This window comes from Synechococcus sp. ROS8604 (assembly GCF_014279655.1).
Lineage (GTDB): Bacteria > Cyanobacteriota > Cyanobacteriia > PCC-6307 > Cyanobiaceae > Synechococcus_C.
In genome coordinates, this window is sequence record NZ_CP047946.1 from 112,746 (window position 1) to 168,860 (window position 56,115).

Sequence of the window (56,115 nt, forward strand, 5' to 3'; positions counted from 1 at the left end):
GAGATGACTTGAAATAAGCCATAGCCTTGCTCGGTAGCTGTGTCCAGCATTGCTCTTAATGGCTTGGGTACAAGGCCATCTAAACATTCAAAAATGATGCCAAAAGTCTCGTTGTCATTCGCCATAAAGGTTATCGTTTGCTTCATCCCTTCAAGGACCTGGCCTTCATGATGTTCAACATCAATCTTCGCGAAGGATGGTTTATTAATCTTTTTTTGTTGTAGGAATGAGTCAACCGTTGTGGAATTCACCTGTACTTCCTTTCTTGTCTGGAGCTCGCTTCCTTGTTGCTCGCTTTGGCTGGACTGAGGCGTGACGCTGGCGCCTCCGGTGTGGTGAGGGTTCACCCAAAGACTTAAAGGGGAGGATGTATTTGATGCGGCGCTTTGAATCGCTTGGCAATGGCTTAAGCCGTTGTTGAAAAAATTCGTAGCACAGAGTTCATGCATTTCAGGGTTGGGCTCAAAAGCGAAGATCTGGGTGGGGATCCTCCGTGTGAGATGACCAAGTCGTGCCGCAAAAATTCCGCAATTGGCACCAATATCTAGAAATGTTCGTTCCCAATCCCATAGATATTGGGTGATTTGATAATTCTCTTCTTCGTAGGCTGAATCTCTAATCAGGTTGGCGGGAAAGCCGCAATCAGGAACATTGACGATGAAGAATAGGTTGTCAAGATTCCAGCTCGCGGTGCGATTAGCACCGAAATAAGAGGCCTGTCGATGGTTATTGCGTATGGCAAGGGTCTCGAGGTGTTGAAGACGGTTTTGGAAGCATTTCAGTTGATCGTCTGCTTCACGCAGTAGATGCGTTGTGTGGTCTAATTTTCGCTCTAAAGATTTCCCTTGACGGGTTGCTGATTCGAGTTGGTTTTCGATGGTCTTGAGCTGAGCCCCCACTGCTTCAATGTCTTTGGCGCTGGCAGGGAGTAATGCTTTGATCAGTCTTTTAATTCTATGCTTCCAGTATTGATGCATAATTCAAAAATGTACAATAGTCTTGGTTGGAACAATAATGGTAATCTTAAAAACAATTGTGTTTAATCCCCTAAAAACTCAAGGATTTCTCGATCCTTGAGGTTTTGGGATTGGCCTGCACTCCCTTCACGAATTGGACTCCCTGCTGATACGGCGTTAAGGCAGCTCTGCAATTCGCCAACCTGATTTTCCAGCTGATCAATTCGCTCCATCAGGTTGCGGATCACATTCGCTTCTGCATCCGGTAAGGCTGAGTGAGCGAGAGGGTTAATGCGGACACCGCTCTGGTGAATCACTCGTCCAGGGATGCCCACCACGGTGCAGTTCTGTTCCACACTGCGCACCACCACTGAGCCTGCTCCGATTCTTGTGTTAGCGCCCACCTCAATGGCCCCCAGCACCTTGGCGCCGGCTCCCACCACAACGTTGTTGGCGAGTGTGGGGTGACGCTTGCCGCTGTCTTTGCCCGTACCGCCGAGGGTTACACCTTGATAGAGCAGGCAGCGATCGCCAATTTCGCTGGTTTCACCGATTACCACTCCCATGCCGTGATCGATGAAGACGCTGCGGCCGATCGTGGCGCCCGGGTGGATCTCGATTCCGGTGATTCCTCGCCCCAGCTGGCTGAGAAGGCGTGCCGGCAATTTCAGCGGTAGGCGGGAGTGCCAGAGCCGATGGCTCAATCTGTGCAGGCTGATCGCTTGAAAGCCTGGATAGCAGAGCAGGATCTCGAGAGGTCCGCGCGCTGCTGGATCTCGTTCGCGGATGATCGCAAAGTCGGCCCGAATTTGATCAAGCATGGCCTTGCTGCTTTGAGCCTGTGGCTAGTGCGCTCATCATCTCGTGCGGGCATCCCTCATCGCGTCGGATCAGGGCCTGATCAGTGGCTGACCAGACCGATTTCCTTGCGGAGGAGCTCGATCGTGTCACCACTGAGGTAGCTCTCGGCGCAGTGCACTTGGGGCATGCGCATCAGTTGGGAGCGGTTTTGACGCAGGCTTTGCTCCACCAGCGGCATGCTGGGTCGATCACACAGCACGTGGCTGGAGGCGCGCAGAAGGGCCAGTAGCCTGCTGCCGATGTCTGGAGTGGCGGTCATCAGCAGCAGGTCGTTGCCGCGCATGCTGTGCAGGATCACCTCAGCGGCTCGCAGGATGCCGGGGCTAATGCTTACCAGGCCGACGCAGCTGCCTTGGCGGAGCTCTTTGAGCATCCCCAATTCCGCTTTGAAGTCGTTGAGATCCACGGCCACAGCGCGCACGCCGTGCTTCTTGGCGAGCTCTTCCACGGGCTGAAGGAAGTACCTGCTGGTCACCACCGTTCCATTGCTGGCGTTCTCAAGCACGCTCTCCAGCTCTTCCATCGGCACCACTTCCACGGGCACGTTGATGTTGGGTTCGAGTTCTTCTGCGATCAGCATCGAAGCGCCAATGTCTTCTCGTGGGGTGCTCACGAGCACCCGGGCGCCGCAGCGCAGGCGCCAATCGATTTCCCGCGTGAGCAGTTCTCGGGTTTGCTGCAGGGTGCAACCCGCGTTGAGCAGGCCATCCACGCACTTGCGCACCTCTCGATCGAGATCGGTGACGCCACGGTTGCGGATATGGGGCGGGGTTCGGATCTCCCTTGGCTTCTGTTGATCGCGGACGTAGATCCCAGAACCTGCCATCGCTTCCACCACCCCATCGGTTTCGAGCTGGCGGTATACCTTGCTGATCGTGTTGCGATGCAGGCCGGTCTGCATCGCTAGTTGTCTTGTACTCGGAAGACGATGCCCAGGAGGGTAGTGCCGGGCGGCGATGGCGAAACAGATCTGGTTGTAGAGCTGGGTCGATGCCGGTATGTCGCTTTCCTGTTGGATGTGGAATCGCACGCCGGTGGACCGGATTGATGTGGCCACCTTAAGGACTGGGCGGCTTGGTGACAATTGTTGAGCTGCCCCATGACCCGATCTAGCGGCTTATCTTCACGCGCTGATGCCCAATCCTTCCATTCTTCCTCCTGTGCTTCCCGAGCCATCGCCAGGGTCTTGGTTGATGGTGAACACCGGTCCGGTGCCCTTGCGCTGCTGGTGGGCGCCCACCAACAGCGCGAAGCCAGCCACCCATGCCGTCATCGTGCTTCCCGAGATCTTTGGCTTGAACCCCTGGGTGCGGGGTGTGGCCGACCGCTTGTCGGCAGCGGGTGTTCCGGCCCTGGCGATGCCGCTGTTTGCGCGCACGGCCCCAGAGCTGGAGCTGGGGTATGACCCCGAGTCCACCCGTGAAGGGCGGCGCCATAAGGAGGCCACGAGCACCGAGGGTATCCTCGTCGATGTTCAAGCCTCGATCGCTTGGTTACGGCAGGAGCTAGCCCCCAGTGATTCATCTCTGCGGATCACCGTGGTGGGCTTTTGCTTCGGGGGGCATGCCGCATTGCTGGCCGCCACCCTGGCGGAGGTGCAAGTGAGCTTTGATTTTTATGGGGCTGGGGTGAGCCGTGGGCGGCCCGGTGGAGGCCCCCCCAGCTTGGAGCTGCTGACCTCGGTGCAGGGAGAGCTGCATTGTTTGTGCGGCAGCATCGATCCCCTGATCCCATGCTCAGATCAGCGGGCGATACAAGCTGCCTTACAAGCGGAGGATCCCAGCGGGCTTCGTTTGCGCTACAGCGTTTTTGAAGGGGCTGATCACGGCTTCATGTGTGAAGCCCGTGATCAATATGACCAGGCCTCAGCGAGGGAGGGCTGGAGGCTGCTTCTGGAAGCGGTTCAGTCTTGAGAGCTGATCCGACGCGCCGGTGAAGGAATGGTGCGCACCGCGTTATTACCAGCGCCTTCTTCCTTGTCTTTCTTCAAGAGCGGCGCTTTGCGGGGTGTGAGGAACATGATCATGTTGCGGCCCTCGCGCTTCGGGGGCTGTTGCACTTCTGCAGGCTCTTCAAGGTCTTTGGCCATGCGGCGCAGCAAGACCTCGGCCAAGGCGGTGTGCTGAATCTCCCGTCCTCGGAAAATGACCGTGCACTTCACTTTGTCGCCCGCTTTGAGGAAGCGCTGCGCTTGGCCGATGCGAACGTCGTAATCGTGAGAATCAATTTTGTAACGCATTTTGACCTCTTTAACTTCGGTCTGGTGCGATTTTTTTTTCGCTTCTTTGGCCTTCTTTTCTTGCTCGAATTTGAATTTGCCGTAGTCCATGATCCGGCATACCGGCGGATCGGCTTTCTCGCTCACTAAAACGAGATCAAGCTCGCGCTCACGCGCAACTTCTAATGCTTTTTCCCGGTCGATCACCCCAAGCTGCTCGCCGTCTGCGTCAACAACCCTTAACTGGGGGTAATTGATGCGGTCATTGATGTTGGGGAGCTCCCGGACGGGGGCGCGACGGTCAAAGCGAGGACGTGGAGGCATTCAGTGTTGTGAAGGACTGCTGATGAAAAGCGGTGCTCAGCAGATATTGCTCTTCAGCCTAGACCTGCTTCGATCAGGCTCATCGCTTCGCTGAGCGCATCCTGACCTGTGAGCCAGTGGGGATTGTGTTGGCGGCGGAACCAGGTGCGCTGCCGCTTGGCAAATTGCTGCGTGCGCTGGGTGGTGGTGGCGATGGCCTGCGCTTCGCTCAGGCCTCCTTGCAGCACTTCGAGTGCTTCGCCATAGCCGATCGTTTTCAGCATGGGAAGGTCAGGCCCATAGCGCTGGCTCAGTCGCTGCGTTTCTTCAATCAAGCCCTCCTGATAGATCTGTTGAGTTCGTTGGGCGATGCGCGATCGCAGCTCCACGGGGTCGAGTCCGAGCTCCAGCACGCGCCAGGGCGGCGGATTGCTCGACTGTTGCTCACTCATCGGTTTGCCGCTGGCGTACAGCACCTCCAGAGCGCGTTGGGTGCGAACCGCATCTGCTGGAGCGATCTTTGCGGCCGCTGGGGGATCGGCCTGTTGGAGGAGTTGATGGCAGTTCTCTTGACCCAGTGAGCTGAGTTGGCGGCGCAGCTCGGCTTGAGGGGGCACGGCCGGAGGCTGCAAACCCTGAGTGAGGGCCTTCAGATACAGGCCGCTGCCTCCGGCTAGAAAGGCCACGCCTCGATCCTTGAGCACCTGGCTCACGGCTGCAGCGGCTTCCTGCTGAAACTCCTGAAGAGTGATCGGTTGATCAGGGGAGCGCAGGTCGAGGAGGTGATGGGTCACGCGCCGTTGTTGCTCGGCCGTGGGTTTGGCCGTGCCGATATCCATCTCTCGGTAAAGCTGGCGAGAATCGATGTTGAGGATCTCCAGCTGGAAGTGCTCAGCAAGCTCAAGCGCGAGCGCGGTTTTGCCGCTCGCCGTCGGCCCCACCAGCGCCACCACCAGGGGAGCCTCTGCATTGATGTTTGCGTTGTCTTTTGCGTTGACTGTTGCCTCGGCTGTGGTTCCGAATTCAGAGCTGCTCTGTTTCATCGAAGAAACGACGGGTGCATCCCCTTTAAAAATGACGCGTCAGAGGCTTCTACGAGCGCCTCTGGGATACCGGTGGTAAGTTGAAGATGAAAAGGTGGCTGGGCCTACGACGAGCGCATGAGCGAAGCCGCAAAAGTTCAAGCTGCCTACGGCGCTGAACAAATTCAGGTTCTTGAAGGCCTGGAGCCGGTGCGTAAGCGCCCGGGAATGTACATCGGTACCACCGGTCCGCGAGGGCTGCATCACCTGGTGTACGAGGTGGTGGACAACGCCGTGGATGAAGCCCTGGCTGGGCATTGCAACGAGATCACGGTTGTTCTCGGAGAAGACGGCTCAGCGTTTGTGAGTGATAACGGCCGTGGAATCCCCACGGATGTTCATCCCCGCACCGGGAAAAGCGCCCTGGAAACCGTGCTCACGGTGTTGCACGCCGGCGGCAAGTTTGGAGCTGGTGGTTACAAGGTTTCGGGTGGTTTGCATGGTGTTGGTGTTTCAGTCGTTAATGCCCTGAGCGAGTGGGTTGAAGTCACCGTGCGCCGCCAAGGCCAGGTGCATCGCCAGCGCTTTGAGCGCGGTGCCGCCATCGGCAGCCTTGTTTCAGAGCCGCAGCCCGCGGAGGAGAATGGGCTTACTGGCACCAGCGTTTGCTTTAAGCCGGATGATCAGATCTTCACGGTTGGCATTGAGTTTGATTACTCCACGCTCTCGGCGCGATTGCGTGAGCTGGCTTATTTGAATGGTGGTGTGCGCATCGTGTTTCGCGATGAGCGACCGGCTGCCCGGGATTCAGAGGGCCAGCCCCGTGAGGAGCTGTATTTCTACGAAGGTGGAATTAAGGAATACGTTGCCTATATGAATGCGGAGAAAGATCCTCTGCATCCAGAAATTATTTATGTGAATTCAGAAAAAGATGGTGTATCCGTGGAGGCAGCACTGCAGTGGTGCGTTGATGCTTATTCCGACAGCATTCTGGGTTTCGCGAACAACATCCGTACGGTGGATGGCGGTACGCACATCGAAGGTTTAAAAACCGTTCTCACACGCACCCTGAATACGTTTGCGAAGAAACGGGGCAAACGCAAAGACTCCGATTCAAATTTGGCTGGCGAAAACATTCGCGAAGGCCTCACCGCTGTCCTTTCGGTGAAGGTTCCCGAGCCTGAGTTTGAAGGTCAAACAAAAACGAAGCTGGGGAATACCGAAGTTCGCGGCATCGTTGACAGCTTGGTTGGAGAGTCGTTGAGCCAGTACCTGGAATTCAATCCAGGCGTGATCGACATGATCCTGGAGAAAGCGATCCAGGCCTTTAATGCGGCGGAAGCAGCTCGCCGGGCCCGTGAGCTGGTTCGCCGCAAAAGCGTGCTGGAGAGTTCAACGCTGCCTGGCAAGTTGGCCGATTGCAGCACGCGAGACCCTTCTGAATCTGAGATCTACATCGTGGAGGGAGATTCCGCTGGTGGCTCTGCCAAGCAAGGCCGCGACCGCCGTTTTCAGGCGATTCTTCCCTTGCGGGGAAAAATTCTCAATATTGAGAAAACTGACGACGCCAAGATCTACAAAAATACTGAGATTCAAGCTCTGATTACAGCCCTTGGCTTGGGGATTAAGGGTGAAGGCTTTGATGTTAAAAATCTTCGCTATCACCGGGTTGTGATCATGACAGATGCAGACGTGGATGGGGCGCACATTCGGACGCTGATCCTTACCTTCTTCTATCGCTATCAAAAGGAATTGGTGGAAGGTGGATATATCTACATCGCTTGTCCGCCGCTTTACAAGGTTGAGCGCGGAAAAAATCACACCTATTGCTACAACGAGCAGCAATTGCAAACAACTTTGGCTGGATTTGGTGAGAAAGCCAACTACAACATTCAGCGGTTTAAGGGCCTTGGTGAAATGATGCCGAAGCAATTGTGGGAAACCACGATGGATCCCTCCACGCGCATGATGAAGAGGGTGGAAGTGCAAGACGCGCTGGAGGCGGATCGCATCTTCACGATCCTGATGGGCGACAAAGTGGCGCCTCGTCGTGAATTCATCGAAACTCATAGCGCCGATTTGGACATGGCCTCACTCGACATCTAATGCGCATGTCGACAGGGGTTGTGTTGCGTTGGGGTTGGCTGCTTGGCGTGGCCTTGATGGCACCTGCGGCCTTGCCCGCTGGAGGTGCTCAGCGGCGGCTTCCCCCTTTGCGCCGGCAGGAGGGCAAAGGCCCCCTCCTCAGCGGTGAGTGCTGTGTGTTGCGCTCCAGCCCTTTGGTGGCAGCTCCTGCTCTGCGCCGTCTGGAGTTAGGCACTCCTCTCCAGATGTTGCGCCACTGGCGGGGAGACGACGGCCGCGATTGGATTCAAGTTCAGGTGTCTTCAAGCCAGGGTTTGCCAGCTGGTTTTCAGTCAATTCGGGGATGGGTGCATGGCTGAAGCATTCACCGCAGGTCAGGTGGTGCTGGTGGGGATTGGCGCCATTCCTGGTGCGTGGCTTCGTCTGCGAATTGTCAATCACTTCGAGCCGATGGTTCCCCGCAAGCATTGGGGAACCTTTGCTGTCAATCTCGTTGCCGCCTTTGCCCTCGGTCTGGTGCTTGGCCTGCAAGTGAATGATCCCTGCGCAACCTCTAAAGGACTTGCCGGGCTCACCTTATTGATTGGAGTGGGCTTTTTTGGCAGCCTCAGCACGTTTTCCACCTTTGCCGTTGAGTTGCTCAACACCCTGAAGCAGAGGAATTGGCTGGAAGCGCTGTTCCTAGGTGTGGGTTCGATTGTGGGTGGCTTGGTGGCGGCTGGCTTTGGCTACGGGCTTGGCTTGGCGGAAGGAGGTCTCTGATGCCGCAGTCTTCATCCACCACCAACAACATCGATGCCACCACGAATCGGCTCAGCTTGAGGAAAGACCTGAGCGAACTGTTGCTCGTTGCTCTGGGTGCCGTTCCTGGCGCTGTGATGCGTTGGCAGGTCGGAAGTCATCTGCAAGACAACAACGTGATTGTGAACGTGCTAGGTACACTCGTTCTAGGTTGGCTGGTAGGGCTTCCGCTTCGTCCGAAACGTCAACTGTTGATCGGTATCGGTTTCTGCGGTTCCGTTACCACCTTCAGTAGTTGGATGGTGGACTGCGTGGTCTTCATCGCGCAAGGCGACTGGTTGGCTGCTCTTGGGCTCATTGGACTCACCCTGGGGCTGGGGCTTGGTGCCGCAGCCCTGGGTGTCGTCTCTGGCCGGAGCTTGGTTAGGCCTTAAGGGCGGCTTCGATAGCAGTTTTCAGTTCATCGGAATCGGGCTCAATGCCGCTCTTGAAACGCGCGATCACCGTGCCGTCTTTGCCCACGAGGAACTTTTCAAAGTTCCAAGCCACATCGCCGCTTGGCTCTGTTTTGTTGAGGGTGGTGTAGGGCTCCGTGGTGCTACCGGTGGCATGCACTTTGTCGAACAGCTCAAAGCTGGCGTTGTAAGTGGTGGAGCAAAAGCTTTTGATCTCCTCTAAAGACCCGGGCTCTTGTGCGCCAAAATCGTTGCAGGGGAAACCCAATACCTGCAGTCCTTGAGCGCCGTAGCTGTCTTGCAGCGCTTGAAGGCCGCTGTACTGGCGAGTGAAGCCGCAACGGCTCGCCACGTTCACAATTAACAGCACTTTGCCGGAATAGGAGCCGAGTGATTTGTTGGCGCCGTCAGGGGTGTTGACGGACACGTTGCTGATGTTGGGAGCCATAACGATGGAGGGTGCAATCGGCGCCGACGATAACCGGCTGCAGACCCACTTAGGATTAGAAGGGCTGGGCGGAAAGCATGGAGGAAGCCCACGGCCTCAGTGGTGTGAGCGTCACAAATGATTTGGTGGCTGAGGTTGTCGCTCAGCAACTGGAGTCGATGTTGTCCGTTGGCAATTACGACGGCGTCAAGTTGCTGTTGGCACCGGTTCAGCCTGTCGATGTGGCAGAAGCCGTTGGCTGCCTTCCAAGAACGCTTCAGGCACTGGCCTTTCGACTGCTCGGCAAGGACGAAGCGATTGAGGTGTACGAATACCTTGAGCCAGCCATTCAGCAGAGCTTGTTGGAGCGGCTGCGTTCCAACGAAGTGCTGGAGCTCGTGGAGGAGATGTCACCCGATGATCGGGTGCGCCTGCTTGATGAGCTCCCGGCCAAGGTGGTCCGCCGTCTTTTGGTGGAGCTCAGTCCCGCCGAGCGGCGTGTGACCGCCCAGTTGCTTGGTTATGCCCCTGAAACGGCTGGCCGTTTGATGACAACGGAATACATCGATCTCAAGGAATTTCAGACGGCTTCGCAGGCTCTCAGCATCGTTCGCCGCCGTGCACGAGAAACCGAAACGATTTACAGCCTCTATGTCACGGATGGGCAGCGACACCTCACCGGAATTTTGTCGTTGCGAGATTTGGTCACGGCCGATCCCAGCGATTGCATTGGTGATGTGATGACGCGGGAAGTGGTGAGCGTTGGCACCGACACCGATCAAGAGGAGGTGGCCAGAGCGATTCAGCGTTACGACTTCCTGGCCGTGCCTGTTGTGGACCGGGAACGTCGTCTTGTGGGGATCGTTACGGTGGATGACGTCATCGACGTGATCGAGCAGGAAGCCACCCGTGACCTCTACGCCGCTGGTGCGGTGGAGGCCGGGGATGAGGATGATTATTTTCAGAGCAATTTGTTCACCGTGGCGCGTCGTCGCGTGGTGTGGCTTGCGGTGCTGGTGATTGCGAACGGCTTCACAACCCAGGTGATCGCGATGAACGATGCCGTGTTGCGTGAGGTGGTGATGCTTGCGGCCTTTATTCCTTTGTTGATTGGGACCGGTGGAAACGTGGGTGCCCAGAGTTCCACGGTGGTGATTCGTGGACTGAGCACCCAACGGATTCAACCCTTGGGCCCCTGGCGTGCGGTTGTGAGGGAGGCGCTCGCCGGTGCCTTGCTGGGCCTGTTGATGCTTTTGGTGGTGGTGCCATTCGCTTGGTGGCGTGGCGACGGTCCGCTTGTGGGGATGGCGGTTGGCATCAGTTTGTTGGCAATTACCACCTTGGCCGCCACGGCTGGTGCTGCCTTGCCGTTGCTGTTTAACCGCATGGGCCTCGATCCCGCCCTGATGTCAGCCCCCTTCATCACCACAGCCACAGACGTAGCGGGCGTATTTATTTATCTGAAAACAGCGGAGTGGTTGCTGCTTCATGCGCCCCAGTTGCTCGAGAGCACGAGTATTTCTACTCATTTACTCGCTTCGCTCGCTTTCTGAGAGTTCGTTTACGTTTCTTAGGGTTAGTCTTTACAGAACTAAATGAAGCGTCATGGCTCCTGCTGCTGCTGTTGCTTCCCGCCCCGCATCTGCCTCCACCGGTCGCGCCTCTGGCGCTGAAGTCGACTTAGTCCGTTCGTATTTGCGAGACATCGGCAGAGTGCCGTTGTTGAGTCACCAGCAGGAGATCACGCTGGGCCGTCAGGTGCAGGAGCTGATGGATCTCGAGGCGTTGGAAGCGGAATTAAAAGATCAGCGCGGCGAAGACCAGGTGGCCCGAGAAGAAGTGGCCAAAGCCGCTGGTGTGAGTGCAGCGCAACTCAAGCGCAAGCTGCAGGCGGGCCGGCGAGCCAAAGAGCGGATGGTGGCTGCCAATTTGCGCTTGGTGGTGAGCGTCGCCAAGAAATACACCAAGCGGAATATGGAACTGCTGGATTTAATCCAGGAGGGAACGATTGGTTTGGTGCGTGGTGTGGAGAAATTTGATCCCACCCGGGGCTACAAATTCAGCACCTATGCGTATTGGTGGATCCGTCAGGGCATCACCCGTGCGATTGCGGAGAAGAGCCGAACGATTCGCTTGCCGATTCACATCACCGAGATGTTGAACAAGCTGAAAAAAGGCCAGAGAGAATTAAGTCAAGAGCTGGGCCGCACCCCCTCGGTAACGGAATTGGCCTCGTTTGTGGAACTTCCTGAAGAGGAAGTGAAGGATTTGATGTGCCGTGCCCGTCAGCCTGTGAGCTTGGAGATGAAGGTGGGAGATGGGGATGACACCGAATTGCTGGAGCTGCTGGCCGGTGATGCTGAGCTGCCGTCTGAACAGGTGGAAGGCGAATGCTTGAAGGGAGACCTGCGTGATCTATTGAGTCAGCTGCCTGAATTGCAGGGAAAGGTGTTGCGTATGCGCTACGGGATGGACGGGGAAGAGCCGATGAGCCTCACGGGCATTGGCCGCATCATTGGCATCAGTCGTGACCGCGTGCGCAACTTGGAGCGCGATGGCCTAGCTGGATTGCGTCGTCTAAGCGATCAAGTTGAAGCTTATGTTGCATGTTAAAAGATAACAGCTCAGTTAGTTGACTTTTCTGAAAAATTTTACTAGCTGCTCAAAGTTAAGATAGCCAGCTTGGATCGAATCTTGTTTTTTAATAATTAATTTGGTTTAATTCAAAATTATATCATTTTCTATAGTTTATTTTTAAATTTTGAATTTATTGTTATGAGTTTATTGCGGCATTTGCTATTAAATGCCTTTAGGATGTATATCTTTGCTGTCTTTGATCGGTGCATAAAGCATGAATAACACGTGCTTGCCAGTTTTTTTACATGTTGGTTGCGGTCCTCAAGGCCAATCTGAAACTCCCTTTGCGGATAAGGTATGGAAGGAGATCCGACTGGATATTGATTCGTCTGTACAGCCAGATGTAGTGGGCACTATGACTGACATGGCTGCAGTTGGAGATTGCACAGTTGATGCGGTTTATTCTTCTCACAACATTGAGCATCTTTACCCTCATGAAGTCCCTACTGCCTTGGATGAGTTCCGTAGGGTCTTAAAGCCTGAAGGTTTCGTCTTGATTACCTGCCCAGATTTGCAGTCAGTCTGTCGTCTGATCGCTGAAGATAAGCTTTGTGATCCTGCTTATGAAAGTGGGATGGGACCTATTGCGCCACTTGATATTCTTTATGGCCACAGGGCTTCGTTGCAAAAGGGTAATTTATATATGGCCCATCGATGTGGGTTTACGGCCAAAGTGTTGGGGGGAACTTTGCGCCAGGCGGGATTTTTGTCTGCTGTGAAGTCGCGTTCCAGGGCTTTCGACCTTTGGGCAATTGGTGCTGTTAATCAATCGGAAGAATGGCTACTTGAGCACGCTAATCATTTCTTTCCTGCTTAGCGAAAAAGTAGAAGCCTATGTTGCTTGCTGATTGAGAATCAGCAGTAAACGTTCATTTACTTCGCTTGGAGATTCGTCATGGGGGCAATGTCCTGCATGGGGAATCACCAATAGAGATTGAATGCAATCAAATTGTTGTTCCCAGTTTTTGGCCTCTTTGACCGGTTCCCAGGGATCAGCTTCCCCCCAAATCATGTGAACGGGAAGGGATAGGGATTCCAGTAAAGACGGCGCCAAATGATCATTAAAGAGGTTGATAAATCCGCGAAACGCTTCAGGGGCTCCTGGTCTTTGGCTTGGTTTGAATAAAAGCGAGACCAAGTCATCATCCACATTGCTCCCACTGGGATAGGCCTGATGGAGCACGCTACGGATCAGCGCTGGGCGGGCCGCATTGCGGAAAAGGGCTGTGCTCAGCCAGCGCTGACTTACCAGGGTTTTAAGGAGGGGGCGGATCCAAGCCATCCAGGCAGGTTGCGTTGCCAATTGCTTGTCATCCATGAGCCGCTGCGCGCAGTCGATCAGTACCACACCCTCGCAGGACACACTTTGGCTCTGCTCTTGCAAAAGTTGTGCGGCTCTGAGGGCAACGACGCCTCCAATGGAATTTCCCACCAACACCACAGGTTGTTGCACGACCTGTTGGCAGAAAGCCACCACCTGTGCCGCCCAGAGATCAAAGCTGTAGCAAAGGTTGTCACCTTCAACGGCATCGTTGTCGCTGAAGTCGTCGCCGAGAAGTGCTCGCGGTTGACTGCTCGTGCCAAAGCCGATCAGGTCGATGGCATACGTGTTAGCAGCGTTGGCCAGCACCGGCATGTTGTATCTCCAGTGCTCTTTGCAAGCTCCGAAACCGTGAATTAGCACAACGGCTAAGGCATGCTCTGGATCAGGTTTGTTTGGCTTTTGGCAGCTCCACCCCACTTGCAATGGCTGACCACAAGGACTGGTCCAGGTCCAGGGTTCTGGAGGGTCAGGGTGCATTGGCAACTGTGGATTCACCGGAGCCGGCATGTTTGTGACCAAACCATCGGGAACTGAGGCCCTTCACTACAACATAGAAAGGCGGCACTACTCCCAGAGAAAGAATGGTGGCTACGATTAAGCCACCAAAAATTACGGTGCCAAGAGATTGTTGGCTTTGAGCTCCTGCCCCATTGGCAACCACTAGGGGGAGAAATCCTGCCAAGGCAGCAATGGCTGTCATCAGGATTGGTCGCAGACGTGACTCTGCTGATGTGATGACAGCTTCTGTAGGGGTTTTGCCTGATTCGAGCTGCTGTTCTGCAACTTCCACGATCAAAATTCCATTCTTGGCGGCAAGGCCAATCAGGGTCACCAAACCGACCTGGGCATAGATATTTAAGTCGATCGAGCGGATCGCCAGAAAGGCCAGGGCCCCCAGCATTGCCAGAGGTACTGTCATCAGGATGATCACCGGTGTGATGTAACTCTCGTATTGAGCTGAAAGCACTAGATAAACAATTAATATCCCAAGTCCGAAGACTAAAATACTGGCGTTTCCTGCTGAGAGTTGAAGTGCTGCGAGTCCTGTAAAGGCGTAGCCAATGTTGTTGAAATTAAGTTTTTGGAAGAGGGTTTGAATGGTGCTTAAGGCTTGCCCAGAACTTGTGCCGACGGCTTGTACGCCTTGAATTAATATCGACCTGTAGAGGTTGTAATGGCTAATAATTGGAGGAGCACTATCTAAATTAGCTGATGCAAACTGAGACACTTGTATTAAGTCTCCATCTCTGCTTTTCACGTAGTAATTGAGGATGTTGTCAATGGCCGAGCGTTCTTCGGCCGTTGACTGAACATAAACATTGCGTACTTGACCATTTTCATAGGTTAGACCCGTGTAGCTGCCACCGGCGAGAGTTGAGATGGTTTTCATTGCATCTTGATAGTCCACATTGAGTGCACCCATCACTGACCTATCTATGTTGACGCCGAAGGCTGGAGCACTAGGAATAAACTGGGAATACAAGGATGAAAATAGACCACTCTCCTTGCCAGCTTTCACCAGTCGCTGGGCTTGAGTGTTCAGCTGATTGAAAGTGTAGTTACCGCTCAGATCGTTAAATTGAAGAGAAAAACCACCTTGCGCAGAAAATCCTGGTACAGCAGGTGGCTGTCCAACGCGGACAAAGCCACTGTTCAATTGAATGAACTTTGCATTTAATCGATCTGCGATCGCGAAAGAACTATGTTTTTCTCCTGAGCGCTCACTTAATGGCTTTAGTCCGAGTAGGATCGCTCCTTGGTCAGGGCTTGAGCCGTTAAATCCAAAGCCGTTAATTACACTGCTGTTGAGGATATCTTTTTCTTGTTCGAGAATCGAAGCGATTTCGCTACCAACGATTTCGGTTTGGCTCAAAGAGGCGCCGTTTTGCAGCTGATAAAAACCCATCAGGTAACCCTGATCTTCATCGGGGATGAAGGCTGCTGGTAAAGCCATGAACGCTAATCCGGTGACGATAATACCGCTGCCTAAGGCCACCATCACCCATCGTCTTGCTGCGATCAGTGTCCTGATCAAATATGAGTATCCACGCTCTAAACGCGCAAAATTTGTATTAAAGAGTCGAAAAATGATGGCGAGGTTGGCACCAGCGAGACCGAACAACACCATGCCCAGTGGATAGGTCCATGCCCCAAATGAGGCTGCACTGAAGCGGCCGAAGGCGAGACCGACAATGACGCCTGCAGTTGGCCAGATCCAGCCCCGTGGTTCAGGTGCTTCGTCGCCGCGTAACAGCAATCCAGAGAGCATGGGTGAAAACGTCAGTGCGTTGAAGGCGGAAATCGCGATGGAGAAGGCGATCGTTAGGGCGAATTGTTTGTAGATGATGCCGATGCTGCCCGGATAAAATGCGACTGGAACAAAAACAGCCATCAGAACCAAAGCCGTTGAAACCAACGCGCCAAAGAGCTCTCCCATGCAGCTCAGAGCTGCTTGGCGAGGTCTCATTCCCGATTCAATGTTTTTCGAAACAGCTTCGATAACGACGATTGCGTCGTCGACCACAAGGCCTGTGGCTAAGACCAATCCAAGGAGAGTCAGTTGGTTAATTGAGAATCCAAATACCTTGATGAAGGCGAAGGTTCCGATCAAGGAAATCGGAATCGCAAGGCTTGGAACAATGGTGGCGCGCCAATTCTGGAGAAAGAGAAAAAGGATTAGCAGCACCAATACAATTGCTAAACCCAGTGCATCGACAACACCGTCCACTGAAGACTCGATAAACTGCCCAACGTTGTAGATTTGATTAACTGAAACTCCTGGTGGAACTTTTGTCGCAAATTCATCAATCTTGTTGATCACGTCTTTGGCTACATCAAGAGCATTGCTGTCGGAGGTTTGGTAAATGGCGATAGATATGGCATCATGCTTCTTGGAATTAATTGCCGAAGTTGTGTAGTCATTGAAGCCGTATGTGACTTCTCCTACATCTCGAAATCTCAATAAATTTCCGCTGCTTGTGCGGCCTACGATCAGATTCTCAAAGTCATCAATCGATAGTAAATTACCGTTGCCCTCAACGAGTAGTGGATAGGTATAGGCCTGGTCACCCGATGCAGGTGGTCCTCCCACCAAGCCTCCTACCGCCGTACTGTTTTGGGCCTGTAGAGCGCTAACTATGTCGTTGGCGATAAGGTTGTTGGCTTTGAGTTTATTGGGATCAGCAAATAAACGATAAGCAGGATTGCTGCCGCCGATGATAGTGACGTTGGCCACTCCTGGCACGCGTCCAAGTTGGTAATAAAGTTTGTCATAAATCAGGCCATTAAGGTAGGCGGAATCAAATTGCCCCTGTGTTGAAGACACTTGGTAAGCAAGTAGGATTGAAGGGGTGCTCTGCTTGACTGAAACACCTAAATTTGCGACTTGAGAGGGTAGCTGGTGCATCGCCAGAGAAACTCTGTTTTGCACGTTTACCTGTGCTATATCAATATTAGTTGACTCGTTGAAATAGACTGAAATGAGGCTTTGGCCCTCCATATTGCTTGTGGAGGAGATATAAGCTGCGTCAGGTACACCATTGATTTGCTGTTCAAGCGGGTTTGTTACTGCTTGCTCCGTAGCTAAAGAGTTGGCGCCATTGTAAGTGGCTGTAACTGATATTAAAGGTGGTGCAATGTTAGGGAGATTCGCTATTGGCAGGCTGGGGATTGCAATGATCCCCAGCAATACAATTAAAATGCTACAGACTGTGGTGAGAACAGGCTTCCTGATGAAATTATCCGAAAATGCCATGAATTTAGTTGATCCCGCCAGATGAGTTAACGGTTGTTGCCTTTACGGGCATGCCACTTTTCAGACGAGCAGTATTACTTACTGCAACATATTCTCCTTCTCGTAGGCCTGACTCGACTGGGTATGTATTGTTGTCGAGTGGACCAAGTTGTACTGGCCTTTGTATGACAATAGTTGTGTCACCGGGCAGTTCTTCAAGCTTCTTTTTATCTGCTTCTTGAATTGTCGTTGATGCTTTGATTTTGGTTAAAATCTGATTTAGTGGCTTCACTACGTATACAAAGGATTTCTCGGCTTCCATGAAAACGGCTTGAACCGGTACGCCGAGGCCTTGCGTTCTGCTCGTAATGATCTCGCTGTTGACAAACTGTCCGGTTTTAAGTTGGTTTGTGAGATTTGGAAAAGTCGCTTTTACTTTGACTGTATTTGCACCTTCATCAGTTCCTGGAAGTCCAAAGTAGGGTGAAATAAAAGTAATTTTTCCTTGCCCAACGATGGGTGGTTTTCCTTGTGATGCGACATTTACATCTTGTCCAATTTTGATTCGGTTGGCTTGAGTGGCAGGGATTTGCATCAAAGTCCAAAGGGTTGAATTGTTGACAATTCCTGTGATTGCTTCCCCCGTTTTAATGTAGTCCCCAATTTTGACAGTATCGAGATCACCGACAATTCCATCAATTGGTGACCGCACAAACTTGTAATTAAGGGTGGCCTTGTCAGTAATAGCCTGGTCGCGAGATTGAATCGCCAATGTGGCGTAGTAGTCTCTCTGTTTCGCTGATGTTGCTCCCCGCTCGTAAAGATATTGATAGCGTTCAGCGTTAATGAAATTTGTTCTTGCTTCCGCTTTTGAAGCGTTGAGTGCAGCACTCTGCTGCGTGTTGTCTAATACGATAATGATTTGACCTGCTTGTACCGTGTCTCCTTCTTTTACCAATTTCTTGATCACTCTTCCATCGGTTTCTGGTCGAAGTGCCACATTGGTTGTGGACTCGAGCACACTGACCGTATTTACGCTTTGCTTAAAACTACTGTCTGTAATTTTGGCAGTTTGAACTGCTAGGGCTTGTCTATTGGAATTGTTAGTCTGACTGCATGCTGCAAGGGCAGCTGACGCTATCAGAGCAAAAGTGAGTGGACCGCGCACACGGGTGTGTATTTCTCTACTCATGTTACTGATTCCTAGCGTTCTCGCCAAGCTTTTGTTAATGATTGATAGGTATTCCTTCTTTTGTTGTCATGAAAGCGAGATGGGCGCAACTTGTCAGTGAGAGTTTGAGTGCTTACTGCAAACATCTATAAATATGGTGTTTTGGATTCAAGGCCCTTGGTATTCAAAGTCCCAATGAGGAGGCTGTTTTTGTGGGTTTGTCAGTGTTTATAGATTGTTTTCTGTGTGCAGCTTTCGGTTTGGAGTATTGCAGCTGCTTTAAGGTTGAGGATTTAAGTGATTTTATTCTGATTGGGCGTATCAATCCTCGGTTGACGGGTTTTCAAGCATTTTTGCGAGGCGGTTAGTGTTATCAACGTGAGCTTCTGGATCGCCTACTAACCTGAAATCGCCATTCTGTTGCCACCAATTGAGTTTCAGGTTGCTAGCTCTATTATCAATGCCAGCCATTTGAAAGCCACCTTTGTTTTGCCATCGGCAAGGCACTCCGAGTTGGCAGACGAGTTCTTGTAATTCTCCCAGGCTTCCTTAGAAATGTATGTTTATCTTTAATTGCCTTTGCTACTTTTGAGCGGTGACAGCGCCTGCTTTTGGGGACCACTTCATAAACAAAAGGCTGTTGCGCTTGCATCACCACGGCCTGCACCCGTAACGACATCTAGGCACTCGATCCTGTAATGATTTCGGAGGACACCTATTGGCTTTTGTTGAATTGTCCGGTGAGGTTGGAGAACACCGCCTTCACCATCAGGGTGTTGGAAGGGTTGCTGGCTTCTGGAATGGCGTGGCATGGCGATACAACGGTGATTGTGCTTTCACCAGTGATTTGTGGGGTGGATGCGATGCGAGTTGTACAGGTTGCCCCACCTTGATCTGGGATCCCCGTGCGGCATGAATTTCCATCAAGGTCCATATGGTGGGGATGTCCTCAATGTCGGTGATGATGTCTCCTGTATTGACGTAATCGCCGATTTTTACGGCGTCCAAGTCACCCACCACACCATCAATAGGAGAGCGAATAAATTTGTAATTAAGATTGGACTTGTCTGCGACGGCTTGATCCCGAGATTGGATCACCTTGGTCTCGTAGGCATCACGGCGCTTTGCGGATGCGGCTCCTTGTTCGTAGAGAAAAGGATAACGCTTAGCATTCACTCTGTCGTAGCGAGCTTGTGATCGAGATGTATCGAGCTGAGCGCTGAGTTGCGTGTTGTCAAGCACAAGAATCACTTGACCCGCCCTCACTTGATCTCCTTAACTGACCATTTTCTTGGTCACTTTTTCATTGGGTGCTGGTCGAAGTGCCACATTGGTTTTGGGTCCTAGAGGGCTTACGACTTTGATGCTGGGTTGGAATCGGCCCTGGAAATCGTTGCGGTGTGATGGATAAAAAAGTTGTGCCGGATGCTTGCTCTGGCCGCATCCTGCAAGCGCAACGGTGAGAGTCAGTCCAACAGCAAGGGGGCCGCACAGTGCAACCGATGAGTTTCGCGGACATTGTGGCCTTTGGCGACCGATGACGCCTTAACGAGTTGTGTGTTGCAAGGCGTTGAGCTCGATCTTGCTCAGATCTGCTCGCTTACTCCTGAACGGTCCGAATGTCAGAACATCACGCGTGGATCGATTTGGCCAAAGTGGTTGATGAGATCGGGCAGTCCCTTCTCGTTCCGCGTTGCGATCGTTTCATTCTTAGGTGCTTGATTGTTTTTGGAGGCAGTAATAAGTCTCTTTGAATATGAATGATTATGCGGATTATGCTGTTTTGGCCTATGATTGAATTGATTAATGCTTTGTTGCTCAGGATTCTTGTGGCGAAGGGATTGATTGGAAAAGTGATTTGTTCCTTCGCGTGAATCAACTCTTGAGACGTCGCTTTTGGATGGCTAACGCCGTGCTCATTGGCTGTTGTGTTTTTGCTCCTGCAGGTGGTTTGGCAGCACCACGTGTTTTAAGAGTTGGTGTGGTGGAAGGGAGCCAGCCTTGCAGCTATCGCGAAGGTGGTGTTTGGAGGGGGCTGGCTGTCGACCTTTGGACGCAAGTTGCACAACGGGAGAACCTTCATTACAGGCTGATTCAGATGCCTTCCATCCAATCGATGTTGGATGCGACGCGCGTAAATGAACTAGATGTAGCCGTTGAGTGCATTAATCTAAGCCCTAATCGTCTTCGTGTGTATCAATTTAGCTTGCCTTTCCAGGAGGATGGTCAGGCCTTCTTGGTTGCCAACGATCCTTTCAGTTTGAGTCGAGCCTTCCTGGCGGCGTTGCTTAGCCCTTCGTTGATGCGCATGGTTGCCCTTTTAATGTTGTTGTTGTTTGTGATGAGTGCACTGGTTTGGTGGGTTGAGGATTACTCAAGCTTGGCCAAGTGTGGTCGAAAAGGACCCTTGCATCGCTTTATCAAAGTCTTCACGATCATCCTCACGGGAGAAGGTGATGCGGAGATTGTAGATACATCTAGAGGCCGTGCTGTCTTAATGGCGGGTTACGTTGTACGCAATATTTCTAGTGCTGTTTTGGTGGGGTTTTTAACGGTTGAACTGGTCCAGGAAGCGCAAGGTTTGGCGAGTCGTCGTTTGAGCTCTTTTGATGAACTATCAGCGATGCGCGTTGGTTATAAATCCGGAACGGTTAGCGAAGAATTATTGAAAGAGCTTGGTATGCAATTGGCTGATTCTTCGCCTTCGTCCAAACCTGGCCGTGTGCCGATTGATTCGATTCGCCAGTCCTTGGTTGCGGTCAAGGAGGGTCGGGTGAATGGGGTGCTGGCAGACGAGTTGCAGCTCCGTTATCTCAAGGCTCATGCGGCTTCTTCCGAAATCATTCCTGTATTGGCGATGTCTGGGATTCGCCCAGAACTTCAAGGATTTGCTTTGTCACCCGATCTCGATCCTGAAACGGTGAAGCGCATTAACCTTGCGATCAGCCAGCTCAAGCGCAACGGCTTGGTGCAACAGCTTCGAAATGAAGCTCTTGCAGGACCTGGAGCTAAGAGCGATCTCTCAATGTTTTAAAGCGAATTGAACCCCAATGCATTAGTTCAACAGCAGGCGATCGACGACATCACGCCATCTCAAACTTTCTGCTTGTTGTTGAACACCAACGCTTGTTCTTTTGTGCTGAGTGCTGGCTGAACGATGCTCTGCAGGAGTCGGTCTAGTTCGTCTTGATCCAGGCGATCGTTGCCATTGCTATCCACTGGCATTAAATACAACAGCAAGCGTTCTTCTCCCTCTCGGAGGCGTTGCAGTCGTTGGATGAGTTGGTTGAATTCTGTGCAATCAATGCGTTCATCACCGTTGAGATCTATCGACGCCATTGTTGCCGTTAATTGATCGTTGATGGATGAGGTTCGGCGTTCCTCGGTTCGAGCACGTGCTCGATTGCCTCGGCTGTTTGAGAGAGGCCCTTCTCTTGTTGGATGAGCTTCTGCAGTTGGAGAGCACGCTTTTTGAAGCTTGAGCTAGTGGAGAGGATCTGCAAGCTTTCACTGAGAGACTCTGTTGTCACCGTTCTTGCTGAGAATGTGGCTGGACTGACGCCCAACTGCTCAAGGGTGTGGCCCCATGCGGGTTGATCGGCGAAGAAGGCCACCACAATGCTGGGGATCCCGCTGATCAATGTGGTGGCTGTTGTCCCAGCACCACCGTGGTGGATGGCTGCTTGCAACCGAGGGAAGAGCCACTGATGGGGACAGTGTTCGAGCACAAACACTGACTCCGGTAAGGAGCCTTTCGGCAAGACACGACCCCATCCCGGCGAGAGGATCAGTCTCTGATTGGTTTGGCATGCCGCGGTGATGACGATCTCGGCAAGCCGTTCTGGATCTCTTGGGATCATGCTTCCAAAACCGGCATAAAACGGTGCTGGGCCTTGTTGCAGAAAGTCCCTCAGCTCTTTTGGGGGGTCATAGGACTGGGTTTCGTGGTTTTTGGAGAGGCAGAACCCCGTGACCTTGGCGTCAGAAGGCCAGTCAGAGGGGCGGGGGACAACGTGCTCGCTGAAGAGATGCAGAACCGTTGGCGATTGCAGCAAGGGAGGAGCATCCTCTCTGGCGGATGCTCCGTTCCAGGGCAGTTTGGGTAGTCCCAGCTTCTGACGAAAGGACTGAATCGTTTTGCTTTCCTGTCGCCATTTGAGGAGACGAATGGCTTCATAGCTGAGCTGGTTGAGTTTTCCCTTGATCCGATTGCGAAGTCCTTTCTCATTGCCAGAAAGGTTCTTTGGCCAGTTCAGAAAGGGGAACGTTGTTGTGCTGATTAAAGGAATGGGGCTAACCACGGCGAACCGACAGCCCTCCGCCTCGGCAAGGTGATAACCCCAGAGAGCCAATGGAGGAGTGATGAGTAGGTCGCAGCCATCGATTGCTGTGCGAGCCGTTTCCAACCATTGAGTGAGCAAATTGTTCTGGATTAAGCGAACGGGCTTGCCCTCCATCAATTGAAGTCCGTCTTCTGAAGCCATAAGCTCATGGAAGTCTCCGGGAAGGGAGGTGAACCGCATCCCGGCGTCTTCTGCGGCCTCTTGGAAGTTGGGGCTGCCGATGAGGTGCACCGTATGACCGCGCTCTTGAAGTTCCTTTAGAAGGGCTAGGTAGGGCTCGAGATCACCGCGTGAGCCAACGCTGATCAGATGGATGGATGCCATGGGTAACGACGTTTAGATCCAGTTATTGTGTGCAATTTCTGTGGGGTGTGCTGGTTTTTACTTTTAGAAATTTCTGAGATATTTGTTAGCGCTCCTGCCCCTTCATTGATTGCTACTGAGCAGCACGATTAAAGAAAATATTCTCTCCCTTGGTTCGGGGCTAGGACCGTCAGCATTCACCTTTGATCACGAGGAAATTCATTTCTGAATGGAGCAGCTTTCATCCTTGAGATGATCTGACACCACAGTCCATCTGCGTGGTCGGTCTCATCTCGCATTTTGTGAAGGTGTCCTTACGTCCGTCAGTCGACTGCCGTTACCCAGTCCATTGGGCAGCCCTGAGAAGAGTGGCTAAGAGTTGATTACCAACACCGCTTCATTGGAGGAAAGCGACTGTGGACGCTGCCCAAGCCAAGAATGGGGATGTTGATGCAGACAACCTCAGACCTCCGCAACCCAAGCGTGGTGGCGGATGGTCCGTGATCACAGGATGGGGACGGGCTTTATTGAGCAGAAGGGGCAAAAGGCTCTGGCGAACGTTGAATCACAAAAGTGCTTGTTTGTCTTGTGCTTGGGGGACTGGAGGTCAGAACGGTGGCTTTCGCGATGAGCTAGGGGAGCCGCTCCAGCGTTGTATCAAAAGTGTTGAGGCGATCCAGTCCGAACTGCAGCCAGCTGTTCCTCGCCATGTTTTTGATCGCCTCAGCCTGGGTGAACTGCAGAACTTTGACTCAGCGTCCTGTGACCGACTTGGGCGCCTGGATCGCCCCTTGATTCATCGGGCGGGTCAGGATTTTTATGAACCGATTCAGTGGGACGAGGTTTACAAACGTCTGGCCGATGCTTTCCTGGCCTCCCCTCCCGAGCGAGTTGCCTCTTACAGCTCTGGACGATCCTCCAATGAAGCGGCTTATTTGCTCCAGTTGTTGATGCGGGCGCGAGGGTCGAATAACCTCGCGGACTGTTCCGATCTCTGCCATGCACCATCGAGTGTGGGACTCACTCGCGTTTTCGGCAGCGGCACCTCCAATGTGAGCTTGGAGAGTTTGCGTCAAGCCGATGGCGTCGTTTTGGTCGGCTCTAACGCCCCGGCGAATCACCCTCGCTTGATGAATGAGTTGATTCGCCTCCGCGATCGAGGGGGCACGGTGGTGGTGATCAATCCTGTGGTTGAAGGGGGTCTTCTCAAATTTGGCTCCCCTGCCTTCCCGATCCGTTCCCTATTGCTCGGGAGTGAGATCGCTTCTCTCTTCTTGCAACCGATTCCAGGATCGGATACGGCCGTTTTTCTTGGTTTTCAAAAGGCCTGGTTGGAAAGTGGCGCTATCGCATGGGAGTTTGTGAAGTCGCATAGCGACGGTTGGGAGGCCTTGCAAGAACAACTGATGTCAACCAGCTGGGAGTCGATCACCCAGTGCTGTGGCCTCAGTCGAGAAGAGTTGGAACACACCGCTGCCCGTTTGGCGAGTTGTCGTGCTGTGGTGTTCGCCTGGGCCATGGGGATCACGCATCACTCCAATGGAACGACCAATGTGCAGGCCATTGCTAACTCGGCTGTTTTAAGCGGAAATGTGGGCCGTCCTGGCACGGGAACAATGCCGATCCGTGGTCATTCCAACGTGCAGGGGTTTGGCTCGATGGGGGTGTCCATTCGCTTGCGCGAACCGATGCGACTGGCCCTCGAAGCATTACTGAAACGCCCCTTGAGCCGCACTCCCGGCTATCACGCCCGTGATCTGATCGAGGCTGCCGATCAGGGGCAGGTGGATGCATTGCTCTGTCTTGGCGGCAATCTGTATGGCGCCAATCCTGATAGCAATCAGGCTCGTCGCGCCCTTGGTCAGATTGACACGGTTGCCTATCTCGCGACCAAACCTAATCAGGGTCATTTTCATGGGCTTGGTGCTCGCCAGACCTTGCTCCTTCCCGTCTTTAACCGATTTGAGACGCCTCACCGCACAACCGTGGAATCTGGTAATAACTGGGTCCGATTGAATGAGCCCGGAACCACTCACTTAAAGCGAGCGAATCTCACCAGCGAAGTGGGATTTTTGGCGGAGTTGGCAGATCGGATTTTTGGTGATGCTCCGATCCATTGGAGACGTCTTCAGGATCCAATTTATGTGCGTGAATTGATTGCTCGCACTGTTCCTGGTTATGAGGAGATGGCCGGCATTGATGTAACGAAGCGCGAATTTGAAGTCAGCGGCCGGGTGTTTCAGACGCCTTGCTTTGCGACGTCAACAGGTCGTGCCCAGCTCGCCCCAACGCTCCTACCCGATCTCAGGTTGCCCGATCCTGATCATTTTGGAGGGTTGGCGGATGGCGAGCGCGGCCTTGTCTTAAGTCTCATCACAGCCCGTAGCCATGGCCAGCACAACACTGTTGTTTATCAATCAGGTGATCGTTATCGGGGCATGCCCCATCGGAAGACGCTGTTGATCAATTCTGAGGATTTGCAGCGCCAAGGGCTCGAGGCTCATGAACGGGTCACGGTTCAGGGCGATGCGGGGCGCCTTGAACAGATCGAATTAATCCCAGGATCGATCCGGCCAGGTTGTGGACTGATGTTTTTCCCAGAAGCCAATGCGTTGATGCTTGGTGTGTCCGACCCGGCATGTGGCACGCCGGCCTTTAAGCGCGTGCCTGTTCTGGTGCGGGCTCCAGCATGGCCAACTGGAGTGTGATCAAACCTCTGTTGCCGCTGGCCTACAACAATCACTTCATCCCATGGGGTTTGGCTTTTGCATTGTCCAGAAGCGGGGTGACTACTAAACGGCTCCCTTGCTTTGGACGGTTAGAACAAGCTTTAGCAACACTCTCCCCTTGCTTTCAGGCGCCTTCAGGTGCCTAAAAGCTATCGGATTAAGGTTGTTTTGACTCGCTCGATGGGCGCGAACAATGGCTGAAAGTGATTTTGATCCCTCAGTGGTGAAGGTCCCTGAGCCCGACTGGATCGGTGATGTTCTTGGCTGCAGGATCAAGAATCTGCGTGTCAATCGTCTTGGTGATGGACGTGGACTTCAATCCACAGCATGGAGGCTTGGCCTTGAAGCCGAGCCGGCTGATGGATGTCCCGCAACGCTCATCCTCAAGAGCGAAACAGCGGATCCAATGTTCAACGAACTCAGTCGTTTGAACAATGCCTTTGAGCGTGAAGTTGGTGTGTATCAACATTGCACGCCGCGCTTGAAGGGCTATCAGCCCGCTGTGTATGCCAGCAGTGGGGAGGCTCCGGCTTGGTTGTTGATGGAGGATCTGTCACACCTGCTCGCAGGAGATCAAGTGGTTGGTCTGACCTATGAGCAAACGCTTTCGGAGGTGCGCAATATGGCAGCCATTCACGCGGAGTTCTGGATGGATTCTGCCTTGGAGCAACACAGCTGGCTCCCCCAACACGGCCTTTGGTTTGCATCACCAAAGCAGAGTGTTATCGAAGACTTTTTTGCGACTTACGGTGTTCGTTTTGGTTCGGAAGTGACCGCTCTTTATGGCGCTGTTCTGGAACAAAGTGACGCAATCAATGCAGCATTGAATCAACGAAAATGGACCCTGATTCATGGTGATTTAAGAGCCGATAATCTTTTGTTCGATGCCAACTTAGAGCCCCTAAATCGGTGATCCTTGATTGGTCATGGGCTGCCCGTGGCCATGCAGCCGTTGATGTGGCCTTTCTGGTGGGTGGCAGTACGCCAGTGGCCCAGAGATTCGGCCGTTACGTTGATTTTGTTCAGGCTTGGCATGCGGTACTCATTGCTAATGGCGTTGAGAATTACAGCTTGGATGATGCTTGGTACGACTGGCGTCTGGCTGCTTTGCGCTGCATGACTGCTGGCGATGCGATGCACGGCTTTGCTTCAAGCGATGCCGCCTCGACTCGCGTGGCGTTGTTTATGGACGATGCGATTCAGCGGCACGCTGCATTTGCCCTGGAATTGGAAGCGTGGCGCGCTTTGCCAGATGCTTCTGTTTTTGCTGCGCCCTGATCGGCGAAGTTGGATGGCATCGATCGATCATCAAGGCTGCATTTCGCGTCGCTTCCTCATCTCCTCCCCGTTGGGTGATGTGTGAGGAATGACAGCTGCGCGTTCAGCGCAGAAGGGGGGATGTTCACTCCGGGGCTTAGCTGATCCCTGCGATCACCTGAATCCATTCCACTCCATGCTCTGAGGCGAAGCTTCAGCCACCAGCCGTATCGGCTGGCTCCGATTGCCGCAGCGGTTGTGCTGGATTGGCATCGACTCCCTGATTGCTGCCGGCAGGTGTTGTGCCAGGAAGAATCTCGAAGTCCGGGCTGAACTGGACCAGCATGGAGCGCAAGTTGTTTGCCACAGCCCGGCTGCCATCCAGCTGCATGACGCCTTCCTGAACCAGTTGATCGAAATCGGCGCTGCCGGTCATCAGGCGCTCGAGTTGCTCCCGCTCGATCGTGATCGTCAAATCGGGGGCCTTCCCGCTGTATCCCTCGATGCTGGTGAGGGCCTCGTTGCTGAGCTCAACGGCAAACCGCTCCCCGTTGTCCGGAGTGTTCAGATTGATGCGGAAGGCCTTGCCTGCGGTTTGTTCCGGATCCAGGCGGATCCCTAGGAAATCAAGCCATAACTGGGTGGACATGGCTTTGATCATGTCTGGACCAGAGGTTTTGGGACTGGAACCCGAGGGGATGCCGGAGCGAAGCTCCAACGCCGCCGCAAGAAAGCTGTTGCGCACGCTTGGACTTTCTTTTTGGTAGCCGATCTGTTCGAAGGCATCAGCGAGCAGATCCTTGGCTGTGTTGTTGTTGGGCTGGGCATAGACCAGCTTGTCGAGAATTTCTGTCGCCAGAAGGTACTGCCCGGCCTTGATCAGGACCTTTGCTTTGGTGAGAATCGGTTTTACACCTCCCATCATTTCCACGTAAAGCGGGGCTGAATCAGACGGCGAAAGCGGCGTCAGTGTTGTGGGGTTGGCGTCCCAATACCCCAAATAGCGGTTGATCACGGCACGGCTGTTGTGTTCTTCAGAGCCGTGATAGCTGTGAGCTGCCCACTGCTGTTTCAGGCTCTCAGGAAGGGTGTAAACATTGTGGATCTCATTAATCGTCACGAATTTGTTGGCGTGATGAAGCACGTTGTTGTTGAGATGGGCGTAAGCATCACGCTGGGCCCGCATCACTTCCTGAATTCGTGCATTGCCCCAACGTGGCCAGCTATGGGAGGCAAACATCACATCGGCCCTACTGCCATAACGAAACAGAGCCTCATTGATTTTTTTGCTTTACTCCAGTGGGTCGCGGATCAAGGCTCCTCGCAGGGTGTAGATGTTGTGGATGGTTCCGGTGATGTTCTCTGCGGCCCAGAACGTTTTGAACTGCGGGAACCAGGTGTTCATTTCCGCTGGGGCTTCGGTGCCAGGGGTGTTCTGGCACTCCATCTCAATCCCGTCGATGGTGATCTTTTCGATCGGCTTGCTGATGATTCGGGAAGGTGGAATTAAACCGGTGGTTCCAGCAGCGGTATTTTTGCCAATGGATTGATCCACATGTCCGAAGGGGCTGCGTGATAACAAAACGCCGTACTGATAAAAAAGACGGCGGTTCATCGCATTGCCGGCGTAGACGTTTTCGCTGACGGCGTGATCCATGAATCCCACCGGAGCAATCACTGGCACCTTGCCTCTACTCACATCTGCTTCGTCGACCACACCGCGGATGCCGCCGAAGTGATCGGCATGGGAATGGGAGATCACCACAGCAGTGACAGGCCGTTCGCCTAACTGATCATTGATGAAGTCGAGAGCAGCGCGGGCGGTTTCCTTGGCCGTAAGCGGGTCAAAGACGATCCAGCCCCGATCCCCCTTAATGAAAGAGATATTGGCTAGGTCGTAGCCCCGCACTTGATAGATGCGATCCGGAACAACTTCATACAGGCCATAGGCCATGTTCAGCACGGCTTGTCGTTGCAGGGAGGGGTGAATGCTTTCGAAGTCCTCTCCGTTGAGCAGCCATTGGTAGCTCTCCATATCCCAGACGACGGTTCCGTCCTCTTTAAGGATTTGTTTGTAGGGGGGTACTGCAATCAATCCTTTTTTGCTTCGTCGAAATCGCGGGTGTCATCAAAAGGAAGGTCACCTTTGTTCTTCAGCCAGAGCTCGACGGTTGCCGCACTAGGCCCCTTGCCCTTCGGATGAAAATGCTGTCCGTGGGCTGCACCTGGATCGGAAAGAACAGCTCCTCCGCCAGCGGCCAGCGCCGTAGCGGGAAGGCTCAAGAGCGGAATGAGTGCACTCGCTCCAGCAATCAGCAAGTTGGTTGTCAAAGCCATGATTGCGAGCAAGCTTGAAAGGTACTAAGTGCTTTTTAGGGGATTCAGTTCACGTTTGCTGCTCCATCTTTGTTTGATGGGTGAGTTAATTGAAAGCGTTTCAAACGCTCGCACGGTCCAAGCTTTAGAGCTCAGTTTCTCTTTGTTGGCCTGGTGGGAGATGCATGGCCGGAAGGACCCAGCTCTGAAGCCATGGATGTTCACCAAGGACGGCAGGTGGCCTGAGCCCCATGAACATTTGAATGTCCTGGAGTGCTGGATTGCCGAGGTGATGTTGCAGCAAACCCAGTTGCAGGTGGTGTTGCCGTACTGGGAGCGCTGGATGGAGGCTTTCCCCACGCTGGAGCGACTGGCTGAGGCGCGCGAACACGACGTGCTCTTGCTTTGGCAGGGGCTTGGTTATTACTCACGAGCCCGCCGTCTTCTCGCGGGAGCCCAGCAACTGATGGGTGAGATCGCTCCTGCCTCCAGCACGACCCTGTCCGCTTGGCCGACGGATCTGGACGACTGGCTGCTCCTTCCTGGGATTGGTCGCACCACCGCGGGGGGGATCCTCTCGTCTGCGTTCAACAGCCCGCTGGCGATTCTTGATGGCAATGTGCGCCGCGTCTAGGTTCGGATTCAGGCCCATCCCAGGCCTCCATCACGTGATCAAGCATTGTGTTGGCAATGGAGTGGGGCGCTTGTTGCGGCTGTACCCGGCCGTGCTCGTGATCTCAATCAGGCCCTGATGGATCTCGGTGCCACGGTCTGCACTCCCCGTGCGCCGAATTGCGGGTGCTGTCCTTGGCAGATGCATTGCGCTGCTTACGCTGCTGGCGATGTGGAGCGCTACCCCGTGAAAGACACCCCTCGAGCTGTGCCCTTTCAAGTGATTGGTGTGGGAGTGGTGCTGAATGAAGCCGGAGAGGTGTTGATCGATCAACGCCTGAATGAAGGGTTGTTGGGCGGGCTATGGGAATTTCCAGGCGGGAAGCAGGAGCCGGGCGAGGCCATTGTTCAGACCATCGCTCGCGAATTGCAGGAAGAATTGGCGATTGAGGTGGCTGTGGGAGAGGAGCTGATCAGCCTCGACCATGCCTACAGCCATAAAAAGCTGCGGTTTGTGGTGCATCTCTGCCAGTGGCAAAAGGGCGAACCCCAGCCACTTGCGAGCCAGCAGGTGCGCTGGGTGCGTCCGGAGTCTTTGGCCGACTATCCCTTCCCTGCTGCCAATGCGCGCATCATTGCTGCGTTGTTGGAGCATGTCTCCTGAGTTTGGGATGTGGTTGGCATCAGGCTCAGCCGTAGCCAGCCTGAAGGCCTCTGACTTGCTGTCATGGCCGATCTCTCTGCGTTGGCTCCCCATGTGCTGTGTCTAGGGGAGGCTTTGGTGGATCGACTTGGGCCGCTCGGCGGTGATCCGTCAACGGCGGCGATTAATGAATGCGATGACCGCTTGGGCGGGGCACCCGCCAATGTGGCCTGCGCTCTTGCGCGGCTTGGCACACCCGTTGGCCTGATTGGGCGGCTGGGCGAAGACGCCATCGGGGCTGCCTTTCGCGATTTGTTTCGGCAGCGGGGTGTAGCTGTTCAGGCGCTTCAACGTGATGCCAGTCACCCAAGCCGAGTGGTGTTGGTGCGCCGGCATGCCAATGGTGAGCGGGTGTTTCAGGGCTTTGCCGGAGATCGGGCCCTGGGTTTCGCGGATCAACTGCTGGATCGTGGCTCTTTGGAAGCGGTCTGGCCGGGCTTGGCTGAGCAGGCTCGCTGGCTATTGATCGGCACGATTCCCTTGGCATCGATGGCTTCTGCCGGTGCGTTGCAATGGGTGTTGGCTCAGGCCAAGGCCGCTGGGCTTGCTTTGGCTGTGGATGTGAACTGGCGTCCCACCTTCTGGAATCCCGAGGCAGATCCAGCGGCAGGCCCTACCGCCGATGCATTGGCGGCGATCAGGCCATTGTTGGAGCAGGCCTCCCTGCTCAAGTTGGCGCGGGAGGAGGCCGTTTGGTTCTTTGGAAGTGATGATCCTGCTGTGATTGCTGCCGGTTTGCCGCAGCAGCCCGACGTCGTCGTGACCGATGGAGCCGCGCCCGTTCGCTGGTTCATCGCCAAGGAAGCCGGGAGCATGCCGGTGTTTCCGCCCGCTCAGGTGATCGACACCACAGGGGCAGGGGATGCGTTCACCGCCGGTTTGTTGCATTGTTGGGATCGCCCTGTCAAGGAGCGGTTGCGCTTCGCGTCAGCCTGTGGTGCGCTTGTCTGTGGAGGGGCTGGAGCGATCGACCCACAGCCACGGGAGCCGGACGTTTTCGCTTTCCTCGATCAATGACAGTACGGACGTTGCTACGGATGGGGGATCCTCTGCTTCGCCAGGTGGCCCAGCCGGTCATGGATTGCCAAGCCCCGCATTTGGTCGAGTTGGTTGCGGATCTTCAGGACACGATGGCAGCGCATTCCGGTGCCGGTTTGGCAGCACCACAGATTGGTGTTCTTCTACGCGTGGTGATCTTCGGTGGCGGAGGCCCCAATCTCCGCTATCCCGATGCTCCACCGCTGCCATTCACGGTGCTGATCAATCCCGAGCTGACGCCTCTGGGTGAAGAGCGTGCCCTGGGTTGGGAAGGTTGCCTCAGTGTTCCGGGTCTGCGTGGCGAGGTGAAGCGCTGGAACCGGATGCGTTACTGCGGCTGGACCCAGGAAGGCGTCTGGTTGGATCGGACTGTGGATGGCTTCCATGCCCGTGTAGTGCAGCATGAATGTGATCACTTGAATGGGGTCCTTTTCCCTGATCGCCTCGATACCCCTCAGGCCTTTGGCTTCATTGCTGAATTAGAGCAAGCAGGTCGAATTCCCATCGTGCCCTCCTGAGTCAGCGGGGCTTTCACGATCCAGGTGTCCTTGTAACCCCCGCCTTGGGTGGCATTCACCACGAGGGAACCGGCTGGTCTCGCGACCCGGGTGAGCCCAGCATTCAGCAACGCCATGCTGTCTCCCCGATTGAGGACAAAAGGACGAAGGTCGACGGCGCAGGGCTCAAGGGTTCCATCGATCAGGGTGGGAACGGTGGAGAGCTGTTGCAGCGGTTGGGCGATGTACTGGCGAGGGTGGCGCTGGATGCGTGTTGCCATGGCTGCCCGTTCTTGCGGTGAAGCCTGTGGTCCCATCAACATGCCAACGCCTCCAGCACCGTTCACTTGTTTCACCACCAGTTGATCGAGCTCGCGAATCACTTTTTGCCGTTGGATTGGTGCCGTGCAGTCGTAGGTGGGGACCTGCAAGAGCAGAGGATCCTCTCCTAGGTAGTAGCGGATGATGGCAGGGACGTAGCTGTAGAGCAGCTTGTCGCTCGCAACCCCGATGCCAGGAGCATTCGCGATGGCGACACCGCCTGCGCTGTACACCTCATCAAGACCATGAACGCCTAAAAGGTGTCTGGTTGTGCCGTCTGAGCTATGGATTTGGTCGTCGTTGCGTCTGTAGATCACATCAACCAGTCGACGTTTGTCTTGTTGATGCCAAACCCTGCCGCCATCACAGTGCAGCTCTTGGGCTTCCACCAAAGCAATGCCCATCGTGCGCGCTAAGACCTGATGGTCATGGTGGGCGCTGCTGTTGCGACCTGGGCTTAGGAGGACGACGGTTGGAGCATCACTCCACGGTGCCAGGCCGCACAGACCCATCAAGAGTTGCTGTGGTGCGCTGAAGGGTGAGGCCAGTTGGAGACCGGTTGCCATCCAACCGAGTTGATCCTGCTGAACCCTGCGGGCCGTCAGGCTGAAACCGAGTCCAAATCCACGACGAAGGTTGTCCTCCAGCACCCGCCATTGGCCCTGGGAATCACGGATCAGATCCGGTGTGGCGATGGTGCACCAGCGCTGGCATGGCTGGGTTAAGTCACGCAGCTCAGGCTGCCAATAGACCGAACTTTCCAGCAACCCTCTCGGGAGTTGCCCATCTCGCACGATGTGCTGTGGGCCATAGGCATCAAAAAGCAGGAGTTCAAGGGCTCGCAAGCGTTGGATGAGTCCAGCTTCTAAACGTGTCCAGTCCTCCTGACTGATCAGGCGAGGCAGTGGATCAAAGGGGAAGAGATCATCGCGACGGTCGGTCGCCGCGTTCGTCTCCAGTTGGAAGTTGGCACCCAACGTCCGAAGTTGCGTTTGGGCTTTGCTGCCGTCCTCTCGCAAGCGAGCTGGGCCTGCGTTCTCAAGCTTGAGAAGCAGTTGCCGTAGGGCTGGTTTGAGCGGTCCTGCCTGCTTGAGGTCGTATTCATTCACGCTCTTTCCGCTTTGGCCCGCCTTTGTTGAAGAAGGTCGTTCTGTTCTTGTTGTAGTTGGCGATCAGCTGTGAGACCTGTTCTGCAGGAGAGCACTTGCTCCTCTGGAAGATCGAAGAACACTCCCCCGTCGGTGGTTTGAATGCAGCCTTCTGGCACATTGAAGATGCGGGCTGAGCCGGTGATCTTTGAGCAGGGACTGCTGGTTCCATAGATATGCAGGCTCAAAAAGGTCGACTGGCCTGGATTCCCCATCTGGTGGATTAACCCGGATTCAATGACGCGAATCTGTTGAGGGGCAAAGGGTTGTTCGGCTTTGCGAGAAATCAGGTTCCCTTGCAATTCAAAACTCTGATGCCGCGCTTCACCAAAACATTGAACGGCTCCCCACAGGGCACTGCCGTGGTCATGGATGGCCGAGTAATCCCCAGGCAACCAGGTCATCACCATCACCTCCACATGGCCGCCGTGCCAGACCAGCATTCTTCCGTAGCTGTCCGTTGGGGAATGGTGTGGTGTCGCCCAGGGGGTGAGATCGCTGGCTTTGATCTCGCAGCGTGCAAGACCTTGACGCAGGCCGTCTTGCGTTGGTTGTCGTATGTCCTTTAGCTGCTGGATTAAGGCCTGCAGACTGACTGGCCAGGACAGGGTTGAGTCCAGCGACATGTCAGGAGAAGGTTCGCTCGAGGATCACGACATCGAACCAGGTGTTTCGCAACCTGCCAATGCGTTGTTGCGTGCCCACGATCCTGTACCCATGTCGCTGATGGAAGGCAACACTATCTGGATTGCAAGCCACAACTTTGGCAACCAAATGGCAGTCTCCTTGCTGTCTCGCATGCTGGATGAGCTGACGCTGAATCGCGCTGCCGATCCCGCGGCCTTGTTCCGATTGGTGAACGTAGACGGAGGTTTCGGCGGTGTATTGATACCCGGCCCTGTTGGAATAGCGCTTGAGTTCCCCCCAGCCCACCACTTCATCGCGTTTTTCGGCAACCAGTAGGAGATCGCGCGGATGATGGTCGATCCGTTTGAGGGCCACATCCTCAGGTCCAAACCGGCGGTCATCCATGGTGATCCTTCCTGCATCAATCGCCTGTTGGTAGATCCAGGCGATGGCCGCATGGTCGCTTGCGGTAGCGGGTCGTAGCCGTAGAGCTTCTGGCCGTTCTGCGAAGGCCTGGATCCAGGACAGCAGTTGCCCCATCGCATTGGTTTGAGACAGCGCATCCAGCCGCTTGAAGCCCCCCACATTGCCAGCGTTGATCTCACTGATGCACCAGCGCCCGCCATCGTTCATGAGAAAGTCGTAACCCAAAACGCGCAGTCCCATGGCGCGGTATTGAGGCCAGGTTTCGGCAATGGCGATGCGCTCATCGTCGCCGATGGTGTCTGCGCTACACAGTCCTCCTGCAGCACGGTTATTCACCCAGTGGCCGCGGCTGGATCGGCGGCGGAAGGCGCCAAGAATGGTGCCATCAACGACAACAACGCGCTTGTCTCCGGCTGTCGTGCCGCGAAGAAAACGGCTGAATTGAAGCGGCTCCTGATGTCCGAGCTGCAGGGCTTTGAGCAACTCGGGGAGAGACGTATCGCGGCGTTCGGGCTCCCGCGCATGATCGGTTGTCCATCCAGATGTTGTGCGCTGAATGCGATACACACCTTGGGCTTGTGTGCTGTTGCTGCGCTTGGCGACCACGGTGCCTTGATCGGCGATGAAGCGCTCGATAACCTCCGGATCGTGGCTGCAGAGCGTGGGTGGTGTGAAGGCCCCCGCCACTTCGTTCAGAAAAACAGCCTCCATCTGGCGTTTTTTGCTCGAGGGCCGATTTAGAAACCTCAGGGAGGATTCCAAGCGTTGCAAGCGATCTAAATATCCTTCTTGAAAAGGTTTCAGGGTCCTGCAAAAGGCGGCACTGATCTGTGTGAGGGGAAGGTCTGTTGTTGTGCCACGGTCCAGCTGCGTGAAGTCTGCGTGATGCAGTCGTTGGGGAAGACGAATGGCGGGGATGGTGCGTCCTGTCTTGAAAGAAGCAAGCGCGGACGCAGACACGTGCCATGTTGTTGTTTCGTTTGCAGCAGCGCGATAAAACTCTGCGACATCTGAATCCGCTGTCGGATACGAGCAAGGATCACAGATCAGCAGAAGATCCTTACTCATGTCACGGGTGAGGCTGTATCCGAGGCATTGAGGCTCAGCTCTGCCATGCGTTGCTTGGTCTGACTGGGCTGCTGTTTTGTGGTTGGGGATAAAGCCGTCACCACAACCCCGATCATGATGATGATCAATCCAATGATTTGACTTTCAATGGGCCATTGACGATTGAGCAGTCCCGCTGCCAGAACTCCGATCGCTGGAGCTGGCGTTGCCCATCGCCCCAGACTGATCGAATCGAGCTGTCGGGTGGCATCGAACCATAAAAATTGAGCAAAAACGATCACGATGAGGGCATAGATGCCCATCAAAATCCATAATTGCCCATGAAAAGCGTCAGCAAAGTGGTGCCAGCCATAATTAATATTCGCGAGAACGAAGAAGATAAGGCTGGAGCTAGCATTGCGGATAAAAACTAGGCTTCTAAGTGATACATTGTGATTCAGGGCCGCTTTGCCCAGGATTGAAGAAATGGCAAAGACGACTGTGGAGGCAAGAATCAAGGCGTCTCCTTTGTTGATGCTTCCGTTGCCGCCAAACAGGGCAACAGTCAGCGTTCCAACGATGATGAAACTGAAGCCAAGCCATTCTTGGCGCATGATCATTCGGCCGAAGATCAAGGCGCCTGAAAGGGCGGAAAGCACGGGGCCGATGCGGCCCAGAAGGATGGCGTTTGTGGATGAGGTGTAGGTCAGTCCGGTAAAGATCAGTCCAGACGTGAGTGCTGCGAGGCCTCCATCGATTAGCAGGGTGAGTTGGGTTGACCTGGGCAGTCTTTTTAAATCCGAGACAATCGGCCCAGGTCGAAACCAAATGAGCACCACCAGTGCAGCGCAGAGATTGCCAACAAACAGCACATTGCAGAAGGAAAGAGCGTCTTCAATGCCGGGGGCCAGCGTCATTGCGTTGGCCACCATGTATGCGATCAAAACGGGCCGTAGGGCGGCCAGTACGCGCGACAGCAACACCTCAGCCCGCGGGTCCAGTGGCATGACCATCACGGCTTCAGAGGTTGATAGCTCTCGGGATTGGCCCGAATCGCCAGCAGATTGTCAAAGCGAATCACCTCTCCCTTGAGCTCTAACGGTTGGGCGACCAGGGGCAGCACACGTTCATTCACCGTTTGGTTTTGATCGTCGATCAAAACAAAGTCCAAAGCGGATCCGTCCTCGCGGCGGACATGAAAGACGGCGGGAACCCCACCGCTGATGCAACGAATGGCGCAGCCCATATGGGCTTTGCCGCTTCCCGGTTTCATCACCCCAGAGAAGCATTTGCTGTCGACGATTTCTCCGCGCAGGGTGAATTCCCCTTCGGAGTGGCCCACGACGTTGGCTTCAGGGGTCCCTAAAGGAGGCCGCATGGGAGTGGCTTTGCGTGTGTTCATGACATCCAGGGGGCCACGGCTAAAGAGGGAGCCGCGCACCTTCACCCAGTCGCCAACGTGGTCCATAACCGCAGGGGGCGGGATGGTTTTGCCAGGTCCTGCAAGAAGCACCCTGTTAAACGTTTGGCCCTGAGTGGTTTGACCGGGTTGAGGAACCAACAGTTGGGCCCCACCGGGGCCATCCAGGAGCCACCCGCTGAGCTCTTTGACAGGCTGCCGTCGGCCTGGACCGTATTGATTTTGGAGGCTTGGCTCCCAAAAGCCCAACACCACGATGAGCGTGACCAGCACCGTCAAGACGAGAAGCAGAAAGCGCTTGAGCCCAGGTGGTAGGGGGCGGTAATGGACGAAGAAATTATTCATCGCTGAACGGCTGCCATCGGAACGGGGCTGATCAAAATCCGACCCTCCCGGAGCTGAACGGGGAAGGTGGGAACGCTCTCATGGAATGGAGGTGGGGAGGCGCCGGTGTCAAGCTCGTATTCGTAGCCATGCCAAGGACAGACGGCGCAGTTGTTCACAATGCGACCCTCTCCAAGAGGACCGTTTTGGTGCTGGCAGACGTTGGAAAGCGCGAAGACGGAGCCTCCCCTGCGAAACACGGCCACGCGCTCACCGCTCAGCATCACCACCTTCGCGGCTCCATCGGCAATGTCCTGGAGGGCTCCCACGTCCACCCAGGATTGTCCCGGTTGAGCAAGGTCAGCCCTATCGGGACGCCATTCCCTCCAACCACTGAGAAGGTGAAGCGTGAGAAGGGCGAGAGCGCCACTGAGAACCAGTACGGCGAGCCAGGGGTTGCGGTTCGTTTGCAAAGCCCCCAGCAAGACATGACCTACGAGGGCTGCGTAGCCCACATACACGCTCATGTGGATGGCTTTCCACACGGGAGCGGTGAGATTGGCCAACCAGAAGTCATGACTGATGGCCGCCATCACAAACAGCACAATGAGGCCAATGACGCCGAGTAGTTCGAAGGGAAAGAGGGCCAGGCTGCCGAAATGGCGATTAACCGTAAACAGGCTGACCAGTGGCTTCAGGTCGCCAAAATTGTTGTACCAGGCCACAGATCCATAGAAGGCCCAGGGCAGTTTCGGGGTCCTCATGCCGAACCAAATCCAGGGTTGGCTCGGCAGGGTCCAACCGCTCACATGAATGGCTCCCAGCAGGAAGACCATCACCCCCATATGGCGTCTGTTGAAGAGCAGGGTGTGAAACCAGGGATGAAGCCGACTCAGCGGCCCGATAGCCAAGGTGAGATGGAGCAAGATGTAGGCCGCACTTCCATAGGCGCGAATCGCCACCCCATCGGTTTCGAGTTCGATTCCGCGCAGATCGGCGATCCAATGGCTGGTCTGCATGAAGGCCAGGAGGTAGAGCGCCATCAGCCCGATCAGGATCGCGTCGTAGATGAACTTGCGACGCGTCCATTGCACCGCTACGTACTGATGACTCATGTCCGGACTCTTGCGGGGCGGGATGGGGGGTGTGGAATGCGGATCAGCGTGTGGGTCTTGTTGTTGGAGACAAGCAGGATGTCCCCCCCTTGCATCGCGGCTGGAAGCCACCATCCGCGGCTGCCGAGACCGCTCAGGCTGCCGATCACCGTGGCATTGCTGAGGTCCTTTGGCTGTGGATTGGCTGGGGTCCACACGATCAGGGGATCACTGACGGGTAGCTCTCGCTCTGGAGTGATCTTGAGCCACAGTTGCCCGCCAGGATGGCGGGACAGCTCGAGATCAATCGTGGTCCCATCAACCCTTTTGGTTTGATGAATCAGAGGTTGAAGGTCGGGGGGAGAAGCTTGGTGATATCCCGCGGCGACAAACAAGGGATCACTGCTAGGGCTGGCGACGGGGCGATCTGGTCGTTGCAGCAGAGCCGCTGCCGCGAGCAGGGGGAGCCCGATGGCGATGGCTGTCATCAAGCGGCGATGCCAGCGTCGGAGGGACGTGATCATGGCCTGGCCGTGAGGCGATGGGCCTGTCGTTCCGTCGGCGGTTGACTGCCTCGCCAAAGCCGTTTGACCATCAACGGCCAAAACACGCAAAGCCCTGGAATGATCAGGATTCGGAAGCCTGGTGAGCGCCAGCTGCGAGCGGAGGTATCGATCCTTTGCACGCCGAAGATGGCGATCATCGTTGCGATCACAAGGCTGGCGCCGAGGTAAGCAGATCCAGCACTTAAGAGGGCGCTGACGACGCTTTCAAAGGGGTCCAGAACAAAATTTCAGTGCCTGATGTCAGGGATAGCAAGGTCACACCATGGAGACCACTCTGTTGCGATCAGTCTGTTGAGATCCCTCGGTGAGCCAACGGTTAGTGCGGCGTCATCGGCTCTGGATTCTCGATGTCGTAATCGATGATCTCTGCAGGGAGTCCCCGTAGAGACTCTTTTGGATAGATCGTGAAATCTTCGACGCGTTTGAACAGGGGTAAAAGCACCCTCGCGAGGGCATTGGGAGCCCCGTAAAAGAAGGTGTGATGACCGAGGAGGAATTCGGTGGTCCCTGTCCTTGCGTCACGATCGCAACCGTTTAGGAATTGGCGCATGCTGATGCGTTCCTCAGCTGTCAGGCTTGGATGTGCCATCACTGGAAAGTCGCGTTGGGCTGCGATGAGCCCAGCTTTGCGCCAGTCGATCTTGGAGAGGTTTTGGATGAGAGATGGGCGTTCCAGGCTGAAGTCAATGCAGACCAGTTGCTGTTCCTCAATGGCCATCACCTCCTCGATGCAGTGGCGCTGAAGCAAGCGCCACTTGGTTCGGGCATCGTCATGCACCACCAGTGAGCAAAGTCTGGCGCGCTTGTAGGAGCTGATCAGATCCGTATTGGATGGGCTACGCCCTAGAAATTGAAAAATGAATTGGGACCCTGTGCCGATGTAGTCATCCAAGATCACGATCGCTCGTTGGCTGCGATCCTCGCGACTGTGATGCAGGGCCTCGATCGTTTTGAAGTGGTTGACGGACAGACAATTCGCTTTGCGGTAGACGTATGAGGCGATGTCGCCGCTTTTGCAGACGAACGCTCTGGTGAAGTCGATGTCCGTGAACCCATCGACGTCAAACCCGTCATCGCGAAGATCCATGCAGAGGCGCTGGTGGAGCAAGCGGCACTCGCGCAGCATGCGTGCCCAGCTGTGAAGCTCCATGCACTCCAGAAGCCGGATGGCGATCGCTTGGTCTTCAGCAGGAAATTGCGTCAGCCAGCGTTGGATGGCGCTGAGGCTGATCTCGGGTTCGTTCCAGGCATGGCTGAGGTTCTGTAGTTGTTGCGCGGCTGAGGGCATCAAACGTTCATCGCTGTTTGGTTTGGGAGCAGCCTTTGAGCTGCGGCTGAGGCTTTAAAGGAGTCCTCCAACGATGGGCCACCAGCACCGTTCATTCGCCTGCTGCTCCGCAGTCTTGGTTTCTGCATTGCGGATTTCTGCGGCGAGGCTGTCCAAGAGCGATCCATGCAGCAGGGGGCCCATCGCTTGACGCAGGACTTCGTCGTGCTCGAGTGCTGTTCGTGCTTCAACCAGGCTGGAAGGAAGTCGGTCAATGGTGCGGTCCTTCACCAGGGCGGGATCACCGCTTTGTTCCGCTGGGAGACTGCGTTGATGCCTTAGGGCGTCGAGAACTTGGGCCTGGAGTGCACCAAGCAACAGGTAGGGATTCGCCGTGGGATCCACCGCTTTGATCTCGAGGTGGGCGGGGCTCTGATCGACGGTGGTGGGGATCAATCGAACGGCGGCTTCTCGGTTTTCCATTCCCCAAACTTGGAAGGGGGCGGACCAACTGCTTGGAACCAGTCTTAAGTAGGAGACAGGTGATGGGCTTGCAAGGGCGACCAAGCCCGGCAGCTGCTCCAGCACCCCTGCGATTAGAGCCTGTCCTTCCGGACGCAGTCCGTAGGGGCCAGGGCCATCCTGAAGTAATGGTCCTTGCACATCGCGCACGCTGAAGTGCAGGTGACCGCCATTGCCTACCCAATCGAGGCGAGGCTTGGCACTGAAACTGCTGTACCAACCGAAGCGGCGGGTTACGCGCTGGATCACCAACCGTGCACGGATCAATTGGTCCGCTGCTTGAAGCGGTGCCTGGGCCCCGAAGGACAACTCGAATTGGGAGGGTCCGTACTCAGGATGAAACTGAAGCCAATCCACATCGGCTGCATCCAGCGCCTCGAGCAGGGCCGATGCGTAATCAAGGCCCTCGATTAAGCGGTCTGCGCCATAGGGCCCACCAGCGATCACCGCCTTTGGGGAGCCATCTTGATCTGGGGTGATGACGACCCACTCCAGTTCAAATCCGGCTGTAAGGGAAAGCCCTTCTCGACACAACGTTTCACCCATGCGGCGGCAGAAGTGGCGCTGATCTGCGCCGTATGCCTTTCCACTCATGGGGTCCCAACGCTCGCCGGCGGCCCAGGCCCAGCCCTGATCAGGATCAAGCATCGCCAGGGATGCTGGATCAGCCTTGAGGCGCAAATCTCCATCCGGCCTGGAAAGGCGATGCGCCGGATCGATGATTCCGTCAGAGCGGAAGGCATCCGAGATGGGCGAAAAACCAACGCCGATGTCGACGGCGTGTTGCCAATGCCGCCACGGCACAACCTTTACAAGCGACTCGCCTGCATGGTTGTCCCAGGTGATCGCAATCCGGTGCACGCCCTTGGCGCTGAGCGCTTCGAGGGATGCATCATGCTCCGTGCTCATGGCGTGGCGTGTCGTCCTTTCAGGATGCAGTTGATTGGCTTCAGGTGCTGTGGGTTGATGCCCTGACGCTGGAGCCTTGGGTTTCCATGTGGCCGTCCAGGGGGGTGATCAGAATCAACACATGGATGGGTTGAATTGGATGGTGTTGGTGCCCAATCGCTGGCCATGGTTGGCCGTGCTTGCTGCGGTTGTTTTGGCCTTGGTGGTGCATGGTCAGGCGCAATCGGCCTTGCCGTTTTGGGCTGGTCTGCCTGTTTGGGTGTTGATGTTCATCGTTCTGCAGGCGGTACTCACCGTTGTTGCTGCTTGGATCGCCCGCCCATGAACACCACCCTGATTGCAGCGTCTCTCGCTCTTGTTGCTTACCTGCTTGCGTTGCTCTGGCTCGGGACTCAGAGTCTCGGTGGCCAAACCAACAGCGCCGACTCCTATTTCCTGGCCGATCGCCGGCTGCGTGCCGGAGTGCTGTTTTTCACGCTGATCGCGACCAACTTCAGCGCCTTCTTTTTTCTTGGTTTTGCTGGTGCGGGCTATCGCATCGGGATGGCCTACTACCCAATGATGGCCTTTGGAACAGGATTGGCTGCCCTCAGTTTCGGAAGCCTGGGCTGCCGGGTCCGCAGGCTCAGCGCTGACCATGGTCTGATCACCCCGTCCGAATTGATTGGCCATCTCTTGCCTGGGGAAGGGGTGCGTCTGTTGGTGCTTGCGGTGATGGTCCTGTTCACCCTTCCTTATTTAGCCCTGCAACCACTCGGTGCCGGTTATTTGCTCGAGAGCCTCACGGGAGGAGCGGTTCCTTTTGAGGTTGGCGCTGTCCTACTCACCGTCGTGATCGTGCTGTACGTGGTGGGCGGCGGCATGCGAGCTGTGGCGCGGACCGACGTGCTTCAGGGGATCCTGATGTTTGTACTGATGCTGATGGCTTTTGTGGCTATCGCCCAAGGCGTCGGTGGCATCGCGGTGGCCAATCGCACGCTGGTTGTGCAACGTCCTGAGCTGTTCACTCCGGCAGGACTGGGCAATTTTTTTACGCCGCAAATGCTGGCCAGCTATCTGCTGCTTTGGCCGTTGTGTCTGCCGATGTTTCCGCAGATGCTGATGCGTTTCTTTGCCGCCGGTGATGATCGCTCGCTGAAAACTTCCATGGTGCTCTACCCAGTGGTGGCGGGAGTGTTGTTTGTGTGTCCTGTGATGATCGGAATGTGGGGGCATCTGGCCTTCCCTGATCTGGTGGGGCGCGCCTCCGATCAGATCATGCCTTTGATGCTCGGTCGTTACAGCCCGGATTGGTTAACGGGAATCGTGATGGTGGGGGCTCTGGCTGCGTTTATGTCCACCCTGGATTCGCAGTTGTTAGCGCTGTCGTCGATGCTCACTCGCGACATCTATAAAAGGTATTGGCGACAGCAGGCATCTTTGGCGGAGCAAGTGCGGGTTGGGCAGCTCGTGGTGATTGCCCTTGCCGTCGCTGGTCTTGCCATCGCCCTGCGTCCGCCGGAGGCCATTCTGTCGCTGGCGACCTATGCGTTCTCGGGTCTTGCACTGCTGTTCCCGATGCTGGTGGGGGCGATCTATGGCCTGCGCTGGTCCGTTGTTGGCGCGATGTTGTCAGTGATTGGCGGCGAAGCTGTGCTGCTCGGTTTTGCAACGGGCGTGATTCCAAAAGTGTTTCAGGGGGGCTGTTTGCCCTTGATCCCTGCACTCGTTGTGTCTTGCATGATTTTGGCAATGGATCAGCTCATGGCGCGCCGCTCGCTGTCATGTTCGCGGGCCTGAAGTGGGGGGGTAGAGCGAGAAGATCCGTCCGCGTTCAGGGGCGTAGTTGAGCTCCAAGAGCCAGGCATCAGGGAGGGAAAGGCTCAGTCGCTCCGGCCACTCCACCACGAGCACGGCTTCCATCGCGGTTGCCTCTTCTTCCTCTTGGAGGAAGAGGTCGTCTGCGGCCGCGGCTTGCTCGAGGCGGTAGAGGTCGAGATGGATGAGGGGTGGGGTGCCTTCGGGGTAATGCTGAGCGAGCGCAAAGGTGGGGCTGGTGATCGGTTCTTGGATGCCTAGCGCGTTGGCTAGCCCCTGCACGAGCGAGGTTTTGCCTGCACCGAGTGGCCCTCGTAGCAGCAGGATGTCGTGCGCTTTGAGGCGTGCTGCCACCATCCGACCAAGGGCTTTTGTGGCCTCGAGATCATCGAGGAACCTTGTCTCATCTGTAGATTGGCTGACAAGGGAGCCCGAAGCCTCGGCGTCTCCGAAGTATTTATCGTTCACATCCTCCTCAGGGAGCTTTTCAATATGGTGGCAACAGCCGCGGCAACGGCCGAACTTCAGGTCGCAAAGGACTACGTCATTGCGGACATCGGTTTGGCCGATTTCGGACGCAAGGAGCTTGATATTGCTGAGACCGAGATGCCCGGTCTCATGGCATTGCGTGCCAAGTACGGCAAGGAGAAGCCCTTGAAGGGAGCACGGATCGCCGGCTCTCTGCACATGACGATCCAGACAGCTGTTCTGATCGAAACCCTTGTGGAGCTTGGTGCCGATGTGCGCTGGGCCTCCTGCAATATTTTCTCCACCCAAGACCACGCCGCAGCTGCGATGGCTGCCGGTGGAATTCCCGTTTTTGCCGTTAAGGGTGAAACCCTTGAGGAGTACTGGGATTACACCCACAGCATCCTCGAGTGGGGCGATGGTGGAACGCCCAACATGATCCTCGACGATGGTGGCGATGCCACCGGTCTGGTGATGTTGGGTAGCAAGGCCGAGCAGGACATCACCGTGCTCGATAACCCTTCCAACGAAGAGGAGACCTTCCTGTTCGCTTCGATCAAGAAGAAGCTGGCGAAGGATTCCAGTTTCTACAGCCGCATCAAGGCTGAAATTCAGGGCGTGACCGAGGAGACCACCACGGGCGTGGCTCGCCTCTACAAGATGCAGAAGAGTGGAGAGCTTCCCTTCCCTGCGATCAACGTCAACGATTCGGTTACGAAGAGCAAGTTCGACAACCTCTATGGCTGTCGTGAATCGCTGGTTGACAGCATTAAGCGTGCGACCGACGTGATGGTGGCTGGCAAGCAGGCCCTCGTTGTTGGCTACGGCGATGTGGGCAAGGGTTCTGCGCAGTCATTGCGCGGCCTTGGTGCCACCGTTTGCATTGCTGAAGTGGATCCCATTTGCGCTTTGCAGGCTGCGATGGAGGGTTACCGGGTGGTTCGCCTCGAGGATGTGGTGGATCAGATGGACATCTTTGTGACCGCCACGGGCAACTACCAGGTGATCCGCAATGAGCATCTGGTGAAGATGAAGGACGAAGCGATCGTCTGCAACATCGGACACTTCGACAACGAGATTGATGTGGCCTCACTCAAGGCCTATGAGTGGGACAACATCAAGCCTCAGGTGGATCACATCACCTTGCCAAGCGGCAACAAAATTATTCTTCTTGCCGAAGGTCGTCTCGTCAATCTGGGCTGCGCCACTGGTCACCCCAGTTTTGTGATGAGCAACTCCTTCACGAACCAGGTGTTGGCTCAGATTGAGTTGTTCACCAAGGGCAAGGAATACGGCAAAGAGGTGTATGTGCTGCCTAAGCACCTTGATGAGATGGTGGCTCGCCTCCACCTTGAGAAGATCGGAGCCAATCTCACTGAGTTGAGCAAAGATCAAGCTGACTATATCAACGTTCCAGTGGAAGGCCCTTACAAGCCGGATCACTACCGTTATTGATCTTTTGGGGATCGCTTAAGGGCTGTGTATGCAGCCCTTTTTTCATGGCCTGTGTGCTTTTTGGAACTCTCTCTTGAGCCAGAAAATGTTTTGGTTTCAATTTGTTTTAGAGTTGAAACATGGCTTTTGTTGAGCCTGTTAAGCGGCTTAAGAGTTTGAGTACTTGTTCGCTATATAGTATGTAGCGTCTCTGCGAGCGGATGCTAAATGCGTTGAAAGTTGTTTTGCTGTGAGCTTAAAGTTCATCATTCGCGTGATGAATGATGGGATGGAATGTGTGGCAAGTCTTCATCAAGGGTCGCCCTAGGCGTCTTAATCCAAAGCATTTAATTATGAATTTAGGTTGTCTTTTCTCTGGTTTTGATAAGAGGCTCGGATCTTTGTTGTGTCTGAAGTAATGCTTTATTAATACCTAGGCTGAGGGGTTTCTCCCTTCGCTATGGCTGATTCCTATGGCCGATAAGGTGTGAAATACTAGTTAGACTTTATTTTAGCTGTTGATGGGTCTGTCTGAACTGATTACCCAGCTTCCAGAGCTGATTGGACAGGCCGTCGAGGCAAATCAATGGTTGGGGTATGGCGCCATTTTTGCGGCCATGTTTCTCGAAAATTTGTTTCCGCCTATTCCCTCTGAGCTGATCATGCCTTTGGGAGGATTTTATGTGCAGCAAGGGCAACTGCAATTCGTCCCCGTTGTGCTTGCGGGTTTGATTGGAACGGTGCTGGGAGCGTTGCCTTGGTATGGCATCGGCCGTCTGATCAATGAACAACGCATTGAGCAATGGCTCGAGCGCCATGGCCGCTGGATCGGCATTAGCCCCGAGGAATTGGCGCGCAGTCGCCGTTGGTTTAGCCGCTACGGGACGGCCCTCGTGTTTTGGGGACGGTTGGTGCCAGGCATTCGCACCTTGATTTCGGTTCCTGCAGGAATCGAGTTGATGCCGATGGCGCCATTTTTAATTTGGACCACGGCTGGCAGTCTGATCTGGACGCTGTTGCTCACCATCGCCGGGATGGTTCTTGGTGAGGGATACAGCAATGTTGAGGTCTGGATCGATCCCTTCTCCAAGGTGATCAAGGTGGGCTTAGTGATTGCCGTTTTGGCTGGTGGGATCTGGCTGGCCCTGAGGATTTGGCGTCGCCGCCAGTCGGCCGATTAACCAGCGGTCAGGTGCTGGCGACCGGCTGTTTTGAGCCCCTCAACGCGAGGAAGTCGCCGGTCGTCATGCACTCCTGTTTTAGAAGGGAACTTCTTCGTCGCTCGGGCTCCCTCCCCCGAATCCACCGGATCCTGCTTCGCTGTCGCGTTTGGAACCGAGGAGTTCGAGGCGATCGACGCGAACAACAGGCTTGCTGCGTTCTTCACCGCTGTTGCGATCGGTCCAGCGATCCAATTTGAAGCTGCCGATGATGCCCAGGAGTGATCCTTTTTTGACGTAATCGGCGGCAACCTGGGCCTGCTTGCCCCAGATCTCAAGGTTGAACCAATCTGGTTCGTCGTCGCGGCTGCGGCGATTCACGGCAATGGTCAGGTTGGCCACCATGCTTCCCGATTCGAAGTAACGAACTTCGGGATCTCGGCCGGCGCGGCCGACCAGGGTTACGGAATTGACACCCATAAAGGTCTTGTTCTGTGTGGATTAATGATGCGCCACGGTTGACGTGGCTGCTTTTAAGGAGTTCCACCCTCAGCGCCGGATGTATCAACTGATGCATCAGCCAGCGCATGACACCCCTCCTAAGATTCGGCGACTTGTGCCCCATCCAGTGCTTTTTCGTCGATTTCAACTCTCCCGTGACATCGGTATCGACCTCGGCACTGCCAACACCCTGATTTACGTCTCCGGCAAGGGGATCGTGTTGCAAGAACCTTCTGTGGTGGCGATTGATCTGGAGAGGGGAGTGCCCCTGGCCGTCGGAGATGAAGCGAAGCTGATGCTGGGCCGGACGCCCGGGAACATTCGCGCCATCCGGCCCCTACGTGATGGCGTGATCGCCGACTTTGATGCGGCTGAGCAGATGCTCAAAAGCTTCATTCAAAAAGGCAATGAGGGGCGCGGGATCATTGCTCCGCGTTTGGTGGTGGGCATCCCAAGCGGTGTGACGGGTGTGGAGCGCCGCGCCGTGCGTGAGGCGGGCCTGGCCGGTGCCAGAGAAGTGCATCTCATCGATGAGCCCGTGGCTGCTGCGATTGGTGCTGGGCTGCCGGTGACAGAGCCCGTCGGCACGATGATTGTGGATATCGGTGGTGGAACCACCGAAGTGGCGGTGCTCAGCCTCGGAGGCACCGTGTTGAGTGAATCCGTTCGCGTTGCTGGTGATGAAATCAGCGATTCGATTGGTGTCCATCTCAAAAAGGTTCACAACCTCGTCGTGGGTGAGCGCACCGCAGAAGACATCAAGATTCGAATCGGCTCTGCGTTTCCAGACAACGACTTCGACCAGACCGTGATGGATGTGCGTGGTTTGCACCTCTTGTCTGGTTTGCCGCGCACGATTCAGCTCCAAGCGGGTGATCTTCGTGAGGCGATTGCTGAGCCCCTCAACGTGATTGTTGAGGCGGTGAAGCGCACGCTTGAACGCACTCCCCCTGAGCTGGCCGCGGACATCGTCGATCGCGGAATCATGCTCGCGGGCGGCGGGGCTCTGGTGAGAGGGATTAGTGATCTGATCAGCCATGAAACCGGGATCTTTACCCACGTGGCGGAAGATCCGCTGCTGTGTGTGGTGAATGGCTGCGGACAGGTGCTGGAGGATTACAAGCGCTTGCAGCGTGTGTTGGATACCCCTGAATTCGTTCGTTCTGCCTCGAGCCTCTAATCCCGATGGGCTCCTCGCCGTGGCCGCAGGGAACGCGTTCCCGGAGCCTGAAACGAATTTGGCCTTGGCTGGCTCTTCTTGGCGTGCTGGGGATGGTGCGTTGGAGCAAGGGCGCTGGTTTCGCGGATGCCTTTGCCTTGCTCACGCGTCCGTTTTGGCCAGGTTCAGCTCAGAAACAGTGGGTCCAGTCAGCGCAGCAGCAGGACGATGCCACGCGTTTGCAGTTGCTTGAGGTGGATAACGCCCGTTTGAGGGGGTTGCTTTCCTTGGATCGTCAAGGCGCCCAAGGGGCGATTTCTGCTGCCGTGATCTCTCGAACGCCTGAGGGCTGGTGGCAGCAAATCGTGCTGGGGAAGGGGGGGCTAGCTGGCATCAAAAAAGGGGATGCGGTGAGCGGCCCGGGTGGATTAATTGGCCTTGTGCAAAGTGCCACTCCAGCGACAAGCCTTGTGCGTTTGCTCACCGCCCCGGGAAGTCGTGTCGGCGTTTGGGTGCCGCGGACCCGTCAACATGCCCTCCTGGTGGGAATGGGCACGGCCCGTCCTGAACTGAAATTCATCGACAAAGACGTGAAGGTTCGTCCTGGTGATTTGGTGAGTACCTCCCCGGCCAGCACCCTGTTGCCTGCAAACCTTCCTGTGGCCGTTGTGCAGTCCTTGAACTCCAGAGCGGTTCCCGCTCCCACGGCCCTGGTTCAGTTGATTGCGCCTCCGGATGCGATCGACTGGGTCCAGGTGAGTCGGCGCTGATTGATGGCTCGTCTTCACAGCCAACCGATCTGTGTTGCCTCCGGATTGTTGGTGCCGTTGATCAGCTTGGCGGCACCGTCATGGCTGAGCTTGGGAGGTGTCTTGCCGAGCTGGGCGGTGCTGTGGCTGTTGCCCTGGGCACTGGTGGATGGACCGGTATCGGGGGTGGTCGCGGGGGCGGCGATGGGATTGGTCCTGGATGGCCTCAATGTGGGAGATGTCAGTCAGGTGCCCGCTTTGATGCTGTTGGGCTGGTGGTGGGGACGGCTTGGGCGGCGGGGCCGACCGATTCAACGCAGTCTCAATCTGGGGCTGCTGGCTTGGATCGGCACGATGTTGCTAGGGCTGAGCCTCTGGGCGCAGCTGTTGGTTCAGGGTGTGGATGCTCCTTTGGCCCAAGCCTTTGCATTACACACCTGTTTGGCTCAAGGCCTGATGACGGGTCTGATGGCCCCGATGATTGGGTCTTGGCAACTTCTGATCTGGCGACGGCGCACTCCCGCATGATTCAGCACACTTCTCATCGCCATAGGTCCCATCGCCTTAGGTGGCTCGCCTTGGCAGTTGTCAGCACGTCGTTGCTGATGGGGGGATGCCGGCGTGCGGCCGCTCCAGATGGAGCTCTCCAGCTTTGGACGCTGCAACTAGCGCCCAAATTCAACACCTACATGGAACAGGTGATTGATCGCTGGGATGATGAGCATCCCGATGCGCCGGTGCGTTGGACCGACCTGCCCTGGGGTTCGGTGGAACGGAAGCTCCTGGCAGCCGTGTTTGCGCGCACCGCTCCTGATGTGGTGAATCTCAATCCCCCCTTCGCGGCCAATTTGGCAAGCAAGGGTGGGTTGACCGATCTCACGCCGCTCTTGCCGCCCGATGCCGCTCAGCGCTATTTGCCTTCGGTGTGGCGTGCCGCGCGCGATTCAAAGGCGGGCCAGATTGCCGTGCCCTGGTATCTCACGGTCCGCCTCAGCTTGGTCAACCAGCAGCTGCTTCAACAAGCTGGCGTGAAATCGCCACCCCGTCGTTGGGATGATGTCCCTGAGTTTGCCCGCCGCATTCGAGAGCGAACCGGGCGTTATGGGCTGTTTGTCACGGCCGTGCCCGACGATTCCGCTGAATTGCTGGAGTCGATGGTGCAGATGGGGGTCGTTTTGCTCGATGAGCAACAGCGCGCTGGATTCGATTCGCCAGAGGGGCGCAAGGCGTTTGCGTTTTGGACCGATTTGTATCGAAAGGGGCTTCTCCCTCGGGAAGTGGTCAGTCAAGGGCAGCGCCGGGCGATTGAGCTCTACCAAAGTGGTGAGCTTGCCTTGCTGGCCAGTGGGGCTGAATTTTTACGCAGTATTCAGACCAATGCCCCTGGAGTGGCGGCGGTGACCATCCCTCAACCGCCTCTTACAGGAGACGATGGCACCGCCAACGTGGCTTTGATGACGCTCGCTGTTCCTCGCCAGAGTCAGCGACCTCAAGAGGCGTTGTCGTTCGCCCTGGATCTCACCAACGGACCGAATCAAGCGCGCTTTGCGCGTGAGGCCAGAGTGTTGCCCTCCTCTCTGGCAGCTCTCAGGCAGGTGCGTGCTGAGCTCGAAGCCGAGCGACCTGCCACTCCCGAGCAGGCTCAAATTCGAGAGGCGAGGTTGCTGTCGGCCAAGACGCTGGAGGGAGCGAGGGTCCTGGTGCCTGCGACGCCAGGGGTGAAGCGTCTGCAAAGCATCGTTTACACCCAGCTTCAGAGGGCGATGCTGGGTCAGATCAGTAGTGAGGAGGCGGTGCGTAGCGCTGCTGAACAGTGGAACCGTTATTCAGAGGCGCGCTGGCCCTAAGGGAGCTATTCACTGCCTTGAGTTGAAAACATAAAGACAATCAAAAACCTGAGTCGATAGCTTTTTGTCACTCACGAATCGTTTGCGCTGACCGGTAGAGTCGCTTCTCTTCATATTGTGTTGCGATGCCCACAGATGGGCCTTCTGTAAAAGGAACCATTCTTGTGGTTGACGACGAGCCCGCAGTTAGGCGGGTTTTGTTGATGCGTCTGCAATTAGCTGGTTTCAACGTCATTTCCGCTGAGGACGGGGAGGAGGCGTTGGAGATGTTCCACAACGAAGCTCCAGACCTTGTTGTGCTCGACGTCATGCTTCCCAAAATGGACGGTTTTGCCGTGTGCAGGCGTCTGAGAGCGGAATCCTGCGTCCCCATCATTTTTCTTTCCGCGCTGGAATCGATTTCTGAACGCGTCGCTGCCCTCGACCTTGGCGCCGATGACTATCTGCCAAAACCCTTCAGTCCAAAGGAGCTGGAAGCCCGTATCTCCACGATTTTGAGGCGGGTTGGATCTGGTTCCGCCACCGTTGAGCCACGAGAGATTCCAAGTGGCCAAGGGGTGATGCGGGTTGGAGACCTCGTGGTCGATACCAATCGCCGTCAGGTGAATCGTGGAACTGAGCGCATCGCTCTCACCTACACAGAATTCAGCCTCCTTGAGCTGCTGTTTCGGGATCCAGGTCATGTGGTGCCTAGGGCTGAAATCCTTGAGCAGCTCTGGGGATACCCGCCTAGACGCGCGGCCGACCTCCGGGTTGTTGATGTTTACGTCGCACGCCTGCGAGGCAAGCTTGAGCCCGACCCTCGCAATCCTGAATTGATTCTCACGGTGAGAGGGATTGGTTATGCGTCTCAGCGCATGGGTGAGCCCGCGGGAGCACCGGCAGCAGTTTGATGATTTTGGCGTAATCCGCTCGCTCTCGTGCCCGTCGCAGGGCAGGATGGCGCCCGACTGCTTCTTCTCTCTTGTCTGAACTTCGTGAGACCCGCTTGGAGAAGGCGAATGCTCTCAAAGAACAGGGGCAAGAGCCGTATGCGTTGCGCTTTGATCTCACCGATCGCATGGCGCGCCTCCAAGCCGATCATGCTGATCTCCCGAAAGGAACCGAGCGTGACCTGAAGGTTTCGGTGGCTGGTCGGGTGATGACGCGCCGAGTGATGGGCAAGCTTGCGTTCTTCACGCTGGCGGATGAAACGGGAACGATCCAGTTGTTTCTCGAAAAAGCAACGCTGGGAGACCGCTTTGCTCAGCTCAGTTCCTTGGTGGATGCAGGTGACCTGATCGGAGTTCACGGCATTTTGCGCCGCACCGATCGCGGTGAATTGTCCGTCAAGGTGAGCGAATGGCAGATGCTCACCAAGTCGCTGCAGCCCCTGCCAGATAAATGGCATGGCCTTGCGGATGTGGAGAAGCGTTATCGCCAGCGCTATTTGGATTTGATCGTCACGCCGCAGTCTCGTGAGACCTTCCGGCGTCGAGCGATGGCCGTGAGTGCGATCCGCCGTTGGTTGGATGAACGCGACTTCCTAGAGATCGAAACACCGGTCTTGCAATCCGAAGCCGGTGGAGCTGAGGCGCGACCGTTCATCACGCATCACAACACCCTCGATCTGCCTCTCTACTTGCGGATTGCCACGGAGCTCCATCTCAAACGTCTCGTGGTGGGTGGATTTGAACGGGTGTATGAGCTCGGACGGATCTTTCGCAACGAAGGGGTGAGCACGCGCCATAACCCTGAATTCACCTCGGTGGAGGTGTATCAAGCTTATGCCGATTACAACGACATGATGACGCTCACCGAAGAGCTGATCGCCTCGGTTTGTGAGCAGGTTTGCGGGACGACCCGCATCAGCTACCAGGGCGTGGAGGTGGACCTGACGCCGTCCTGGAGGCGCGCCACGATGCATGAACTCGTGCAGGAGTCCACCGGCCTGGATTTCGCCTCTTTCCAGACCCGTGAGGCGGCTGTGGAGGCGATGCGAGCTGCGAATCTCCCTGCACCGGATAAGGCCGACACGGTCGGACGGCTCTTGAACGAAGCGTTTGAGCATGCGGTGGAACCCAATTTGATCCAGCCAACCTTTGTGCTCGATTACCCGCAGGAAATTTCCCCCCTTGCGCGTAAACATCGCAACAAGCCAGGTTTGGTGGAGCGGTTTGAGTTGTTCATCGTGGGCCGAGAAACGGCCAATGCCTTCAGTGAGCTCACGGATCCTTTGGATCAAAGAGGCCGCATGGAGCTCCAGCAGGAACGCCGTGCGGCAGGAGATGTGGAAGCCAGCGGCGTGGATGAGGATTTCATTCAGGCCCTGGAAGTGGGGATGCCCCCCACCGGTGGACTTGGAATCGGGATTGATCGCTTGGTGATGCTGCTCACGGATAGCCCCTCCATTCGGGATGTGATTGCCTTTCCGTTGATGCGACCTGAGGGGTGACCTGTCAGCATGGATAATTAAACCCAGTGGCAGGGTCCAATTCCCATGAGTGGTGAGCGCGTAGGTTTCCGCTTCAAACACGCCGATGCGGTGGTCAAGCGCAATCCGCAGGGGCGGTCCCGTCGCGGATGGGTGATGGAGCCCGTGGAACAGACCACGAGCCGAGGCACCAAGATGCCCGCTTATCGCATCCGCTGGCGTGACAGTGAGCGTCCTGAGATCGTGCTTCAGCACATGCTGATTGCTGATCCAGATCCCACTCCTCCGCCTGAAAATGTGAGCCTTGAGCCACCCGCCCCGAAGGCTTGATCGAGAGAGATGACACGTGCGATGAGCTGAGGCCCTTTTAGCTGAGCCCTTTACTGCGCCTCAGCTCTTCGATCTCTTGCTGTGCTTCGAAGAGGGCCCAGTCCTCATCAAGGCTTCGCCGAGATGTTGACTGCTTTTCCTGGGTTTTCAGGCTGTTGAGCTGCTCCTCGAGTTCGGCGAACTGAAGGCCAAGCGCCTCGAACTCCTCCCAGAGTTCACGACCTTGCTGCATCAAGGCGACAACGTGCTGATCCGCCCGTTGCCCAAGTTCAAGGGCGCCAGCTCTACGTGCTTTCTCTCCACGCTGTGTCCAGGCTTGGACTTGTTCAGCAAGCGTGAGCAGCTGGCGGCGCAATTCCTTCGCTTGGAGTTGCTGTTGCCCGCGACGGTTGTGAAGATCCCTTTGACGGTCTTGCAGATGTTGTTCGCGCAGAAGTTGATCTTGGCTTGGATTGCTACGCAAAAACTGCTCAAGCCGTTCTTCCAAGCTGCGTTCGAGGTTGTCAAGCCAGGAGGGACTCATGGGATTTGATCCGGTGCGCGCGTGATCAATGGAGCTTCGATCTCCTGCTCGAGCGGATTGATCGCCCCTTCCCGTGACCGCAGCAACAGCTGGGTGAGACGGGCGACCGAGCCCTCGCCCAGCTCGAGAGCGCCTAGGCGATCGAAGGCATTGCGGTAGACCGTTTCCAGCTCTTCGATCAGGGTTTCACGTTGTAGGCGGACGGTGGCCCGTTGCTCGTCGCGACTCATGGCTCAGCAGGGATGAAGGTCTGGATCTCAGTCTGTGGGCTCTAAGAGATGCAAGGAGAGATCATCCTCTGGATCATGCCAGCGACGCAGCCAGCGCCATCCGGCCTGTTGCGCTAACGCAACAGCGCGTTCAGGGCTGTACTTGAGGCTGTATTCGGTGATCAGGGGTTCATCGCATTGGAAGCTCCAACGCTCACCGGCGATCCTGACCACTTGGTCGCAGCGGCTGATCAAGGCCATCTGCACGCGTTGTTGCTCGGCTTGCCAACCCGCTTGGTACGAAAAGGCTTGGGGGTCAAAATTTGCTCCCAAATCGGCATTGAGGCGATGCAGCAAGTTGCGTGCAAAGGCGGCTGAGATCCCAGCGGCATCGTTGTAGGCGGCTTCGAGGCGGACCTTGCTCTTGGGTTGGTCAAGACCAAGAAGGAGAGGTCCCCCATTCAGCAACTGCTTGAACTGGCGCAGCACGCGGATGGCATCGTCCTGTTCAAAATTGCCGAGCGAGCTGCCAGGGAAGAAGCCGATCCGCCGTTGCTTTCGCAGCAATGGGTGCTCAGGCAGGGATGAAAGCGTGCTGTGATCGCAGCAAATGCCCAGCATGGGCACCCTTGGGTGGCGTTGTTGCAGGGCAGTGGTGGCTTTGCGTAGATGCTCGGCACTGATGTCCAGCGCTACATAGGCGGCTGGATGGGCTGCCTCGAGAAGAGGGCCTACTTTTTGGGCGCTGCCAGCACCGAATTCCACGATCACCCCTTCACCGATGGCGGCCGCAATCTCTGGGGCCGACGAATCGAGCAGGGCAATTTCGGTGCGAGTCAGGCTGTATTCGGGTTGCTCACAGATGCGATCGAACAGGCGTGACCCCTCCTCGTCATAGAGAAACCAGGCCGGCAGCTGGCGGGGACAACGGTTGAGCCCGATCCTGACGAGCTGTTCCATATCTGCTGCTGGCGGATGGAGGTCGATCAGTTCTGTTTTTCGATCGGTTGTGTAATCGGGTTGTTGAGAGGTGGTGGTCATCGGGCCAAGCGCAGCCCAGCCGCCATCCAGCGGCTAGAAGGAGCAAAAAAGTTCCGGTAGGTGTTGCGGGAGTGGCCATCCGGGGTGAGCTGACTGCTGCCCCGCAACACGAATTGGGAGGTCATGAACTTGCCGTTGTACTCGCCAACGGCTCCTTTGGCCGGCTGAAATCCGGGATAAGGCCTGTAGGGACTCGCTGTCCATTGCCAAAGCTCAGCATGGCTTTGCATGAGCTGAAGTCCCTGCTCCTTGGCGCCCCTCTCCCATTCGGCCTCCGTTGGTAGGCGAGATCCAGCCCAGCGTGCATAGGCATCGGCTTCAAACCAGCTGAGATGGCGTACCGGGCGATGGGCCTCCAACGGGCAGCGGCCTGCCAGGGTGAATTCCCAGGCCCAGGCTGACGGGTCTCGCTGTTGTTGAGCACGCTTCTGTTCATCCCACTCTTGGCGCCAATAGCGCGGTGCTTGCCATTGCCGCTCTGAGCGGATGGCCCAGCCTTCACTCATCCAGAGTTCGGGGCGTTCATAGCCGCCGTCCGCGATAAAGGCCTTGTACTCGCCGTTGCTCACCAAGCGATCCGCGAGGGCATAGGGCTCGAGCCAAACGCGATGACGGGGTTCCTCATTGTCGAAATGAAAGGGGTGGGCGTTGTGGGTGCTGTTTGGCTCGATGTCCTGGCCGATCTCCACCAGGCCCCCCGCACAGGGCAGCCAAACGGGAGCTGTTAGGTCATCCGTTGTTCCGTTAGGAGAAGAGTCTTCGGGCTCCGGCCAATCCGTTCGGTAGGCCGGTTCCAAGGGCTGACGGCTGAAGGCATCGAGAAGATCCATCAACATCAATTCCTGATGCTGTTGCTCGTGTTGAAGGCCCAGTTCGACGAGTTCCAGCCAGGGGGAAGGGGAGTCGCCGTTGCTTTGAAGCAGATCCTCCAGGGCCTGGTCCACTTTGTGGCGCCAAGCGATCACCTCTTTCATCGGCGGCCGGCTGAGTAAACCCCTCTGCGGTCTGGGTTGCCGAGGGCCAACCGCTTCGTAATAGGAATTGAATAAGTAGTTCCAGCGAGGATCGGCTCCCTCGTACCC

The 56,115-nt window shown here is 55.6% G+C and carries 55 protein-coding genes and 2 pseudogenes (2 of these 57 running past the window's edge); 26 read left to right on the forward strand and 31 right to left on the reverse strand.

Annotated elements, in window-relative coordinates; all coding sequences use genetic code 11:
* The 3 genes and pseudogenes from SynROS8604_RS00530 to SynROS8604_RS00540 form a co-directional block, all read right to left on the reverse strand.
* A protein-coding gene (locus tag SynROS8604_RS00530) for an FkbM family methyltransferase (RefSeq protein WP_186544731.1) crosses the window boundary here: on the reverse strand, positions 1-977 show its 5' portion. 517 nt of this gene lie to the left of the window's left edge; the window shows 977 of its 1,494 coding nt (coding positions 1-977); it begins with the start codon at positions 975-977; its stop codon lies beyond the left edge, outside the window.
* 62 nt (positions 978-1,039) lie between these two features.
* Positions 1,040-1,780: pseudogene (gene epsC / locus SynROS8604_RS00535) on the reverse strand (serine O-acetyltransferase EpsC); the annotation flags it as partial.
* A gap of 77 nt (positions 1,781-1,857) precedes the next feature.
* On the reverse strand, positions 1,858-2,847 hold the full coding sequence (locus tag SynROS8604_RS00540; RefSeq protein WP_186545732.1) for a GntR family transcriptional regulator: 990 nt from the start codon (positions 2,845-2,847) through the stop codon (positions 1,858-1,860).
* A 103-nt stretch (positions 2,848-2,950) separates the two neighbouring features.
* On the opposite strand from SynROS8604_RS00540, the gene SynROS8604_RS00545 reads away from it, so the two are divergent.
* Positions 2,951-3,730 carry a dienelactone hydrolase family protein gene (locus SynROS8604_RS00545; protein ID WP_186544733.1) on the forward strand — a complete coding sequence of 260 codons (780 nt, stop codon included), beginning with the start codon at positions 2,951-2,953 and terminating at the stop codon, positions 3,728-3,730.
* On the opposite strand, the gene infC is transcribed toward SynROS8604_RS00545, so the two are convergent.
* Positions 3,721-4,359: a translation initiation factor IF-3 gene (gene infC / locus SynROS8604_RS00550; RefSeq protein WP_186544734.1), complete on the reverse strand. Its 639-nt coding sequence runs from the start codon at positions 4,357-4,359 to the stop codon at positions 3,721-3,723. The genes SynROS8604_RS00545 and infC overlap by 10 nt on opposite strands.
* Positions 4,360-4,412: 53 nt before the next feature.
* Positions 4,413-5,312, reverse strand: a complete 900-nt coding sequence (gene miaA, locus SynROS8604_RS00555) for a tRNA (adenosine(37)-N6)-dimethylallyltransferase MiaA (protein ID WP_186545733.1) — start codon at positions 5,310-5,312, stop codon at positions 4,413-4,415.
* 186 nt (positions 5,313-5,498) lie between these two features.
* Between miaA and gyrB the strand changes: the two genes are divergently transcribed.
* Genes gyrB through SynROS8604_RS00575 form a run of 4 tightly spaced genes read left to right on the forward strand, consistent with a single transcriptional unit; the run spans position 5,499 to position 8,620 of the window.
* Entirely contained in the window at positions 5,499-7,466 is a 1,968-nt protein-coding gene (gyrB, locus tag SynROS8604_RS00560; protein WP_186544735.1) for a DNA topoisomerase (ATP-hydrolyzing) subunit B, read from the forward strand.
* Positions 7,466-7,804 carry an SH3 domain-containing protein gene (locus tag SynROS8604_RS00565; RefSeq protein ID WP_186544736.1) on the forward strand — a complete coding sequence of 113 codons (339 nt, stop codon included), beginning with the start codon at positions 7,466-7,468 and terminating at the stop codon, positions 7,802-7,804. The genes gyrB and SynROS8604_RS00565 overlap by 1 nt, the downstream gene beginning before the upstream one ends.
* The gene (locus SynROS8604_RS00570; RefSeq protein ID WP_186544737.1) at positions 7,797-8,207 is read left to right on the forward strand and encodes a CrcB family protein; all 411 of its coding nucleotides are present in this window, start codon (positions 7,797-7,799) and stop codon (positions 8,205-8,207) included. The genes SynROS8604_RS00565 and SynROS8604_RS00570 overlap by 8 nt, the downstream gene beginning before the upstream one ends.
* Positions 8,207-8,620: a CrcB family protein gene (locus tag SynROS8604_RS00575; protein WP_186544738.1), complete on the forward strand. Its 414-nt coding sequence runs from the start codon at positions 8,207-8,209 to the stop codon at positions 8,618-8,620. Before SynROS8604_RS00570 ends, SynROS8604_RS00575 begins: the two co-directional genes overlap by 1 nt.
* Here the strand turns inward: SynROS8604_RS00575 and SynROS8604_RS00580 are convergent.
* Positions 8,610-9,089: a glutathione peroxidase gene (locus SynROS8604_RS00580; RefSeq protein ID WP_186544739.1), complete on the reverse strand. Its 480-nt coding sequence runs from the start codon at positions 9,087-9,089 to the stop codon at positions 8,610-8,612. The genes SynROS8604_RS00575 and SynROS8604_RS00580 overlap by 11 nt on opposite strands.
* A 77-nt stretch (positions 9,090-9,166) precedes the next feature.
* On the opposite strand from SynROS8604_RS00580, the gene mgtE reads away from it, so the two are divergent.
* From mgtE to SynROS8604_RS00595, 3 genes are all read left to right on the forward strand, one after another.
* The gene (mgtE, locus tag SynROS8604_RS00585) at positions 9,167-10,621 is read left to right on the forward strand and encodes a magnesium transporter (protein WP_186544740.1); all 1,455 of its coding nucleotides are present in this window, start codon (positions 9,167-9,169) and stop codon (positions 10,619-10,621) included.
* A 52-nt stretch (positions 10,622-10,673) separates the two neighbouring features.
* Positions 10,674-11,681 carry an RpoD/SigA family RNA polymerase sigma factor gene (locus SynROS8604_RS00590; RefSeq protein WP_186544741.1) on the forward strand — a complete coding sequence of 336 codons (1,008 nt, stop codon included), beginning with the start codon at positions 10,674-10,676 and terminating at the stop codon, positions 11,679-11,681.
* Between the two features lie 238 nt (positions 11,682-11,919).
* Entirely contained in the window at positions 11,920-12,522 is a 603-nt protein-coding gene (locus SynROS8604_RS00595; RefSeq protein WP_186544742.1) for a methyltransferase domain-containing protein, read from the forward strand.
* Between the two features lie 15 nt (positions 12,523-12,537).
* On the opposite strand, the gene SynROS8604_RS00600 is transcribed toward SynROS8604_RS00595, so the two are convergent.
* The 4 genes from SynROS8604_RS00600 to SynROS8604_RS15555 form a co-directional block, all read right to left on the reverse strand.
* Positions 12,538-13,506 carry an alpha/beta fold hydrolase gene (locus tag SynROS8604_RS00600; protein WP_186544743.1) on the reverse strand — a complete coding sequence of 323 codons (969 nt, stop codon included), beginning with the start codon at positions 13,504-13,506 and terminating at the stop codon, positions 12,538-12,540.
* Positions 13,496-16,783, reverse strand: a complete 3,288-nt coding sequence (locus tag SynROS8604_RS00605) for an efflux RND transporter permease subunit (RefSeq protein WP_186544744.1) — start codon at positions 16,781-16,783, stop codon at positions 13,496-13,498. Before SynROS8604_RS00605 ends, SynROS8604_RS00600 begins: the two co-directional genes overlap by 11 nt.
* A 4-nt stretch (positions 16,784-16,787) precedes the next feature.
* A complete protein-coding gene (locus SynROS8604_RS00610) occupies positions 16,788-17,930 on the reverse strand; it encodes an efflux RND transporter periplasmic adaptor subunit (RefSeq protein WP_255445114.1) in 1,143 nt (380 codons plus the stop codon).
* 771 nt (positions 17,931-18,701) lie between these two features.
* Positions 18,702-19,175 carry an efflux RND transporter periplasmic adaptor subunit gene (locus SynROS8604_RS15555; protein ID WP_255445115.1) on the reverse strand — a complete coding sequence of 158 codons (474 nt, stop codon included), beginning with the start codon at positions 19,173-19,175 and terminating at the stop codon, positions 18,702-18,704.
* 658 nt (positions 19,176-19,833) lie between these two features.
* Here SynROS8604_RS15555 and SynROS8604_RS00620 point away from each other — a divergent pair.
* Entirely contained in the window at positions 19,834-20,967 is a 1,134-nt protein-coding gene (locus SynROS8604_RS00620; protein ID WP_186544746.1) for an ABC transporter substrate-binding protein, read from the forward strand.
* Positions 20,968-21,026: 59 nt separating this feature from the next.
* On the opposite strand, the gene SynROS8604_RS00625 is transcribed toward SynROS8604_RS00620, so the two are convergent.
* Positions 21,027-21,272, reverse strand: coding sequence for a hypothetical protein (locus tag SynROS8604_RS00625; RefSeq protein WP_255445116.1), 246 nt, complete (start codon positions 21,270-21,272; stop codon positions 21,027-21,029).
* A gap of 8 nt (positions 21,273-21,280) precedes the next feature.
* Positions 21,281-22,600, reverse strand: a complete 1,320-nt coding sequence (locus tag SynROS8604_RS00630) for a glycosyltransferase (protein ID WP_186544747.1) — start codon at positions 22,598-22,600, stop codon at positions 21,281-21,283.
* 395 nt (positions 22,601-22,995) lie between these two features.
* Here SynROS8604_RS00630 and SynROS8604_RS00635 point away from each other — a divergent pair, with 395 nt between their 5' ends.
* The 3 genes from SynROS8604_RS00635 (at position 22,996) to SynROS8604_RS00645 (ending at position 26,586) form a co-directional block, all read left to right on the forward strand.
* On the forward strand, positions 22,996-25,287 hold the full coding sequence (locus SynROS8604_RS00635; RefSeq protein ID WP_186544748.1) for an FdhF/YdeP family oxidoreductase: 2,292 nt from the start codon (positions 22,996-22,998) through the stop codon (positions 25,285-25,287).
* A 214-nt stretch (positions 25,288-25,501) separates the two neighbouring features.
* Positions 25,502-26,221, forward strand: a complete 720-nt coding sequence (locus SynROS8604_RS00640; RefSeq protein WP_186544749.1) for a hypothetical protein — start codon at positions 25,502-25,504, stop codon at positions 26,219-26,221.
* A complete protein-coding gene (locus SynROS8604_RS00645) occupies positions 26,218-26,586 on the forward strand; it encodes a hypothetical protein (protein WP_186544750.1) in 369 nt (122 codons plus the stop codon). Before SynROS8604_RS00640 ends, SynROS8604_RS00645 begins: the two co-directional genes overlap by 4 nt.
* Positions 26,587-26,779: 193 nt before the next feature.
* Here the strand turns inward: SynROS8604_RS00645 and SynROS8604_RS15560 are convergent, their stop codons facing one another.
* From SynROS8604_RS15560 to SynROS8604_RS15570, 3 genes are read right to left on the reverse strand one after another with little or no spacing between them, the layout of a single operon-like run.
* Positions 26,780-27,805, reverse strand: coding sequence for an alkyl sulfatase dimerization domain-containing protein (locus SynROS8604_RS15560; protein ID WP_255445117.1), 1,026 nt, complete (start codon positions 27,803-27,805; stop codon positions 26,780-26,782).
* Between the two features lie 51 nt (positions 27,806-27,856).
* On the reverse strand, positions 27,857-28,660 hold the full coding sequence (locus SynROS8604_RS15565; protein ID WP_255445118.1) for an MBL fold metallo-hydrolase: 804 nt from the start codon (positions 28,658-28,660) through the stop codon (positions 27,857-27,859).
* Positions 28,657-28,902: a hypothetical protein gene (locus SynROS8604_RS15570; protein ID WP_255445119.1), complete on the reverse strand. Its 246-nt coding sequence runs from the start codon at positions 28,900-28,902 to the stop codon at positions 28,657-28,659. The genes SynROS8604_RS15565 and SynROS8604_RS15570 overlap by 4 nt, the downstream gene beginning before the upstream one ends.
* Positions 28,903-29,062: 160 nt before the next feature.
* Between SynROS8604_RS15570 and mutT the strand changes: the two are divergent.
* From mutT to def, 3 genes and pseudogenes are all read left to right on the forward strand, one after another.
* Positions 29,063-30,157: pseudogene (gene mutT / locus SynROS8604_RS00655) on the forward strand (8-oxo-dGTP diphosphatase MutT).
* A 63-nt stretch (positions 30,158-30,220) separates the two neighbouring features.
* Entirely contained in the window at positions 30,221-31,213 is a 993-nt protein-coding gene (locus SynROS8604_RS00660) for a carbohydrate kinase (protein WP_186544751.1), read from the forward strand.
* On the forward strand, positions 31,210-31,752 hold the full coding sequence (def, locus tag SynROS8604_RS00665) for a peptide deformylase (RefSeq protein ID WP_186544752.1): 543 nt from the start codon (positions 31,210-31,212) through the stop codon (positions 31,750-31,752). Before SynROS8604_RS00660 ends, def begins: the two co-directional genes overlap by 4 nt.
* Here def and SynROS8604_RS00670 read toward each other — a convergent pair.
* From SynROS8604_RS00670 to SynROS8604_RS00715, 10 genes are all read right to left on the reverse strand, one after another.
* A complete protein-coding gene (locus SynROS8604_RS00670) occupies positions 31,689-33,161 on the reverse strand; it encodes a circularly permuted type 2 ATP-grasp protein (RefSeq protein ID WP_186544753.1) in 1,473 nt (490 codons plus the stop codon). The genes def and SynROS8604_RS00670 overlap by 64 nt on opposite strands.
* Positions 33,158-33,826 (reverse strand): cysteine dioxygenase family protein, encoded by a 669-nt coding sequence (locus tag SynROS8604_RS00675; protein ID WP_186544754.1) that lies wholly within the window; start codon positions 33,824-33,826, stop codon positions 33,158-33,160. The genes SynROS8604_RS00670 and SynROS8604_RS00675 overlap by 4 nt, the downstream gene beginning before the upstream one ends.
* Before the next feature lies 1 nt (position 33,827).
* Positions 33,828-35,321 carry a GNAT family N-acetyltransferase gene (locus SynROS8604_RS00680; RefSeq protein WP_186544755.1) on the reverse strand — a complete coding sequence of 498 codons (1,494 nt, stop codon included), beginning with the start codon at positions 35,319-35,321 and terminating at the stop codon, positions 33,828-33,830.
* Positions 35,318-36,313: a DMT family transporter gene (locus SynROS8604_RS00685; protein ID WP_186544756.1), complete on the reverse strand. Its 996-nt coding sequence runs from the start codon at positions 36,311-36,313 to the stop codon at positions 35,318-35,320. Before SynROS8604_RS00685 ends, SynROS8604_RS00680 begins: the two co-directional genes overlap by 4 nt.
* On the reverse strand, positions 36,313-37,065 hold the full coding sequence (locus SynROS8604_RS00690) for a hypothetical protein (protein WP_186544757.1): 753 nt from the start codon (positions 37,063-37,065) through the stop codon (positions 36,313-36,315). Before SynROS8604_RS00690 ends, SynROS8604_RS00685 begins: the two co-directional genes overlap by 1 nt.
* Positions 37,062-38,159 carry a Rieske 2Fe-2S domain-containing protein gene (locus SynROS8604_RS00695; RefSeq protein WP_186544758.1) on the reverse strand — a complete coding sequence of 366 codons (1,098 nt, stop codon included), beginning with the start codon at positions 38,157-38,159 and terminating at the stop codon, positions 37,062-37,064. Before SynROS8604_RS00695 ends, SynROS8604_RS00690 begins: the two co-directional genes overlap by 4 nt.
* A complete protein-coding gene (locus SynROS8604_RS00700; protein WP_186544759.1) occupies positions 38,156-38,662 on the reverse strand; it encodes a hypothetical protein in 507 nt (168 codons plus the stop codon). The genes SynROS8604_RS00695 and SynROS8604_RS00700 overlap by 4 nt, the downstream gene beginning before the upstream one ends.
* Positions 38,659-38,841: a hypothetical protein gene (locus tag SynROS8604_RS00705; RefSeq protein WP_186544760.1), complete on the reverse strand. Its 183-nt coding sequence runs from the start codon at positions 38,839-38,841 to the stop codon at positions 38,659-38,661. Before SynROS8604_RS00705 ends, SynROS8604_RS00700 begins: the two co-directional genes overlap by 4 nt.
* A 179-nt stretch (positions 38,842-39,020) precedes the next feature.
* Entirely contained in the window at positions 39,021-39,992 is a 972-nt protein-coding gene (locus SynROS8604_RS00710; RefSeq protein WP_186544761.1) for a hypothetical protein, read from the reverse strand.
* A gap of 54 nt (positions 39,993-40,046) precedes the next feature.
* A complete protein-coding gene (locus tag SynROS8604_RS00715; protein ID WP_186544762.1) occupies positions 40,047-41,402 on the reverse strand; it encodes a glutamine synthetase family protein in 1,356 nt (451 codons plus the stop codon).
* 76 nt (positions 41,403-41,478) lie between these two features.
* Between SynROS8604_RS00715 and SynROS8604_RS00720 the strand changes: the two genes are divergently transcribed.
* Together SynROS8604_RS00720 and SynROS8604_RS00725 are read left to right on the forward strand one after the other, a co-directional pair.
* Complete coding sequence (locus tag SynROS8604_RS00720; RefSeq protein WP_186544763.1) at positions 41,479-41,727, forward strand: hypothetical protein; 249 nt, start codon at positions 41,479-41,481, stop codon at positions 41,725-41,727.
* Positions 41,724-43,181 carry a sodium:solute symporter family protein gene (locus SynROS8604_RS00725; RefSeq protein ID WP_186544764.1) on the forward strand — a complete coding sequence of 486 codons (1,458 nt, stop codon included), beginning with the start codon at positions 41,724-41,726 and terminating at the stop codon, positions 43,179-43,181. The genes SynROS8604_RS00720 and SynROS8604_RS00725 overlap by 4 nt, the downstream gene beginning before the upstream one ends.
* On the opposite strand, the gene tsaE is transcribed toward SynROS8604_RS00725, so the two are convergent.
* Entirely contained in the window at positions 43,164-43,667 is a 504-nt protein-coding gene (gene tsaE / locus SynROS8604_RS00730) for a tRNA (adenosine(37)-N6)-threonylcarbamoyltransferase complex ATPase subunit type 1 TsaE (protein ID WP_186544765.1), read from the reverse strand. The two genes, SynROS8604_RS00725 and tsaE, sit on opposite strands and share 18 nt — an antisense overlap.
* A 24-nt stretch (positions 43,668-43,691) precedes the next feature.
* On the opposite strand from tsaE, the gene ahcY reads away from it, so the two are divergent.
* A complete protein-coding gene (gene ahcY, locus SynROS8604_RS00735; RefSeq protein WP_186544766.1) occupies positions 43,692-45,122 on the forward strand; it encodes an adenosylhomocysteinase in 1,431 nt (476 codons plus the stop codon).
* A gap of 500 nt (positions 45,123-45,622) precedes the next feature.
* Positions 45,623-46,282, forward strand: a complete 660-nt coding sequence (locus tag SynROS8604_RS00740; protein WP_186544767.1) for a DedA family protein — start codon at positions 45,623-45,625, stop codon at positions 46,280-46,282.
* Between the two features lie 78 nt (positions 46,283-46,360).
* Here the strand turns inward: SynROS8604_RS00740 and SynROS8604_RS00745 are convergent, their stop codons facing one another.
* Positions 46,361-46,741 (reverse strand): single-stranded DNA-binding protein, encoded by a 381-nt coding sequence (locus SynROS8604_RS00745; RefSeq protein ID WP_115070391.1) that lies wholly within the window; start codon positions 46,739-46,741, stop codon positions 46,361-46,363.
* Between the two features lie 148 nt (positions 46,742-46,889).
* Between SynROS8604_RS00745 and SynROS8604_RS00750 the strand changes: the two genes are divergently transcribed.
* The 7 genes from SynROS8604_RS00750 to SynROS8604_RS00780 all read left to right on the forward strand — a co-directional run bounded on the left by SynROS8604_RS00750 (position 46,890) and on the right by SynROS8604_RS00780 (position 53,260).
* Positions 46,890-47,942: a rod shape-determining protein gene (locus SynROS8604_RS00750; RefSeq protein ID WP_304623186.1), complete on the forward strand. Its 1,053-nt coding sequence runs from the start codon at positions 46,890-46,892 to the stop codon at positions 47,940-47,942.
* 5 nt (positions 47,943-47,947) lie between these two features.
* Entirely contained in the window at positions 47,948-48,691 is a 744-nt protein-coding gene (mreC, locus tag SynROS8604_RS00755) for a rod shape-determining protein MreC (RefSeq protein WP_186544768.1), read from the forward strand.
* 3 nt (positions 48,692-48,694) lie between these two features.
* A complete protein-coding gene (locus tag SynROS8604_RS00760) occupies positions 48,695-49,198 on the forward strand; it encodes a rod shape-determining protein MreD (protein ID WP_186544769.1) in 504 nt (167 codons plus the stop codon).
* Positions 49,195-50,517 carry a sugar ABC transporter substrate-binding protein gene (locus SynROS8604_RS00765; protein WP_186545735.1) on the forward strand — a complete coding sequence of 441 codons (1,323 nt, stop codon included), beginning with the start codon at positions 49,195-49,197 and terminating at the stop codon, positions 50,515-50,517. Before SynROS8604_RS00760 ends, SynROS8604_RS00765 begins: the two co-directional genes overlap by 4 nt.
* 125 nt (positions 50,518-50,642) lie before the next feature.
* Entirely contained in the window at positions 50,643-51,410 is a 768-nt protein-coding gene (rpaB, locus tag SynROS8604_RS00770) for a response regulator transcription factor RpaB (RefSeq protein ID WP_186544770.1), read from the forward strand.
* A gap of 71 nt (positions 51,411-51,481) precedes the next feature.
* Positions 51,482-52,951 carry a lysine--tRNA ligase gene (gene lysS / locus SynROS8604_RS00775; protein WP_186544771.1) on the forward strand — a complete coding sequence of 490 codons (1,470 nt, stop codon included), beginning with the start codon at positions 51,482-51,484 and terminating at the stop codon, positions 52,949-52,951.
* A gap of 45 nt (positions 52,952-52,996) precedes the next feature.
* A complete protein-coding gene (locus tag SynROS8604_RS00780) occupies positions 52,997-53,260 on the forward strand; it encodes a hypothetical protein (protein WP_006042532.1) in 264 nt (87 codons plus the stop codon).
* Between the two features lie 37 nt (positions 53,261-53,297).
* Here SynROS8604_RS00780 and SynROS8604_RS00785 read toward each other — a convergent pair whose 3' ends face one another.
* The 4 genes in view from SynROS8604_RS00785 to egtB are tightly spaced (at most 27 nt apart) and all read right to left on the reverse strand, a layout consistent with a single transcriptional unit that may run on beyond the window.
* The gene (locus SynROS8604_RS00785) at positions 53,298-53,783 is read right to left on the reverse strand and encodes a hercynine metabolism protein (protein ID WP_186544772.1); all 486 of its coding nucleotides are present in this window, start codon (positions 53,781-53,783) and stop codon (positions 53,298-53,300) included.
* The gene (locus SynROS8604_RS00790) at positions 53,780-54,013 is read right to left on the reverse strand and encodes a hercynine metabolism small protein (protein ID WP_006853875.1); all 234 of its coding nucleotides are present in this window, start codon (positions 54,011-54,013) and stop codon (positions 53,780-53,782) included. The genes SynROS8604_RS00785 and SynROS8604_RS00790 overlap by 4 nt, the downstream gene beginning before the upstream one ends.
* Before the next feature lie 27 nt (positions 54,014-54,040).
* Positions 54,041-55,033, reverse strand: coding sequence for an L-histidine N(alpha)-methyltransferase (egtD, locus tag SynROS8604_RS00795; protein WP_186544773.1), 993 nt, complete (start codon positions 55,031-55,033; stop codon positions 54,041-54,043).
* Positions 55,030-56,115 carry the 3' portion of an ergothioneine biosynthesis protein EgtB gene (gene egtB, locus SynROS8604_RS00800; RefSeq protein WP_186544774.1) on the reverse strand. Its footprint extends 183 nt past the window's final position, so only the last 1,086 of its 1,269 coding nucleotides appear in the window; the start codon falls outside the window, past its right edge — the gene reads right to left on this strand; the stop codon is at positions 55,030-55,032. The genes egtD and egtB overlap by 4 nt, the downstream gene beginning before the upstream one ends.

Coding starts and splice junctions, on each gene's coding strand:
- SynROS8604_RS00545 (WP_186544733.1), top strand. CDS start 2,951: ATGCCCAATCCTTCCATTCTTCCTCCTGTGCTTCCCGAGCCATCGCCA.
- infC (WP_186544734.1), bottom strand. CDS start 4,359: ATGCCTCCACGTCCTCGCTTTGACCGTCGCGCCCCCGTCCGGGAGCTC.
- gyrB (WP_186544735.1), top strand. CDS start 5,499: ATGAGCGAAGCCGCAAAAGTTCAAGCTGCCTACGGCGCTGAACAAATT.
- SynROS8604_RS00565 (WP_186544736.1), top strand. CDS start 7,466: ATGCGCATGTCGACAGGGGTTGTGTTGCGTTGGGGTTGGCTGCTTGGC.
- SynROS8604_RS00570 (WP_186544737.1), top strand. CDS start 7,797: ATGGCTGAAGCATTCACCGCAGGTCAGGTGGTGCTGGTGGGGATTGGC.
- SynROS8604_RS00575 (WP_186544738.1), top strand. CDS start 8,207: ATGCCGCAGTCTTCATCCACCACCAACAACATCGATGCCACCACGAAT.
- SynROS8604_RS00580 (WP_186544739.1), bottom strand. CDS start 9,089: ATGGCTCCCAACATCAGCAACGTGTCCGTCAACACCCCTGACGGCGCC.
- mgtE (WP_186544740.1), top strand. CDS start 9,167: ATGGAGGAAGCCCACGGCCTCAGTGGTGTGAGCGTCACAAATGATTTG.
- SynROS8604_RS00590 (WP_186544741.1), top strand. CDS start 10,674: ATGGCTCCTGCTGCTGCTGTTGCTTCCCGCCCCGCATCTGCCTCCACC.
- SynROS8604_RS00595 (WP_186544742.1), top strand. CDS start 11,920: ATGAATAACACGTGCTTGCCAGTTTTTTTACATGTTGGTTGCGGTCCT.
- SynROS8604_RS00600 (WP_186544743.1), bottom strand. CDS start 13,506: ATGCACCCTGACCCTCCAGAACCCTGGACCTGGACCAGTCCTTGTGGT.
- SynROS8604_RS00605 (WP_186544744.1), bottom strand. CDS start 16,783: ATGGCATTTTCGGATAATTTCATCAGGAAGCCTGTTCTCACCACAGTC.
- SynROS8604_RS00620 (WP_186544746.1), top strand. CDS start 19,834: ATGGCTAACGCCGTGCTCATTGGCTGTTGTGTTTTTGCTCCTGCAGGT.
- SynROS8604_RS00625 (WP_255445116.1), bottom strand. CDS start 21,272: ATGGCGTCGATAGATCTCAACGGTGATGAACGCATTGATTGCACAGAA.
- SynROS8604_RS00630 (WP_186544747.1), bottom strand. CDS start 22,600: ATGGCATCCATCCATCTGATCAGCGTTGGCTCACGCGGTGATCTCGAG.
- SynROS8604_RS00640 (WP_186544749.1), top strand. CDS start 25,502: ATGGCTGAAAGTGATTTTGATCCCTCAGTGGTGAAGGTCCCTGAGCCC.
- SynROS8604_RS15560 (WP_255445117.1), bottom strand. CDS start 27,805: ATGTTTGCCTCCCATAGCTGGCCACGTTGGGGCAATGCACGAATTCAG.
- SynROS8604_RS15570 (WP_255445119.1), bottom strand. CDS start 28,902: ATGGCTTTGACAACCAACTTGCTGATTGCTGGAGCGAGTGCACTCATT.
- SynROS8604_RS00660 (WP_186544751.1), top strand. CDS start 30,221: ATGGCCGATCTCTCTGCGTTGGCTCCCCATGTGCTGTGTCTAGGGGAG.
- def (WP_186544752.1), top strand. CDS start 31,210: ATGACAGTACGGACGTTGCTACGGATGGGGGATCCTCTGCTTCGCCAG.
- SynROS8604_RS00675 (WP_186544754.1), bottom strand. CDS start 33,826: ATGTCGCTGGACTCAACCCTGTCCTGGCCAGTCAGTCTGCAGGCCTTA.
- SynROS8604_RS00680 (WP_186544755.1), bottom strand. CDS start 35,321: ATGAGTAAGGATCTTCTGCTGATCTGTGATCCTTGCTCGTATCCGACA.
- SynROS8604_RS00685 (WP_186544756.1), bottom strand. CDS start 36,313: ATGGTCATGCCACTGGACCCGCGGGCTGAGGTGTTGCTGTCGCGCGTA.
- SynROS8604_RS00690 (WP_186544757.1), bottom strand. CDS start 37,065: ATGAATAATTTCTTCGTCCATTACCGCCCCCTACCACCTGGGCTCAAG.
- SynROS8604_RS00695 (WP_186544758.1), bottom strand. CDS start 38,159: ATGAGTCATCAGTACGTAGCGGTGCAATGGACGCGTCGCAAGTTCATC.
- SynROS8604_RS00700 (WP_186544759.1), bottom strand. CDS start 38,662: ATGATCACGTCCCTCCGACGCTGGCATCGCCGCTTGATGACAGCCATC.
- SynROS8604_RS00705 (WP_186544760.1), bottom strand. CDS start 38,841: ATGATCGCCATCTTCGGCGTGCAAAGGATCGATACCTCCGCTCGCAGC.
- SynROS8604_RS00710 (WP_186544761.1), bottom strand. CDS start 39,992: ATGCCCTCAGCCGCGCAACAACTACAGAACCTCAGCCATGCCTGGAAC.
- SynROS8604_RS00715 (WP_186544762.1), bottom strand. CDS start 41,402: ATGAGCACGGAGCATGATGCATCCCTCGAAGCGCTCAGCGCCAAGGGC.
- SynROS8604_RS00725 (WP_186544764.1), top strand. CDS start 41,724: ATGAACACCACCCTGATTGCAGCGTCTCTCGCTCTTGTTGCTTACCTG.
- ahcY (WP_186544766.1), top strand. CDS start 43,692: ATGGTGGCAACAGCCGCGGCAACGGCCGAACTTCAGGTCGCAAAGGAC.
- SynROS8604_RS00740 (WP_186544767.1), top strand. CDS start 45,623: ATGGGTCTGTCTGAACTGATTACCCAGCTTCCAGAGCTGATTGGACAG.
- SynROS8604_RS00745 (WP_115070391.1), bottom strand. CDS start 46,741: ATGGGTGTCAATTCCGTAACCCTGGTCGGCCGCGCCGGCCGAGATCCC.
- mreC (WP_186544768.1), top strand. CDS start 47,948: ATGGGCTCCTCGCCGTGGCCGCAGGGAACGCGTTCCCGGAGCCTGAAA.
- SynROS8604_RS00760 (WP_186544769.1), top strand. CDS start 48,695: ATGGCTCGTCTTCACAGCCAACCGATCTGTGTTGCCTCCGGATTGTTG.
- SynROS8604_RS00765 (WP_186545735.1), top strand. CDS start 49,195: ATGATTCAGCACACTTCTCATCGCCATAGGTCCCATCGCCTTAGGTGG.
- rpaB (WP_186544770.1), top strand. CDS start 50,643: ATGCCCACAGATGGGCCTTCTGTAAAAGGAACCATTCTTGTGGTTGAC.
- SynROS8604_RS00780 (WP_006042532.1), top strand. CDS start 52,997: ATGAGTGGTGAGCGCGTAGGTTTCCGCTTCAAACACGCCGATGCGGTG.
- SynROS8604_RS00785 (WP_186544772.1), bottom strand. CDS start 53,783: ATGAGTCCCTCCTGGCTTGACAACCTCGAACGCAGCTTGGAAGAACGG.
- SynROS8604_RS00790 (WP_006853875.1), bottom strand. CDS start 54,013: ATGAGTCGCGACGAGCAACGGGCCACCGTCCGCCTACAACGTGAAACC.
- egtD (WP_186544773.1), bottom strand. CDS start 55,033: ATGACCACCACCTCTCAACAACCCGATTACACAACCGATCGAAAAACA.